This is a genomic window from Deltaproteobacteria bacterium (genome assembly GCA_020845895.1).
Taxonomy (GTDB): domain Bacteria; phylum Lernaellota; class Lernaellaia; order JACKCT01; family JACKCT01; genus JADLEX01.
This window is the reverse complement of record JADLEX010000060.1, coordinates 1-57,671: the sequence shown is the minus strand read 5'-3', so window position 1 is coordinate 57,671 and position 57,671 is coordinate 1. Positions and strand designations below refer to the sequence as shown.

50 protein-coding genes (1 of these 50 running past the window's edge) are annotated in these 57,671 nt (G+C 65.3%); 14 read left to right on the top strand and 36 right to left on the bottom strand.

The window, feature by feature from the left end; genetic code table 11:
* The 11 genes from IT350_08770 to IT350_08720 form a co-directional block, all read right to left on the bottom strand.
* Positions 1-1,309, bottom strand: partial view of a GNAT family N-acetyltransferase gene (locus IT350_08770; protein MCC6158135.1) — the 5' portion only. 599 nt of this gene lie to the left of the window's left edge; only the first 1,309 of its 1,908 coding nucleotides appear in the window; it begins with the start codon at positions 1,307-1,309; its stop codon lies beyond the left edge, outside the window.
* Between the two features lie 30 nt (positions 1,310-1,339).
* Positions 1,340-1,963, bottom strand: coding sequence for a TetR/AcrR family transcriptional regulator (locus tag IT350_08765; protein MCC6158134.1), 624 nt, complete (start codon positions 1,961-1,963; stop codon positions 1,340-1,342).
* A gap of 236 nt (positions 1,964-2,199) precedes the next feature.
* Complete coding sequence (locus IT350_08760; protein ID MCC6158133.1) at positions 2,200-2,991, bottom strand: PIG-L family deacetylase; 792 nt, start codon at positions 2,989-2,991, stop codon at positions 2,200-2,202.
* Between the two features lie 3 nt (positions 2,992-2,994).
* The gene (locus tag IT350_08755; GenBank protein MCC6158132.1) at positions 2,995-4,179 is read right to left on the bottom strand and encodes a glycosyltransferase; all 1,185 of its coding nucleotides are present in this window, start codon (positions 4,177-4,179) and stop codon (positions 2,995-2,997) included.
* Entirely contained in the window at positions 4,176-5,336 is a 1,161-nt protein-coding gene (locus IT350_08750) for a glycosyltransferase family 9 protein (protein MCC6158131.1), read from the bottom strand. The genes IT350_08755 and IT350_08750 overlap by 4 nt, the downstream gene beginning before the upstream one ends.
* Positions 5,337-5,374: 38 nt before the next feature.
* A complete protein-coding gene (locus IT350_08745; protein MCC6158130.1) occupies positions 5,375-7,099 on the bottom strand; it encodes a hypothetical protein in 1,725 nt (574 codons plus the stop codon).
* Positions 7,092-7,838 (bottom strand): hypothetical protein, encoded by a 747-nt coding sequence (locus tag IT350_08740; protein MCC6158129.1) that lies wholly within the window; start codon positions 7,836-7,838, stop codon positions 7,092-7,094. The genes IT350_08745 and IT350_08740 overlap by 8 nt, the downstream gene beginning before the upstream one ends.
* Entirely contained in the window at positions 7,831-8,496 is a 666-nt protein-coding gene (locus IT350_08735; protein MCC6158128.1) for an HAD-IA family hydrolase, read from the bottom strand. Before IT350_08735 ends, IT350_08740 begins: the two co-directional genes overlap by 8 nt.
* On the bottom strand, positions 8,493-10,046 hold the full coding sequence (locus IT350_08730) for a GNAT family N-acetyltransferase (protein MCC6158127.1): 1,554 nt from the start codon (positions 10,044-10,046) through the stop codon (positions 8,493-8,495). Before IT350_08730 ends, IT350_08735 begins: the two co-directional genes overlap by 4 nt.
* The gene (locus IT350_08725; GenBank protein ID MCC6158126.1) at positions 10,039-10,704 is read right to left on the bottom strand and encodes a hypothetical protein; all 666 of its coding nucleotides are present in this window, start codon (positions 10,702-10,704) and stop codon (positions 10,039-10,041) included. The genes IT350_08730 and IT350_08725 overlap by 8 nt, the downstream gene beginning before the upstream one ends.
* Before the next feature lie 25 nt (positions 10,705-10,729).
* Entirely contained in the window at positions 10,730-11,440 is a 711-nt protein-coding gene (locus IT350_08720) for a PIG-L family deacetylase (GenBank protein MCC6158125.1), read from the bottom strand.
* 152 nt (positions 11,441-11,592) lie between these two features.
* On the opposite strand from IT350_08720, the gene IT350_08715 reads away from it, so the two are divergent.
* Positions 11,593-12,780, top strand: coding sequence for a hypothetical protein (locus IT350_08715; protein ID MCC6158124.1), 1,188 nt, complete (start codon positions 11,593-11,595; stop codon positions 12,778-12,780).
* 75 nt (positions 12,781-12,855) lie between these two features.
* Here IT350_08715 and IT350_08710 read toward each other — a convergent pair whose 3' ends face one another.
* The 14 genes from IT350_08710 to IT350_08645 all read right to left on the bottom strand — a co-directional run bounded on the left by IT350_08710 (position 12,856) and on the right by IT350_08645 (position 24,953).
* The gene (locus IT350_08710) at positions 12,856-13,875 is read right to left on the bottom strand and encodes an aspartate-semialdehyde dehydrogenase (GenBank protein MCC6158123.1); all 1,020 of its coding nucleotides are present in this window, start codon (positions 13,873-13,875) and stop codon (positions 12,856-12,858) included.
* 146 nt (positions 13,876-14,021) lie between these two features.
* Positions 14,022-14,885: a CDP-diacylglycerol--serine O-phosphatidyltransferase gene (pssA, locus tag IT350_08705; protein ID MCC6158122.1), complete on the bottom strand. Its 864-nt coding sequence runs from the start codon at positions 14,883-14,885 to the stop codon at positions 14,022-14,024.
* 12 nt (positions 14,886-14,897) lie between these two features.
* Positions 14,898-15,584, bottom strand: coding sequence for a tRNA (adenosine(37)-N6)-threonylcarbamoyltransferase complex dimerization subunit type 1 TsaB (gene tsaB / locus IT350_08700; protein MCC6158121.1), 687 nt, complete (start codon positions 15,582-15,584; stop codon positions 14,898-14,900).
* A 25-nt stretch (positions 15,585-15,609) separates the two neighbouring features.
* The gene (gene rseP / locus IT350_08695; GenBank protein ID MCC6158120.1) at positions 15,610-17,397 is read right to left on the bottom strand and encodes an RIP metalloprotease RseP; all 1,788 of its coding nucleotides are present in this window, start codon (positions 17,395-17,397) and stop codon (positions 15,610-15,612) included.
* 12 nt (positions 17,398-17,409) lie between these two features.
* Positions 17,410-18,597, bottom strand: a complete 1,188-nt coding sequence (locus tag IT350_08690) for a 1-deoxy-D-xylulose-5-phosphate reductoisomerase (GenBank protein MCC6158119.1) — start codon at positions 18,595-18,597, stop codon at positions 17,410-17,412.
* Between the two features lie 6 nt (positions 18,598-18,603).
* The gene (locus tag IT350_08685) at positions 18,604-19,434 is read right to left on the bottom strand and encodes a phosphatidate cytidylyltransferase (GenBank protein ID MCC6158118.1); all 831 of its coding nucleotides are present in this window, start codon (positions 19,432-19,434) and stop codon (positions 18,604-18,606) included.
* Positions 19,435-19,445: 11 nt separating this feature from the next.
* Positions 19,446-20,243 carry an isoprenyl transferase gene (locus IT350_08680; GenBank protein MCC6158117.1) on the bottom strand — a complete coding sequence of 266 codons (798 nt, stop codon included), beginning with the start codon at positions 20,241-20,243 and terminating at the stop codon, positions 19,446-19,448.
* Positions 20,244-20,282: 39 nt separating this feature from the next.
* Positions 20,283-20,840, bottom strand: a complete 558-nt coding sequence (gene frr / locus IT350_08675; protein MCC6158116.1) for a ribosome recycling factor — start codon at positions 20,838-20,840, stop codon at positions 20,283-20,285.
* Positions 20,830-21,561, bottom strand: a complete 732-nt coding sequence (locus IT350_08670; GenBank protein ID MCC6158115.1) for a UMP kinase — start codon at positions 21,559-21,561, stop codon at positions 20,830-20,832. Before IT350_08670 ends, frr begins: the two co-directional genes overlap by 11 nt.
* 3 nt (positions 21,562-21,564) lie before the next feature.
* Entirely contained in the window at positions 21,565-22,164 is a 600-nt protein-coding gene (gene tsf, locus IT350_08665; protein MCC6158114.1) for a translation elongation factor Ts, read from the bottom strand.
* 75 nt (positions 22,165-22,239) lie between these two features.
* Complete coding sequence (rpsB, locus tag IT350_08660) at positions 22,240-23,139, bottom strand: 30S ribosomal protein S2 (protein ID MCC6158113.1); 900 nt, start codon at positions 23,137-23,139, stop codon at positions 22,240-22,242.
* A 214-nt stretch (positions 23,140-23,353) separates the two neighbouring features.
* The gene (locus tag IT350_08655) at positions 23,354-23,899 is read right to left on the bottom strand and encodes a GNAT family N-acetyltransferase (GenBank protein ID MCC6158112.1); all 546 of its coding nucleotides are present in this window, start codon (positions 23,897-23,899) and stop codon (positions 23,354-23,356) included.
* Positions 23,900-24,244, bottom strand: a complete 345-nt coding sequence (locus IT350_08650; GenBank protein MCC6158111.1) for a hypothetical protein — start codon at positions 24,242-24,244, stop codon at positions 23,900-23,902.
* Positions 24,245-24,320: 76 nt separating this feature from the next.
* Positions 24,321-24,953, bottom strand: coding sequence for an RlmE family RNA methyltransferase (locus tag IT350_08645; GenBank protein MCC6158110.1), 633 nt, complete (start codon positions 24,951-24,953; stop codon positions 24,321-24,323).
* Positions 24,954-25,088: 135 nt separating this feature from the next.
* On the opposite strand from IT350_08645, the gene aroC reads away from it, so the two are divergent.
* Positions 25,089-26,147 (top strand): chorismate synthase, encoded by a 1,059-nt coding sequence (gene aroC, locus IT350_08640; protein ID MCC6158109.1) that lies wholly within the window; start codon positions 25,089-25,091, stop codon positions 26,145-26,147.
* Between the two features lie 98 nt (positions 26,148-26,245).
* Here the strand turns inward: aroC and IT350_08635 are convergent, their stop codons facing one another.
* Together IT350_08635 and IT350_08630 are read right to left on the bottom strand one after the other, a co-directional pair.
* The gene (locus IT350_08635) at positions 26,246-26,650 is read right to left on the bottom strand and encodes a hypothetical protein (GenBank protein ID MCC6158108.1); all 405 of its coding nucleotides are present in this window, start codon (positions 26,648-26,650) and stop codon (positions 26,246-26,248) included.
* 3 nt (positions 26,651-26,653) lie between these two features.
* On the bottom strand, positions 26,654-27,085 hold the full coding sequence (locus IT350_08630; GenBank protein ID MCC6158107.1) for a MaoC family dehydratase N-terminal domain-containing protein: 432 nt from the start codon (positions 27,083-27,085) through the stop codon (positions 26,654-26,656).
* A 289-nt stretch (positions 27,086-27,374) separates the two neighbouring features.
* Between IT350_08630 and rplU the strand changes: the two genes are divergently transcribed.
* On the top strand, positions 27,375-27,686 hold the full coding sequence (rplU, locus tag IT350_08625; protein MCC6158106.1) for a 50S ribosomal protein L21: 312 nt from the start codon (positions 27,375-27,377) through the stop codon (positions 27,684-27,686).
* 17 nt (positions 27,687-27,703) lie between these two features.
* Entirely contained in the window at positions 27,704-27,985 is a 282-nt protein-coding gene (rpmA, locus tag IT350_08620; GenBank protein ID MCC6158105.1) for a 50S ribosomal protein L27, read from the top strand.
* A gap of 59 nt (positions 27,986-28,044) precedes the next feature.
* Here the strand turns inward: rpmA and IT350_08615 are convergent, their stop codons facing one another.
* Together IT350_08615 and IT350_08610 are read right to left on the bottom strand one after the other, a co-directional pair.
* The gene (locus IT350_08615) at positions 28,045-29,235 is read right to left on the bottom strand and encodes a hypothetical protein (protein MCC6158104.1); all 1,191 of its coding nucleotides are present in this window, start codon (positions 29,233-29,235) and stop codon (positions 28,045-28,047) included.
* Complete coding sequence (locus tag IT350_08610; protein MCC6158103.1) at positions 29,235-31,640, bottom strand: leucine--tRNA ligase; 2,406 nt, start codon at positions 31,638-31,640, stop codon at positions 29,235-29,237. Before IT350_08610 ends, IT350_08615 begins: the two co-directional genes overlap by 1 nt.
* A gap of 143 nt (positions 31,641-31,783) precedes the next feature.
* Between IT350_08610 and IT350_08605 the strand changes: the two genes are divergently transcribed.
* Complete coding sequence (locus tag IT350_08605; GenBank protein ID MCC6158102.1) at positions 31,784-35,650, top strand: pentapeptide repeat-containing protein; 3,867 nt, start codon at positions 31,784-31,786, stop codon at positions 35,648-35,650.
* Between the two features lies 1 nt (position 35,651).
* Here IT350_08605 and IT350_08600 read toward each other — a convergent pair whose 3' ends face one another.
* Positions 35,652-38,357: a 1-acyl-sn-glycerol-3-phosphate acyltransferase gene (locus IT350_08600; GenBank protein ID MCC6158101.1), complete on the bottom strand. Its 2,706-nt coding sequence runs from the start codon at positions 38,355-38,357 to the stop codon at positions 35,652-35,654.
* 299 nt (positions 38,358-38,656) lie between these two features.
* On the opposite strand from IT350_08600, the gene IT350_08595 reads away from it, so the two are divergent.
* The 4 genes from IT350_08595 (at position 38,657) to IT350_08580 (ending at position 44,200) form a co-directional block, all read left to right on the top strand.
* Positions 38,657-39,262: a hypothetical protein gene (locus tag IT350_08595; protein ID MCC6158100.1), complete on the top strand. Its 606-nt coding sequence runs from the start codon at positions 38,657-38,659 to the stop codon at positions 39,260-39,262.
* Between the two features lie 251 nt (positions 39,263-39,513).
* Complete coding sequence (locus IT350_08590) at positions 39,514-41,574, top strand: putative metal-binding motif-containing protein (GenBank protein ID MCC6158099.1); 2,061 nt, start codon at positions 39,514-39,516, stop codon at positions 41,572-41,574.
* Between the two features lie 104 nt (positions 41,575-41,678).
* Positions 41,679-42,866: an acyl-CoA dehydrogenase family protein gene (locus IT350_08585; GenBank protein ID MCC6158098.1), complete on the top strand. Its 1,188-nt coding sequence runs from the start codon at positions 41,679-41,681 to the stop codon at positions 42,864-42,866.
* Positions 42,863-44,200 (top strand): hypothetical protein, encoded by a 1,338-nt coding sequence (locus IT350_08580; protein ID MCC6158097.1) that lies wholly within the window; start codon positions 42,863-42,865, stop codon positions 44,198-44,200. The genes IT350_08585 and IT350_08580 overlap by 4 nt, the downstream gene beginning before the upstream one ends.
* On the opposite strand, the gene IT350_08575 is transcribed toward IT350_08580, so the two are convergent.
* The 4 genes from IT350_08575 to IT350_08560 form a co-directional block, all read right to left on the bottom strand.
* Positions 44,201-45,067, bottom strand: coding sequence for an EamA family transporter (locus IT350_08575; protein ID MCC6158096.1), 867 nt, complete (start codon positions 45,065-45,067; stop codon positions 44,201-44,203).
* A 13-nt stretch (positions 45,068-45,080) separates the two neighbouring features.
* A complete protein-coding gene (locus IT350_08570) occupies positions 45,081-46,130 on the bottom strand; it encodes a formylglycine-generating enzyme family protein (protein MCC6158095.1) in 1,050 nt (349 codons plus the stop codon).
* A 113-nt stretch (positions 46,131-46,243) separates the two neighbouring features.
* Entirely contained in the window at positions 46,244-46,693 is a 450-nt protein-coding gene (locus IT350_08565; protein ID MCC6158094.1) for a hypothetical protein, read from the bottom strand.
* A gap of 10 nt (positions 46,694-46,703) precedes the next feature.
* Positions 46,704-48,668 (bottom strand): hypothetical protein, encoded by a 1,965-nt coding sequence (locus tag IT350_08560; protein MCC6158093.1) that lies wholly within the window; start codon positions 48,666-48,668, stop codon positions 46,704-46,706.
* Positions 48,669-48,832: 164 nt separating this feature from the next.
* Between IT350_08560 and IT350_08555 the strand changes: the two genes are divergently transcribed.
* Together IT350_08555 and IT350_08550 are read left to right on the top strand one after the other, a co-directional pair.
* Positions 48,833-49,030 carry a hypothetical protein gene (locus IT350_08555; protein ID MCC6158092.1) on the top strand — a complete coding sequence of 66 codons (198 nt, stop codon included), beginning with the start codon at positions 48,833-48,835 and terminating at the stop codon, positions 49,028-49,030.
* 40 nt (positions 49,031-49,070) lie between these two features.
* Positions 49,071-49,418, top strand: coding sequence for a DMT family protein (locus IT350_08550; protein MCC6158091.1), 348 nt, complete (start codon positions 49,071-49,073; stop codon positions 49,416-49,418).
* 41 nt (positions 49,419-49,459) lie between these two features.
* Here IT350_08550 and IT350_08545 read toward each other — a convergent pair whose 3' ends face one another.
* A complete protein-coding gene (locus IT350_08545) occupies positions 49,460-51,007 on the bottom strand; it encodes a sigma 54-interacting transcriptional regulator (protein ID MCC6158090.1) in 1,548 nt (515 codons plus the stop codon).
* A 237-nt stretch (positions 51,008-51,244) separates the two neighbouring features.
* On the opposite strand from IT350_08545, the gene IT350_08540 reads away from it, so the two are divergent.
* The 3 genes from IT350_08540 to IT350_08530 all read left to right on the top strand — a co-directional run bounded on the left by IT350_08540 (position 51,245) and on the right by IT350_08530 (position 55,616).
* Complete coding sequence (locus IT350_08540) at positions 51,245-52,525, top strand: hypothetical protein (GenBank protein ID MCC6158089.1); 1,281 nt, start codon at positions 51,245-51,247, stop codon at positions 52,523-52,525.
* Positions 52,522-52,962: a hypothetical protein gene (locus tag IT350_08535; protein MCC6158088.1), complete on the top strand. Its 441-nt coding sequence runs from the start codon at positions 52,522-52,524 to the stop codon at positions 52,960-52,962. The genes IT350_08540 and IT350_08535 overlap by 4 nt, the downstream gene beginning before the upstream one ends.
* A gap of 95 nt (positions 52,963-53,057) precedes the next feature.
* Positions 53,058-55,616 (top strand): nucleotidyltransferase domain-containing protein, encoded by a 2,559-nt coding sequence (locus tag IT350_08530; GenBank protein ID MCC6158087.1) that lies wholly within the window; start codon positions 53,058-53,060, stop codon positions 55,614-55,616.
* Positions 55,617-55,856: 240 nt separating this feature from the next.
* On the opposite strand, the gene IT350_08525 is transcribed toward IT350_08530, so the two are convergent.
* Complete coding sequence (locus IT350_08525; GenBank protein ID MCC6158086.1) at positions 55,857-56,831, bottom strand: hypothetical protein; 975 nt, start codon at positions 56,829-56,831, stop codon at positions 55,857-55,859.
* Between the last annotated feature and the right edge of the window lie 840 nt (positions 56,832-57,671).

Sequence of the window (57,671 nt, the reverse complement as noted above, 5' to 3'; positions counted from 1 at the left end):
GATAAAGGATGTGCGCGTCCTTGGCGGTCTGAACGAGACGCTCGCGGTCGTCCGGGTGCGCGATGTCGATGATCGCCTGGGCCCGTTCGCGCACCGTCCGCCCGGTGAGCGACGCCACGCCCCATTCGGTCGCGATGTCGTCGATGAGTTCGCGGTACGGAAATGGGTTGGGTAGTTCCTCCACCGACAGCACAATATTCGGTTCGCCCCGCAGGTTTCGGCTCGGCAGTCCGAAGACCGTCCGGCCGTTGCGCGACAGCGACGCCCCGGTGAACAGCTCCAGCGCCTCCACCGGCCCGACGGCCACGTTGCTCTTGCCGAAATGCAGCGCCACGCGCCCCGTCAGGTCGATCTTGCGCGCCGACATCACCGCGACGAACCGGTCGTTGAGCGCGATCTGCTCGGGCGCCGTGACGACCTCGACGCTCTGGAATTCGACGAGCGGGTTGCGGTCGAGCCAGTCCATCAGCGCCCGCGTGCCCATGGCGTAGCTTGTCAGGCACTTGCCGCGAAATGTCGCCTTTTGTCGGTTGGTCACCGCGCCGCTTTGCACCAGATCCATGAGCGCGTCAGTGAACAGCGGCGAGTGCACGCCGAGGTCGGACTTGCGCACAAGCTGCCGCGAGAGCGCCTCGAAAAGCGGACCGAGCGAAAACGCGACGCACGACCCGTCGTCGATGAGGGATGCGACGTTGACGGCGACCTTTTCCATCGCCTCGTCCACATCCCACCGACCCCAGGTGATCGGCTCCTCGTCCGACATGACGAGCGCGTCGAAATCGCGCACATGCACGAACGTGTCTCCCAGCGTGCGCGGTACGCGGCTCGAAATCTCGCCGACGCGGTATCGCGCGGCGCGCATCGCCTCGCGCGCGGCATCGACCGAGACGCCAAGGCTCGCGTAGCCGTCCTCGTCGGGCGCCGAGATCTGGATGACGGCCATATCCACGCGCATCATTCCGGCGCGGATCAACCGGGGGATGCGCGAGAACGGGCTCGGCACGAGGTCCACGCGGCCCGTGGTGATGGCGTCGCTCGCCACCCAGCCCGCGAAAAAGGTCTTGAGCCGAAACTTCGACCACGGCGTGGGGCTCGGGCGCAGGGCCTCGCCGAAGCTGGCGATCTGCACGAGTTCCAGGTCTTGCAGGTTGGACGCCTGCGACTCGAGCAGGCTTCGCAGAATGCGCCGGGGCTCGGCGACGCCGGTCGAGAGGAACACGCTCATGCCCGGCTCGATGCGATCGAGCACGTCGCGGGGTTCGACGACCTTGGCGCGCCACGTTTCGGCGCGATCGTGGGGGCGATTCATGTCGGCTCCGGAGGTTCGGCGGTCCGCGCGTCACGGGCGCGGCAGGATGCCCTCGAAGACAATCTTCTGAATATGATCGAGATAGCGCTCGTGAAGGTTTGTCGCGTCGCCGTAGTCGATTTGACTCTTGAAGAACGATTCGCTTTCGAACCAGTGCAGGCACAGCGCGAGCAGTGCGGTGATGACGAACGCCGGTTCGATATCGGCTCGGACCTCTCCGCGTTCCTGCGCTTCGCGAATCCGCCCTGCGCCGATCTTCAGAAGTTCCTCATCGGGGCCGCGCTCCTGTTCGAGTTCGGCGTGCCCCTCCATGATGATCCACGAAATCAGGCGCACGAAACGAGGATTGTGGCGCAGAAACCCGAAGTATTCGCCGATCGAAGCGCGCATCATCCCGATCGTGTCGCCGCCCGGAGGATTCGTCAGCAGGTTCATCTGCACGCCGGCGTAGTCGCGGGCAAACCGCCGATATTTCACGTCCTGCCAGAGTTTGCGCTTCGACTGGAAATGGTGGTGGATCAGGCTCTTGGTCACGCCCGACGCGTCCGCGATGTCGGACATCGACGTGGCGGAAAATCCCCGTTCGGCGAACAGCCGCTCCGCGGCCTCCAGAATCGCCGTTCGCGTTGCCTCGGGATCGTGATTTCGAGCCATGAAAGGCCCCTTGAGGAAGACCTTTCGGTAGTGAGCGCCGCACCGGGAGCGAAGTCAAGTGAGGATTGCGAAGTTGCGACGTCGGTGCCGCGAGCGCCAGCGCGCGGGTGTTGCTTGCCCGCGCACTATCGTCCCTCGGATGCACTCGGGACTTCGTTTGCGGCACTGACGGGCGAAGCGGTGCGTTGTCCGTGCCGCAAGCGCCGGCGCGCGGGCGTTGCGGGCGGTGCGGGCGCCTACCCCATGATCTGGCGGATCAGATCGCCCTGGCGCTCGTAACGAAATTCCTCGGCGTATTCGAGGCCGTGGCCCGCGCCGACGCGCTCGCCCCACGAACGCACGAACATCTCGATCGCGGGGCGGTAGTTGTCGGGATCGAGCAGGGGTACCGTGTCGGGATCGTCGCCCGTCGCGGCCATCGACTGGCGAAGATCCTGAATCATCAGGCGCATCTGGCTGTGGTGCGCGCACAGGGCGTCGATCTTCGTCGTCACGTACGGGCCGATGTCCTCGACGCGGTTCACGTTCGTCGGATGCTTGGCGAAGAGGAACAACTCGGCCGGGACGTGCGGCGCGAGCCCGGCTTCGCGGTGCTCGGGGTGGAAGAGCGGCATGTTCGCGAAGCCGTACGCCTCGACCGCGGCCATAGCCACGGCGCGGTGATCGGGGTGCGTCTCGTAGGGCGCCCACGGGTCGAATGTCATGAGCGTCGCGGGTCGGATTCGGCGAATGAAGCGCATGAACTGCTCTCGCAGGATGTTGAGCGGTGTGTCGCCGAGAAATCCGTCGGGGTAGCCGAGGAAGAAGATGTCCTTCTTGCCGATGACGCGCGCCGCCTCGCGCGCCTCCACGTCGCGGCTTTGCGTGACGAGGGTCGAGGTGTCGAGATCGAAGCTGCCGCGCCCGTTATCGGTTGCGATCACTTCGTAGACCTCGCGGCCCTCGGCGGCGAATTTCGCCATGGTCCCGCCGCAAAAGAATTCGGAATCGTCGGCATGAGCGGTGAGCACGAGAACGGGGCCGGGCATCGTTCACTCCGTGATGCTGCGTGTGTTGAGAAACTCGCGGATGCGCGCCAGGGCGCGGTCGACGCGACCGTCCCACGAAAGTGTCGCGCCGAGCGCCACGCTGCGCGCGGCGTCCTCGGCGGTCCATTCGCGCAACGCACGGTCGATCTCGCGTATCCATCCGTCAAGCCCGTCCGCGATACGAATCGGCGGCGCGTGGTCGGCGAGTTCGGGCAGGCGCGATGACACCACCGGGCGTCCCGCGGCGACGTACTCGTACGCCTTGAGTGGGCTGGAATTGACGGTCAGTTCGTTCACGAGAAAGGGCACGAGACAGACGTCGAACCCGCGCAGAAACGCGGGCAACTCGTCGCGGTCGCGTTGGCCGAGCAGATGGACGTTGGGGTATTCGCGGAGCGGTGAGATGTTTACGTGCGGGCCGACGGGGCCGATCAGGCACAGATGCCAGTCGGGGCGCACGCGGGCGATGCCTGTCAGGAGTTCATAGTCGAGCCAGTGCGCGAGAACGCCGACGAACCCGAGTCGCGGCGTGGGGATCGACGCGAGATTGGCGTGAATCGGTCCGGCTTCGGCGGTACGTGCAAAGAGGGCCGACTCGACGCCGTGCGGGGCGTGGATTACGCACCCATGCCGCGCGCGCAGGCGCTCGGCGAGCGGTTTGGAAATCGCGAAGACGAGGTCGGCGCGGGCCACCGTTTGTGCCTCGACGCGGTCGACCGTTTCAGCCTTGGCATACGGAATGCGAAGCTCGCTGTGGATGTCCACGCAGTAATACGCGAACACGTCGGGCCGCAGTTCGTCCGCGATGATCGCCGCGTTGTAGCCGAAACTGATCAGCACGAGCCGGTCGTATTTGAACGCGCGGATCGCCTCGCGAATGTATCGGCCGAAACGACGCTGGTTCCATCGGTCGAGAAACTCCCATCGCGTGTCCATCGCTTGACGAAACGGCGGCGGGACGAGCAGCTTCGGCTCGCCGGGACCGAGGTCCTGAATCCCGTGCCGATACTCGAAGTAACGCGAACGCTCGGCGGGCTTGACGAGCGGGTCGAGCGTGAGCGGCGCGGGCTCGACGTAGAGCACGTCGTTCGACCGCGCCAGCGACCGCGCCACCATCTGTTTGCTGGTTTTGATGGGGCTGCGGTAGATCCCGTTGCCGAGCACGACGTAGAGAAGGCGCTCGCTCATGCGGCGCCCGTCACGCGTGCGACGGCGTCCGCCGCCGCGTCCACGTGGAGTCGCTCCATGCACCACGCGTCGGGCACCTTGCACCGAAACGTGGAGCACGGGTGAAACCGGCAGTCATTGTCGAATAGGATCTCGCGGCGCGCATCGCGGTGTCCGAAACGATCCGGCAGGCCGGGCCCGAAGAGCTGCACCGCGGGGACGTCGAGCGCGACCGCCGCGTGCGTCAGCCCGCTGTCGTTGCCGACGAAGACGCGCGCCTGCGCGATCGCGCCGAACACCGTGCCCAGCGCCAACTCGCCACATAGGCTCACCGCCGCACCGTGCGATGCGTCGGCGATACGCGTGCCGAGGTCCTTCTCCGACGGCGCACCGAGCAGGATCGACGACCAGCCGAATCGTTCCTTCAGTCGCGCCGCGAGCGCCGCGAACCGCTCGGCCGGCCACGTCTTCGCGGACGTCAGCGCGCCGGGGGAAATCGCCGCCCACGGTCCGTCGATGCGCTCCGCGATCACATGATGCGCCTCGGCCAAGTCGGCTTCAGAAACGGGCAGCTCCATCGAATGCGCCCGCGCGTCGATGCCCAGTGGTGCGAGCGTTTCGGCGAGGATCGCGCGCTGGTGCGTGTTCGCGGTATCGCGCGCAACGGGGTGCGTGAGAAAGAAGCCGCCGCCCATGGTGGGATGGGCGATGCGAATGCGCGCGCCGGTCGCCGCGGCGAGGGCGCAGTTCGGCAGATCCCCGATGACGTCGAGGCACAGGTCGTAGCGCCGCGCGCGAAGTGCGCGAATCGCGGATCGCGCCGCCGCCCAGTTGCCCGGCTTGCTCTCGCGCACGCGGTAGACGGGATTGTCGAATATCGTGACCGAATCGAAATACGGCAGCATCCGCACCAACACGTCGCTGCGCGGGCTCGACATGGCGTCGATGATCGCGTTCGGGAATCGATCGCGCAGCGCGCGCCAACATCCCGTGGCGAGGATCGCGTCGCCGAGGCCGTAGGTGCCGAGCACAAGGATGCGGCGGATCTCGTCGGGGTCGATTCGCCGTCGAGGCGCGAAGAGCCCCCGCAACCCCCACGTGGCCGCGCCTAGCGCGTCGATCACGCACAGCGCGCGGCGAAAGCGGGGCTCGACGAGTTCGTAATCTGACGGGCGCAAACGCACTCTCCGCGATGGCGGGGACTCCCCTCGCGTGGTCAGGGGGTGCCCGACATGTCGTCCGGGCGCAGCAGATACACCGTGGTCGGCCCTTGACGCAATGCCGCCGCAATCCGCCATCCGTCGCGCGCGCCACCGGGCGCCTCGGCGAACCCGCGTAACCACTCTCGCCATGCGCTCATGTCCTCGCGCGTCTGGAACGTGATGACGACAGCGTCCACGTCGACGCGGCGGGCGAGGACGATGAGTTGTTCCGGATTCAGCGGCAGCCAGATCGAGGTGCGGTCGCCGCGCCACATGCTGACCCAGGGCACATCGCAGACGACCACCTCGTCGCGCGTGGTGTTGGTTTTCAGAAACTCCTCGAAGGCAACAAGCGCCTCGGGGCTGACCTCGCGCAGCTCCCGTACCTCGTCGCCGGCCAGCGGCGCGAGCTGCGGAACCAGTGTCGCGAAGGAAAACGGATACAGGCAAGCGAAGGCAAGCGCACCGACCGAGGCGTCGCGAACGATGGGGGCGGTGCCTTTCCACGCCTCGCGAACGCGCGCCACGAACTCGGCCGCGAAGACGCAAGCGAGCGGCAGTGCCGCGAGCAGGTAGCGCGACATCGACAGCATCAGCACGCACACGGCAGCGTGCGCCGCCAGCACGACGAGCGACCAGCCGTAAAAAATGCGCGCACCACCATCGGCCTTTCGCGCAAACGCGGCGAAACCGAGGAAGGCGAGGACGAGCACGGGCCCGAATGCCCCGATAAAGATGTGACGCATGGTGAGACGCAAGTTCGTCGCCCACTTGCGCCGGATGAGGCCGGGGTCTCTGCCGTAGACATCCGATTCGCGCACGGGATCAAGAGTGCGTTCGCGGCTGTGGCCGGGGAACGCCTCGGTGAACTGCGTGACGGTCATGCGTCCGTAGCGATCGAGCCATCGGCCCAGGCGCGTCGGCGCCGGTTCGAGCGAACGCAGCTCCGCGGCGACGTCGAGGTGGCCGCCGCGCGTGCCGGGCGGGTAAGTGACGCGATTCAGACGCTGCTCGACCTGACCGAGCGCGGCGACCATCACGCACGTCAGGACGATGAGCGTCGCCCATCGCTTCACCTTGCCCGGCGAGATCAGAAACGGCGCACCGACGAGCGCGACGCCGACGAAGACGCGGGCGAGGTCGCGCGTGTACCACGTGACGGCGAGGGCGACTGCCGCGACGAGAACGCCCGCGAAATCGCGTCGTGCGCGGGCGAGGCCGTACATCGAGGCAATGACGCCCGCGAGGTACGCCGGCTCGGTGAGGCCCGAAACCGAGAGCGCGAGCACGCCCGCGTGAAGGGCGAAAAAGAGCGTGGCGAGCCACGCGCTCCTCGGAGCGATCTCGCGCGCGAGCGCGAACATCAACGGAACGGCGAGGACGTACCACCAGCCCGTCGCGAATGCCGCGACCCAATCCTCCTCGCCCAGCAGGGCGAACCACAGAGCCGTCCACGCGGGCGCGATGAAGTACCCAAACCGGTGCGCGACAGCGATGCGCTCCATGCGGTCGCCGTCGGCGTAAAGCGCGAAATCCGACGCGTGACGCATTTCGATGGCGAAGCCGTCGCCGCGCAGGAAATTGCGCGCGGCCTGAGCGTATTTGAGCGAATCGGGCGCCGTGAGCGCGTGAAAGTTCGCCCAGAAGAAAATCGCCCATACCGTCGCCGCGACGGCGAAGACCCACGCGAAATGTGCGACCGGAATCCGCGGCGATTCGATGCGATCGACGTCAGCCATCGAGGGCATCCAGCGCACGGCCGAGCCACGCCGGTTCGAGCATGGTGTGCGACACGGGAATGATCGTGTCGCCGACGCGCCGGACGAAGTCGTCCAGATGATCGAATGTCACGCACTCGACCGCTTGATATTCGTCCTCGTGGCGCTCGCGGGCGCGCTCCAAAAACGCGTCCGGTGAGAGACCGGTGGCGAGCGCGAGCGCGATGTCGCACGTGCGGATGTTGGGATCGTAGATGAGAGCGTAGGGACGCAGCGCCACGAGATCGGGAACTTCGATGTTGACCTCCTGCGCGAGTTCGGCCGCGAGCGCGGCGCGGAAGTCGAGTGTGCCGTCGTCACGCAAGCCGACGAGGTCGATGGACCCGGAAGGGACGAGCTCCCACAGATTTGGATAACACGTCACGCGCGCCGACCTTTGTGCGAACACCACGCCGCCCGCGACCAGCGTCAGACCGCTGATGCCCATGGCGCAGACGAGCCGAGGCGGAAACAGGTCGGGCCGGCGGCGCGAGGCGATGTAGTGGCGGTACTCCACAAACCGCCCGTGGATCGCATGACCGTCGAAGCCGAGATAGCTGAGGATGGGATTGTTCACGAGTCGGACGCCGCGCTCGCTCTGTTCGCGTTCCCACTCCCCGTCAACAACTCGTTCGAGTTCGTCGCCGAGCACAAGCGGGTCGTCGGCCACGACGAGGCGAACGTCCGTCGGAATTGCGACCGGCACGCACGGCTCAAACACGGCACGTCTCCCGAAGAATCCGCGCGGCATCATGCAGATTCCGGGCGGTCGCCACGACGAGCGAATGCGGAATGGGCGGTCGTCCGTCACGGCGCAGCGCGATCGTCGGCACGCCCGCCCCGATGGCCGCCTCGATGCCGTTCGCGGCATCTTCGACGGCGAGCGTGTGCGCGGGATTGTCGATGCACGCGGCGGCGAGGGCGTGATGATAGAGGGCGGGATCGGGCTTTCCGACCGACACGTCGTCACCCGTCACGAGCGCGGAAAATCGCTCACGCCAGCCGTGCGCGGCGAGAAACGCCTCGGCCGCGCCGCGATGGTTCGCGGTCACGAGCACGAGATCGATATCGAGGTCCGTCGCCGTGTCGATAAATTCGTTCGCGCCGTTATTCGGGCGGACGGCGGTCGCGTAGGCGCCGTCCACAGCCGCGATGTAGTCGCGATACAGCGAATCGATGTCTCCGGAAATCCTGTGCGTGCGGGCGAGATCGGCCACCACTTCGCGCAGCGACGGACCGTTGAGACGGTCGAACTCGTCGCGGCTCGCCGCACCGCCGTGGAGTTCGACGAACACGCGATACACGTCGTACATCGCTTCGATGCTGTCGGCGAGCGTGCCGTCGAGATCCACGAACAGCGCTCGCACACGCGCGGTCACGGGATCCAGTCTCCCTCGCGAATGCCGTCGCCGAGGGCGATGTCGCGCGCGGCCCTGCTCCCTTCGATCTCGCCGATCCGTCGCGGGTGAAGCCCCCGCGCCCGATTGCCGGGGCGCAAAATGTCGATGTTCACGCCCTCGGCGAGCGTTTCGCCGGCGCGGATGTCGCGCGTCGCCTGAATCGCGCGCTGGGCAAAGTCGCGCAGCTCACCCTCGACCTGGAGGACATGTTTCTCTCCTGATCCGAGCATCATCTCCGCCGCGCGCACGGCCCGCACGAGTTCGGCGAGCTCACCCGGCGTGAGGGCGAACGAATGATCGGGGCCGGGGAGGCGATTGTCGAGCGTGTAGTGTTTTTCGATCACCGTGGCGCCGAGCGCCACGGCGGCGAGCGGCGCCCACGTCGGATGGCGGCTGTGATCGGAGAGCCCGACCGGCACGCCGAATCGCCTCGCGAGGCGGCCGATCGCGCGAAGGTTCATCGCGTCCACCGGCGCGGGGTACTTCGCGGTGCACTGGAGCAACGTCAACTCGCGACCGCCGGCGGCAAGAAACGTCTCCATCGCCCATGCGATATCCGCCTCGTCGCTCGCGCCCGTCGAGAGAATCAGCGGCTTGCCGCTTCGTCCCGCGAGTTGCAGCAAACGCAGGTGGCAGATCTCGTATGACGCGATCTTGTGCCGCGCGACGAACGGATCGATCGCGTCGAAGTCCGCGACGGAAAACGGCGTGGACATGAACTCGATCCCCTGCTTCGCGGCGTGCGCGGCCAGCTCGGGAATCATCTCGTAGGGCATCGACAGGTCGCGAAAGATGTCCGTGATCGACTCGCGGATTCCCGCCTCGGCGAGATATTCGGAGTCCCCCGCGTTGGGCACGTACACCGTTTCGGCCCTATAGGTCTGGAACTTCACGGCATCCGCGCCCGCCTCGGCCGCGACGTCGATGAGTGTCTTCGCCATCGACATGTCGCGCGCGGGGGAGCCGCAGCGCCAGTTCGATCCTGCCTCGGCGATGATGAAAACCCTGTCACCCATCGACGGCTCCCGAAGTGAACGACGATAGCGCACGATATCGATCGGATCGTCGAGATCGACGAGACTCTTTTGCGTTTCGTCCCAAAACGAAAAGCCCGCCGATTCGAACGCGCGCCGCGACGCGACGTTGCCCGGTCGGATCTCCGCCACGATTTCGTCGATGCCCGACGAACGCAATACATCCTGCACGGCGCGCAGCAACGCCGCGCCGATGCCTTGCCCGCGCCGATCGGGCGCGACATTGATCGACACGTCGCAGGCCGCGCGCCGGCCGCCGTAGGGAAGAAAACGCAGAAACGCGACGCGCTCGCCGTTCATCACGGCAAAGAGCGGCGGCAGATGCGCGTGCCGGAAATATTCGTCGCGGAACTCGCGCCGAAAATCGTCCCACTCTTTCGGAGTCTGATGAAAGAACTGCGCGAGCGTGGCCGGATCGTTTCGCCATGCGAGCACGAGCCGCGCATCGGGATCGATGGGCCTCGCGCGCTCGAATTGAATCTTCCCGTCACGCATAGGGGTAGGTGCGCGCGCGGCGGACCTTGTCCGCGGGCCAGGCATCCCAGTCGATTTTATCGTAGACCATGCGCCGCGAGAAATCCTGCCCAATTCGCGGCGCGGCGCCGTCCAGCAGCATGGGCACGAACACGCGCAGCAGCGTGCGCTCCAGCGCCATTGCCTCCTCGTAGAGCTGCGTCGCCGTGGCGGTGCGCGGATCGAGCCGTCCGCGCAGTTGCCCGATGATCGGCCCGGTGTCCATTCCGGCGTCGATCTCGAAGAGCGTCACGCCCGTGATGGGCCGGTCGTGCAGGATCGCGTTGGCGATGGGCACCGCGCCCGCGCCCTCGGGCAGCAGGCTCTCGTGGATGCCGATGACGGGGCACACCGACAGCAGGTCGCGTCGATAGATCTGTTGCCAGCCGAGCGAGAAGATGAGGTCGGGACGCAGGTCGCGCATCTGTCCGACGTGCTCGTTGATGTTGCCCTGCACGATCGTGCGCGGCACCGCGGCGGCGAAGGGGAAGCGCGACTCGTCCACCATCGCCACGCCCTCCCAGCCCGGCGAGCGCTCGCCGCGCGTGTAGAACATGACGATGTCGAGCCCCATGTCGCAGAGCGTCTGCGCGTTGGCGTACGTGCTCTCGATGCCGCCGATGACGATGACGCGGCCCACCGTCAAACCTCCACGCGATCCATCGCTAAGTCTCCACGCGGCGGATCAGTTCGAACGCCTCGGCGTATTCCACGCCGATCTCAAGCCCGCGATGCCGCGCCGCGTATTCGATGCCCTCGGGGCTGCGCGGATGCGGGTACGGCCGTGCCTCGCCCTCGTAATAGCGCATCGCGAGCTTCTTCTTGTCGATGGCGCGGCCGACGTCCACATACACATTCGGGCAAAACGCACGCGCGGGCGATGCGAACGCGCGTTCGGTGGACGACGCCACCTCGAAAGCGAGGACCTCGGCGGGCGCGAACTCGCCCGGGCTACGCCGCGCGGCCATCATCACCGCGTCGAAGACCACGCCGTGATCCCAGTTGTAGTCCCCCGGATGGTGCGTAAAAACGGTGTGCGGGCGGAATTCGTCAAGCAATTCGTCGATCGCCCTCGCGATCGGCTGTCGCCCCACCGTGTCGAGAGCGTTGTCGGGAAAGTCGAAGAAGCGTTGCGTGGAAAATCCGATGACGCCGGCGGCGCGGGACGACTGACCGCGCAGCGTCGCGATCTCGGCCTCGATCCGGGCGCGGTCGGCGTTCGCGTCGGCAAAACGCGAAGAGATCCCCGTCGCGATGAACGCCACGTGGGCGACCCATCCCTGGGCGACGCGCAGAGCGACCGTGGCCCCGCAGCCCAAGACTTCGTCGTCCGGGTGCGCCGCCACCACCAGCAGGGTCGGGTGCTTGTCGTTCATGCGAGTCCGTTTGGTTGCCCGTCCCTCATATAACAGGCAGCGGTGCGTGTCCACGTCCGTCAGCGGAAAAATCGTTTGACAACGGCGACATGCGCGCACGTATAATGCCGCGAACCGAACTTGATCTGGCCTGGATCTCATGGAGGTTGGACATGTCCAAGGTGGCTTCGATGCGTGTGTTGCTGGCGATTTGCCTGATCCTCGCGATGGGAGGGGCGTCCGCCGCGTGGGCGCAGAGCTATCCCGGCGGTCACGGTTTGATCCTCATCATGCCCGATCCGCACACGGCGCTTTCGCGCGGACTCGCTTACAGCGGCAGCGTCTTCCAGTCGGGCAATCACTTCCCGACGATCCAGAACATCGGCAACGTAGTGCAGACGAATCGCGCGGAGGGTTCGCTCGATATCCCCGTCACGCTCCTGCAAAAAGACGACTGGGACAACGACGCGGTGGACGTCACCGCCAAGGGCACGTGGATCAACCCGCACGCCCTCATCACCTATCCGTTCGGCAACAAGAGCGGCAAGTCGTACAAGGGTCGCGGCGTGATCCTGGGCGAGATCGACTACGTAAACGACAAGTCGGAGGTCGACGCCAAGGGCAAGGGGAACAACGGCGACCAGAACACCGAGCTCACCCGGTCGGTGCTTTCGGTTCGCGCCGGCGGTTCGTACGGCATTCTGGAACAGTGGGGCCTCGGCGCGGGATTCCGTTTCCTGCTGATGGACACGCCCGAATTGAATCAGAAAACGGGAGACAACAAGCTCAAGTCGTCGGGCGATCCCGGCTCGGGTCTGTTCGCGTTCGAGCTCGGAACGGTGGTCGAACCCATCAATCGCTGGACGATCGGCTTGTGGTACGAGGCCGGGGCGTCGGACAATCCCAAGATCAAGATCAAGGGTGAAAACGAAAACGGCGCGAAGGTGGACGACAAGACGAAGATCTACCGCGCGTACCCCGCCCAGTTCGGTCTTGGCACGGCGTACATCATCAAGCAGGCGGACAACCTGCAGCTCACGGGCGACTACATTCAGCGTCAAAACCTGGAGAAGGACGACATCGACGTCGTGCTCCGACGCCAGACCTTCGCGGTGGGCGCGAACTATCCGATCAATGGGATGTGGACGATCCGCGGCGGTCTGAACAAGGCCGACGAGAGCGGCGACGGCAAGCTGAGTACGCTGGGGCTGTGCGTGGGCGCGGGCGCCGACGTGAGCAAGGAGTTCGACGTCGACATGAACCTGGGCTACTTCACGGGCAAGGAAGAGGTCAACGACGACGACGACGCCAAGTACCAGGACATTCGGCTCGGCGTGCAGGGCGCGTACCGCTTCAAGTAATCCTTCTTCGCGAGTTCGATCGAAAACGACGCGGGGCGGTAAAAAACCGCCCCGCACGTGTTTTTGGGCGAAGAACTACAGGTACTTCTCGGCCAGGACTTCCGCGATCTGCACCGCGTTCGTCGCCGCGCCCTTGCGCAGGTTGTCGGCGACGCACCAGAAGTTCAGACCGTGCTCGACCGATTCGTCGCGGCGGATGCGCCCCACGAAGGTTTCGTCGCGTCCCACGGCCGCCACGTTCAGGGGGTACTCGCTCTTGCCGGGGTCGTCCATCACCAACACGCCCGGCGCGCTCGACCAGATCTCGCGCGCGGTCTCGGGCGACAGATCGCTCTCGAACTCCACGTTGACCGACTCGGAGTGGCAGTTGAAGGTCGGCACGCGCACCGTGGTGGCGGTCAGACGCAGCTCGGGGACCTCCATGATCTTGCGCGTTTCGTGCACCATCTTCATCTCCTCGCGCGTGTAGGCGTTGGCGAGGAAGACGTCGATCTGCGGCAGGCAGTTGAACGCGATCTGGTGAGCGAAGACCGATCGCTCCACGGGCTTCGCGTTGAAGATCGCGACGGACTGATCGGCCAACTCGCGGATCGCCCGGCGGCCCGCGCCGCTGACGGACTGGTACGTCGAGACGACCACGCGCTTGATCGGCACGCGGCGGTGCAGGGGATCGAGCGCCACCACCATCTGGATCGTCGAGCAGTTGGGGTTCGCGATGATGCCGGACTTCGTGTAGTCGGCGATCGCGTGCGCGTTGACTTCGGGCACCACGAGCGGCACCTCGGGGTCCATGCGCCACGCGCTCGTATTGTCCACGCACACCGCGCCGGCCTGCGCGGCGATGGGACAGAATTTCTCGCTGATTTTTCCGCCGGCCGAGAACAGAGCGATCTGCACGCCCTCGAAGCTTTTTTCCGTCAGTTCCTGAACGGTGACGGGTTTGCCCTTGAAGAGGATTTTTTCGCCCGCCGACCGGGCGGAGGCGAGCAGCGTCAGCTTGCCGACCGGAAAGTTGCGTTCCTCGAGCACGGCGAGCATCTGCTCGCCGACGGCGCCGGTCGCGCCCACCACGGCCACATGAAAGGTTTTGGACATCTCGATTTTCACTCCCCGAAAAGGCGGCGATCGGCGATTTGATCGCACCGAAAACGCCGCCCGAAAATTCCGCGAATCCTAACCGAACACGCCATTGCCGAACAGACCCGGATTTCCAAGTGGGACGGCGATTGGTGCGCCGTCGCTCACGGCGCGGGCGCCGCTTCCGGCGCGGGAGCCGGAGGCGCGGCCGGCGGTTCGGGCGTACCCGACTGGCGCGTCACATACCACACGATGGGACCCGAAATCGCGTACGCCATGATGAGCAGGTACAGCATCGTCTCGGGTTCCTGGAAAATGAACACCAGTAGGCCGACAAAAAAGACGAGCGTTCCGAATTTGTGCCGCCGGAACATGTCCACGTCCTTGAACCCGTAATACGGGAACGTGCTCACCATCAGCCCGGCGACGAACAGCGTCAGCAGCAGGATCAGATTGGGAATCGACGAGATGGTGCGGTCGTCGCGCACGAGGCCCATGTGGACCGAGAAGATCACCGAGAAGATCATGACGTTCGCGGCCGCGGGGATCGGAAACCCTTCGAAGTAGCGCTTCGAGCTCGTCGGCCGGATGTTGTATCGCGCGAGACGCAGCGCGCCGCATACCACGTACAGGAAGGCCACCGTCCAGCCCAGGCGCGGCGACACCGAATGGGCCAGGGCGAAGTTGAAGATGATGAGTCCCGGCGCGACGCCGAAGGTGACGAGATCGGAGAGCGAGTCGTACTGCGCGCCGAATGGCGAGGCGGAGTTGGTGAGACGCGCGATCTTGCCGTCGAGCCCATCGAGGAACGTCGCGGCGAAAATGGCCCAGGAGGCTTTCAGAAAATCGCCCTGAAACGACTTCGTGATGGCGTAGAACCCGAGCAGCAGCGAGCCGGAGGTGACGAGGTTCGGGAAGAGGTAGAATCCCCTGCGGGTGCCCTGCGTCTTGGACGCGCCGATACGACGCGCCCGCCGCAGGAATCGCGGACTGGTCTGCTGTCCCGGCTTTTTCTCCTGAAACCACATAGCGTCTCCGATCTATCGCGGCCCGGGATCGGCGGCGTCGCCGGAGTCCCAGGAACGAACGTATAGCGGGATGGGCGGGGTCGTCACCGCGTCAGTTGCCGCGCGCCGTTCGGCGATCATCGCGACCGATTCGGCGAGATGGTAGCACAGTCCCGGAGCGACCGGCACCGCGCGGCCGTTCGAGGAATCGCGCAGCACGTCGCGATACGCATCCGCGCCGTCTCCGACGACGAGCGTCGGTTCGGCCAGCGACGCGGCGAAATCGGCGGGTTTCCAGGCGCGCGGGTCCCCGTCCGAATCGGCAAGGCCGAAGCCTCCCCGGAACACCTGTGCGTAGATCTGCCCCCGTTTGGCGTCGAGACAGGCGGCCACCGGCCACGCACCGTTGAGATAAGGGAAAGCGACCGCTTCCAACGTGGTGACTCCGATCGCCGCCTTACCCGTCGCCTCGGCGAGACCGAGCACGGTCGAAATGCCGATGCGAAGCCCGGTGAACGATCCCGGCCCGATCGTGCATGCGAACAGGTCGATGTCGTTCACGCCCAGGCGCAGGTGCGCGAGCAAGGCGTCGAGCGCGACGATCAACGTCTCGGAGTGGTGCGCCGCGCCGCGCAGCGAGGTCGTCGCGAGCCGCTCGTCGCCATCGCGGAGGGCGATTTCGGCGCACGGGCCCGACGTGTCGATGGCCAGGACGATCATCGTGTGCCCGTCGCCGGCTCCGGTCTCATTCCAGCAGTCCGAAGAGCGTTCGCAACCCCGGGAAGATCCGCGCGATGTCGTTGAAGATCACCGTGAGCATGAGCCCGCCGACGAGCGCCAGGCCGAAATTCGTCACCCAGCGCAGCCCCTTTTCGGGCAGCGGGCGCCGGAAGATGGCCTCGACGGTGAAAATCATCAGGTGCCCGCCGTCGAGGACGGGGATGGGCAGCAGGTTCAGGATCGCGAGGTTGATCGACAGGATCGCGATGGTGAACAGGAACGAGAAGATGCCGACCTCCGCGCTCTTGCCCGCGAGATCGGCGATCATGATCGGGCCGCCGAGCGACTTGACGGAAACGTCGCCGGTCATGAGGTACACGAAGCCCTGCACCGTCAGCACGCTCCAGTACGCCGTCATCTCGACGCCGCGCGCGACGGCCCTGAACGGATTCACGTACCGCTCGTCCACCATCTCCGCGGCCGAATGGCTGATCCACGGATAGATGCCGGCGCGACCGTACGTGATGACGTCTCCGAGCAGATCCTTTTCCTGTTTCACGTCCGGCGTAATCGACAGCGACGTCGCCACGCCCGCGCGCTCAACGACCATGTCGAGCGGCTTGTTCGCGCTCTCCTTCACCTTTTTGCTGAAGGCCGACCAGTCGTCGATCGGCGCACCGTCGATCGACACGATTCGGTCGCCAGTTTGCACGCCGGCCTTCACCGCCGCGGAGTCGGGCACGATCTCGAAGACGTACAGGTCGCCGCGTTCGATGCCCAGCGCCGCGAGGCTCGATCCCGCCGCGACGGCGAGGCGGACCTCGGCGGACTCGGGCTTGCGATCCTTCTCTTCCAGGGCGAGCCCGCCGCGTTCGACCACGATCGTCATCTCGCCGTTCGTCCGCGCGAGTTCGCGCTCGAAGTCGTCGAGGTAACGCACGGGATGCCCGTTCGCCGATTTCACCAGATCGCCCGTGCGCAGCCCGGCCATCGCCGCGGGCGACGCGGGGTCGCGCACGCCGATGACGGGCATGTAACCGTCGGGCGCGATGCCGATGACGCCGGCGTCCTCCTCGAACTGGAAGACGTTCTTCTTGCGTCCCGCTTCGGGCGTCACGGTGAGCGACAACTTTTCGTCGCCGCGCGCGACGTCGAAGACGAGCGGCTTGCCCGCCGATTCCTCGACGATTTGGGACATGTCGTCCCATCGCGTGAGTTCGCGGCCGTCGATGGCGGTCACGCGATCGCCGGGGCGAAGGCCCGCGAGATCGGCCGCGCCGCCGTCGGTCACGTCGCCGACGAGCGTGGTGATGGTCGGGTAGCCGGCGAAGAACATCGCCGTGAAGATGACCACGGTGAGCACGACGTTCATGAGCGGCCCGGCGAAGACGATCGCCGAACGCTGCCACACCGACTTGTGCGCGAAAGAGACGGACTTGAGCTGCGCGGCGCGCTCGGCGATGGCGGAGGCGTCCAGGGCCGCGGCGTCGTGTTCGGTGATCTCCTCGTGCGGCTTCCCCGTGAGCTCCTCCAGCGCCTTTTCGCGATACATCGCCTCGTTCTGGTCGGAGCCGAGATCCGACTGGCCGAGCATCTTGACGTATCCGCCGAAGGGGATGGCCGAAAGGCGCCACTCGGTGCCCCGCCACATGCGTTTCCACAGGACCTTGCCGAAAAAGAGCGAAAACGCCTCGACGCGCACGCCGCACCAGCGCGCGACGATGAAGTGTCCCCACTCGTGCACGATCACGAGCACCGAGATCAGCACGATGAAGTAAAAAATCTTATGTCCCAGCGACAGAATCAGATCCATCGATGTCTCCGTCTAGGCATGGGCCGCGGACGCGCGTTCGGCGGGTCCGCGTTCGGCGACGAGTCGGTCGGCGAATTCCCGCGCGCGGGCGTCGGCCTCCATCACGTCGTCGAGGGTGGACAGCGCGCGGCCCGATACGGTTTCCACGCACTGTCGGTTGATCTTCGCGATATCCTGCCACGAGATGCGGCCCGCGAGAAAGGCCGCGACGGCGACTTCGTTCGCGCCGTTGAGCACGGCAGGCGCGTCGTCCGGCCCGCGCAGGGCGTCGTAGGCGAGGTCGAGGCACGCGAAGGCATCGCGATCGACGTCCATGAAGTTCAGTCGCCCCACGCGCGCGAGATCGAGGCGCGGCATCACGCCGACGAGCCGCGCGGGGTAGCTCAGCGCGTATCCAATGGGTCCGCGCATGTCGGGCACGCCGAGCTGGGCGATCACCTGGCCGTCCTGAAACTCCACCATCGAATGGATGATCGACTCGGGGTGGATCACGACGTCGATGCGCTCGGGCGGCAGGCCGAAGAGCCAGTGCGCCTCGATGACCTCGAGTCCCTTGTTCATCAGCGTCGAGGAGTCGATGGTGATCTTCGGCCCCATCTTCCACGTGGGATGCGCGAGCGCCTCGTCGAGCGTCGCCGTTTCGAGCGACGCGGCCGTGCGTCCGCGGAACGGGCCGCCCGACGCCGTGAGGATGATCCGCTCGATCTCGTCGCGGTTGTGGCCGACGAGGCTCTGGAAGATGGCGGAATGCTCGGAATCGACCGGCAGCAAGGGCACGCCGCGCAGTTTCGCGAGGGCGAGAATCAGGCGGCCAGCCATCACCAGCGTCTCTTTGTTGGCGAGCGCAACGGGTTTGCCCGCATCGACCGCCGCCCACGTCGGCTGCATACCCGCCGCGCCGACGACCGCCGAAAAGACCATGTCGGCCTCGGCGATCGTGGCGACCTCGCGGATCCCCGATTCCCCGCAGACCACGCGCGGCGCGTCGGCGCCGAGCAGGTCCCGAAGGCGCGCGGCGTCGTCGGCGTCGCGCAGGCTCACGAGGCGCGGGCGGAACTCACGCACCTGTTCGGCGACGAGATCCACGCGTCCGCCCGCCGCCAGGGCACTGACGACGTAGCGCCCCGGATGGGCGCGGACGATGTTGAGGACGTTGACCCCGATCGAGCCGGTGCTGCCGAGGATGGAAATCCGTTTCATGCGCTCTCACTGCGCGGCGATGCGCAAAGGTCCATACAAAAGAGCGTAATAATACACGATGGGCGCGGTGAAGAGGATGGAGTCGATCCGGTCCAGCACGCCGCCGTGCCCGGGCAGGAAAACGCCCGAATCCTTGACGTTCGCGCCGCGCTTGATCGCCGACTCCACCAGGTCGCCGATGGGCCCGAAGACGCCCACGAGCGCGCCGAGAATCAGGCCGTCCTGCCAGATCCAGACTTTGGAAAACCACGCCACGCCGAGGGCGAACGCGATCGTGCAGACGAATCCGCCGACGAGCCCTTCCCAGGTCTTGCCCGCGGAGACGGCGGGCCACAGCTTGCGTTTGCCCCACAGGCTGCCCGCGAAAAACGCGCCCGCGTCGCCGGCCCACGTGAGGGCAAACAGCAGAAAGAGCAGTTTGGTATTGCCCAGGCCGGGTTCGAGCCTCTTGATGGCGACGACCACGCCCAGGAGCAACCCCACGTAGACCGCGCCGAAAACGATCTTCGCGGTGGACGTATAGATCGCCGCCAGATCGCGCTCCTTGAACAGGAGTGCCGACAACGTGAGCACAACGATGGCGCAGACCGCGCCCACCGTCGCTTCCATCTCGCCCGTCTGGGAAGCCATGCATGCGAAAACGCTCGCCATCACCAGAAGTGCCTGCTCAAATTTTTGGCCCGGCATCGTCAAGCGACCGAGTTCGTACGCGCCGACCAGCGCGCCGAGCGGCAACGCGAGCGCGAGAAAATACTCGGGCTTTCCCCAGCCGACGAGCCACGCAAAAAAAGGAATCAGCGCGAGCGCCGCAACAATCTTCTTCTTGTCCATCGCCATGAAACCGTTCCTCACTTCGCCGATTCGGCGCGGATCTGCTGGCCCGTCTTGCCGAATCGGCGCTCCCGGCGCGAATAATCGAAGATCGCGGCGTGAAGCTCGGCGGGGCCGAAATCCGGCCACAGCGTCGGCGTCACGTGAATCTCCGAATACGCGAGCTGCCAGAGCAGGAAATTGGAAATACGAAACTCGCCGCTGGTGCGTACGAGCAGGTCCGGATCGGGCATGTCGTGCGTGTCGAGCGCCGAATTGAATGCCGACTCGTCGATGGCGGACGGAATGAGCGAGCCGTCTCTCGCACGTTCGGCCAGCTTGCGCGCGGCGTTCACGATCTCGTCACGCCCGCTGTACGACAGTGCGATGGTGAGCACGAGATTGCGTCCGTGCGCCGTGGCGCGGATCGTCTCGTCGATCGCGTCGCGCGTGTCCTTGGGGATGCGGTCGAGCGCGCCGATCACGTTCAGGCGCACGCCGTTTTCCAGCAGTTCGGGCAGCTCGGACTTCACGTAGCTCTTGAGCAGTCGCCACAGGCCCGAGACCTCGCCGGCGGGGCGGCTCCAGTTTTCGGTGGAAAATGCGTAGAGGGTGAGCCAGCCGATGCCGAGGCGGTGGCACTCGCGGACGGTTTCGCGGACCGCGATGATCCCTTTGCGATGTCCGAAGAGGCGATGCCGCCCGCGCTCGTTCGCCCAGCGCCCGTTGCCGTCCATGATGACCGCGATGTGCCGGGGCCGGCGTTCCGGGGGAAGCTCCATCACCTGCTGACGTGTGAGCACGCGATTCCCCCGAGAGTGAAAAACGAATCCCATATGATCGCGCCGCCATGCGGGCGACCCAAACGGACCCGTTCAGATCTCCATGACCTCTTTTTCCTTGCGCTCCGTGATCTCGTCCACCTTGCGGATGTAATCGTCGTGCGCCTTCTGCACCTTTTCCTGCGCGCGGCGCGAGTCGTCCTCGGCGATGTCGCCGTCCTTCTCGAAGGACTTGAGCGTCTCGATCGCGTCGCGGCGTTCCATGCGCACCTGGATCTTGCATTCCTCGGCGAGCTTTTTGAGCTGTTTGACGATGTCGCGGCGGCGATCCTCGGTCAGGGGCGGAAACGCGATGCGAATGACCTTGCCGTCGCTGGCGGGCGAGATGCCGAGCGTCGATTTCTGGATCGCCTTTTCGATCGCTCCGACCTGCCCCTGATCCCAGGGCACGATTACGATCAGCCGGTTTTCGGGCACGCTGACCGACGCCATCTGATTGATCGGCGTCGCCGTGCCGTAGTAGTCCACCCGGATGCCCTCGAGCAGCGCGGGGTTCGCGCGTCCGGTGCGCAGTTTGGCGAGTTCTCGGTTGAACGCGTCGATCGCCTTCTTCAGGCCGTCGTCGAGACTTTCGAGCACTTCATTCGTCATCGGTCTCTCCGATCGTCGTGCCGATCGGCTCGCCGCACAGGGCGCGCACGATGTTTCCCGGCACGGACATGTTGAACACGTTGATCGGCGTCTTGTTCTCGGCGCACAGCGAAATCGCGGTGGCGTCCATGACGCGCAGGTGTTTTCGCAGCACGTCGTCATAACTCAGCGAGTCAAAGCGCACCGCGGCGGGATTTTTCGCCGGATCGGAGTCGTACACGCCGTCCACCTTGGTGGCCTTGAACAGGCATGACGCGCCGATCTCGGCGGCACGCAGGGCGGCGGCGGTATCGGTCGAGAAAAACGGCGAACCGGTTCCGGCGGCGAGCAGCACGACGACCTTGTGGGACAGGTGCCTTCGGGCGCGCAGGCGAATGTAGGGCTCGGCGATCTGCTTCATCTCGATTGCGGTCATCACGCGGGTGGGGATGCCGAGCCGTCCGAGCGCGTCGGACATGGCGAGGCAGTTCATCACCGTCGCGAGCATGCCCATCGTGTCGGCGGTGGCGCGGTCCATGCCCTTCGAGCTGGCCGCGACGCCGCGAAAGATATTTCCGCCGCCGATGACGACCGCCAGTTCCACGCCCCGGTCGTGCACATCGCGGATTTCGCCCGCGACGCGTTCGATGACCGCCGGATCGATGCCGTAGCCGGTGTCGCCCATCAGGGCTTCACCCGACAGCTTCAGAAGGACCCGGCGCGTCTGGCCCGATCCCGGCATGGGTCAGCCGACCTCGCCGACCTTGAAGCGGATGAAGCGGGAGATTTCGATCTTCTCGCCCATCTTGGCCAGCAGGTCCGCGACGAGATCGTTGATCGTCTTTTCCTGATCCTTCACGAACTTCTGCTGGAGCAGGCAGTTGTCTTCGTAGAACTTGTGGAGCTTACCCTCGGCGATCTTGACCAGCACCTGTTCGGGCTTGCCGCTCTGCCGAGCTTCTTCCATGTAGATCGACTTCTCGTGCTCGATCACGTCCGCGGGCACATCCTCGGGCTTCACCCACTTCGGACTCGACGCCGCGATGTGCATCGCGATGTCCTTGGCCACGTGCAGGAATTCCTCGTTGCGCGCCACGAAGTCGGTCTCGCAGTTGAGTTCCACCATCACCCCGATCGACGCGCCGGTGTGGATGTAGTGACCGACGACGCCCTGGGCGGCGGTGCGCTCCGCGCGTTTGGCGCCCTTGGCGATGCCTTTCTTGCGCAGGTAATCGACCGCGGCGTCGAAATCGCCGGCGGTTTCCTCCAGCGCCTTCTTGCAGTCCATCATCCCGACGCCGGTCTGTTCACGCAGTTTTTTCACGATCTCTGCGGAAATCGTCATGGTCTTCTCCTCAAGCTGTCAAAATCGTGGAGGGCGATCAACGGCGATCGCCCGTGTTGTCGAAATTCGCCTCGTTCAGGCGTCCGAATCCTTGTCCGCTTCGGCTTCCGCGGCGGGCTCGGCGGCGTGTTCGGCCTCTTCGCCTTCCTCCCCGGGCACCACATTGCGGTGACGCACCTTGACCTCAACGCCGGGCAGGGGCTCTTCCTGAACCAACTGCTCCACCGGCCGCGAGGACCGGGAGGGCGCGCCCTTCGACGCCTGGTCGCCACGATCCTCGGCGCGGATGCGCTCCTCGAAGAAGCGGCGTCCCTCGATGACCGCATCGGCCATGGCGGTGGAGAAGAGCGTGATCGCGCGGATCGCGTCGTCGTTGCCGGGAATCGGATAGGTGATGCGCGACGGATCGCAGTTGGTGTCGACGACGGCGACGATCGGAAGGCCGAGCGAGGTCACCTCGTCCACCGCGATGTGCTCCTTGCGCGGATCGATGATGAAGACCGCGGTCGGCAGGCCGTGCATTTCCTTGATGCCGCCGAAGCTCTTGAGCATCTTCACGCGCTGCTTTTCCATGAGCAGAATCTCTTTTTTCGTCGCCTGGCCCCAGTCGCTTTTCGCGGCCATGTCCTCGAGCTTCTTGAGCTTCGTGACGGAGATCTGCACGGTCTGGAAGTTTGTCAGGAGGCCGCCGGGCCACCGGTTGTTCACGTACGGCATCTTGCAGCGCGACGCCTGCTCCGCGATCACCGTCTGCGCCGCCGGCTTGGTGCCGATGAACAGGATCGTTCCGCCCTGGGCGGCCTGCTCGGCGACGAAACGGTACGCGGCCGTGAATTTGCGGAGCGAGTGCTCCAGATTGATGATGTGAATGCCGTTCCGGTCGCCGAAAATGAACGGCTTCATCTTGGGATTCCACCGGCTGGTCTGGTGACCGAAGTGGACTCCCGCCTCGAGCATCTGCTTCATCGTGATCATGGGATCCTCCGGTTTTTCCTCCACTTCGTTCAACCCGGTCGCAAAACCCCACGCCAAGGCGTGCTAGGCACCGATGCGGCGGTCCCGAAGTGTGTGTAATGGCCCGATTTATGGGCGTTTTCGTGACACAAGACGCGTTTGACGAAGTCAAAAGCGGCGCTTCTTTAACACGGTGGCATCCCGAACGCAAGGCGCGGTCGCCTCGACGATTTCGCTAACCGGGTCGATTTTCGAAGGCCGACAGAATCGTGGACATCGGAAGGTACAATCGTCTGGGCAAGGCGTCCACGCCGACGGGGACGAAGTCGTATTTCGCGTAAAACGACGCGGCAGCTTGGTCCTTCGCGTCCACGATGACCCCGACGCATCCAAGGATCGCGGCGGCATTCACGACCCGCCGAAGGGCGTCCATGAGGAGGAGTTCCCCGAATCCACGCCCCTGCGCTCGTAAATCCACCGCGAGACGGCCGATGAGTGCCACGGGAAGCGGATACTTCGGGAGTTTCCCCTTAAGGATATCCGCGACATGTGCGGATTCGATGAGGGCCATGCCGAGCGTGTGGAAGCCAAGAATACGCGGCAATTCGGGCTCGTCATCTCTTCGCCTCAGGACGTAAGTGCGATCGATTCCCCTGGCTTCGTTTGGAAACGCGTGACGGATGAGGTAAACATCGAGTTCCGGTCGACCGCACGAGAAATCCGATTCGGTGTCCCCGATCTCGATCGGCGTGACCGTGCGTTGCTTCCTCGGCTCGTCCATTTAGCGTTCGATGCGACTCGCTGCGCGACGCAGGCGCGGGCCGGCGTTGGGCGGGCTGACGTTGAGCGCCTGAATCGTCTCGATCGCGTCGGTCGGCAGTTCGAGTCTCATCGGATTCTGAGCCCACTCGAGCGCCGCGAGTGTTGGCGTCGCAATCTCGCAGGCGGGAGACGTTGAACCCGGGTCCTTTGTGAAGAGGCGACGCCCTCGTCGAACCTCAAGCACAGCCTTGAGAAACAAGGCCAGCGCCTCATCGATGATCTGGCTCCGGCTCAGTCCCAGCTGTTTCGCCAGCTGAATAATGGCGTCGCCTCGATTGTCCGGGATGGTGGCTTCAAGCCTCATGGTTGACATACCTCTCTCCCTCATTAGTGAGGGATAATTGAGGGTACCTGATTCCGCCGGCCGTGGCAAGATGTATTCAGTCGGGAGAAACGCGCCGGACATCGACGAACAACTTGAACCCCCGCGCCAGCACATAGATTTCCCGGCTGTCCCGGCGCACCGCGTCGGGGCGGACGAGATCGACGGATTTGAACGATCGGCGGATTTCGTCGAGCCACTTTTTGGTGTCGCCGCCCTGAAAGACCTTGCACAGGAAATCGCCGCCCGCGCGCAGATGCGCCTCAGCCGCCGCCATCGCGGCGCGCGCGAGTTCCAGGCTCCGCGCCTCGTCCACGTCGCTGATGCCGGTGGTGGAAGGCGCCATGTCCGACAACACGACGTTGAACCCCGCCTCGGCGATCCGCGCGAGTTCGCCCTGTGCGTCGAAGATGCTCATGGTCAGGATCATCGCGTTTGACGCGGGGGCGGTCATCGGCGTGATGTCGATGCCGACCACGCTTCCCGACTTGCCCACCGCACGCGCGGCGTACTGCGTCCACGACCCCGGCGCGCACCCGAGATCGAGCACGGACATGCCCGGCGCGAGAATCCGATGCCGCCGGTCGAGTTCTTCAAGCTTGAAGACCGATCGCGCCGCAAAACCGGCCTTCTTGGCCTTGTCGGTGTAGTGGTCGGGCCGCCGCCGCTCGCGTTTGTTGCTGGAAACCATGGTGACTCCGACGTACGAGCCTAGCCGGTCGTGTCCGGACGGGCAACTCGAAGTCGAATCCCCGTCTCGCCGCGCGGCGCGCTTCGGGCTAAGATCACGGCTCGTTTCACGAACGGACAAATGCGACGGAGCATCATGTCGGCCAACAGTTTCGGCAGAATTTTTCGGATCACGACCTTCGGCGAGAGTCACGGCCACGCGATCGGCGTGGTGATCGACGGAGCGCCGCCGCTCGTGGCGCTCGATCTCGACGCGGTGCAGGCCGAGATGGACCGTCGCAAGCCCGGGCAGTCGGCCGTCACCACGCAGCGCGCCGAGGACGACATCGTCCACGTGTTCAGCGGGCTGTACGAGGGCAAGACCACCGGCGCGCCGATCGCGCTCGTGATCTTCAACAAGGACCAGCGCTCGAAGGATTACTCGTCCATCGCCGAGATCTTCCGCCCCGGCCACGCCGATTACACGTGGTTCAAAAAATACGGCATTCGCGATCCGCGAGGCGGGGGACGCAGCAGCGGGCGCGAAACCGCGGCGCGCGTCGCGGCGGGCGCCGTGGCCAAACAGATTCTCGCGCCGCTGGGTGTGAAGATCACGGGCCACGTGACGCGCGTCGCCGACATCCTCGCCGAAAGTTTCGATGCGAACGCGATCGAGCAGAACCCCGTTCGCTGCGCGGATGGCGACGCGGCGGCGCGGATGGCGGTCGCGATCGAAGCCGCGAAGGCCGCGGGCGACAGCCTGGGCGCGGTGGTCGAGGTCATCGCCGAGGGCGTGCCCGTGGGGTGGGGCGATCCCATCTACGAAAAACTCGAGTCGCGCCTCGCGTTCGGGCTCATGAGCATCGGCGCGATCAAGGGCGTGGAGATCGGCGACGGGTTCGACGCGGCGCTTTTGCGCGGCAGCGAGAGCAACGACGCCATGGGCACGGACGGATTTGTGACCAACCACGCGGGCGGAATCCAGGGCGGCATCAGCAACGGCGCGCCGATCGTCGCGCGCATCGCCGTCAAGCCGACGAGTTCGATTTCGCGCGAACAGCGCACCGTGGACACCGAAGGCCGGGAGCGCGAGATCCGCATCGAGGGCCGCCACGACCCGTGCATCGCGCCGCGCGTGGTGCCGGTCGCCGAGGCCATGGTCGCCCTCGTGCTCGTCGATGCATATCTCGCGTCGAAAACCGCGGCGCCAGCCTAGTCCAACTTCATGCTCTTCGTATCCCGCGCGGCGCGACCGGGCGTTCCCGGAGCGCGCGGTCGGGGAAGGTCACGCGCATCGGCGACCGTGCCGGGGATTCAGTCGAGTTCGAATTCCGCGACGGCCCGCGTGATGACTTCGACGCCGTTCTGGTTCTTCGAAACGAACTGCGTCGTGACGGTGTTTCCCTCGACCGACGCAATCGTCGCGGCGGTGGTGATGTCGTCCTCGGGATAGACCGGTTTCGCGAAACGCACCTTCAGCCTGCGCAGCGCGGTCGGGTCCCCCGCCCAGTCGGTGTGCGCTCTGGCGGTGAACGCCATCGTGCACAGGCCCTGCAGGATCGCGCCGCCGAGCCCCACCATCTTGCCGAACTCGGCGTCGATGTGGATCGGGTTGAAGTCGCCCGACGCGCCCGCGTAGTAGATCGGCTGATAGCGCCCGACACCGCTCGTCGCACAGAATATATCGCCCGCTTTCACCTCAACGGCTTTGCGTTTCATGCGTTACCCCCGCACCACGAAGGTGTACGTGCCGGTCGTGAGTAGGCGCCCGCCGACCTTCGACTCCACCTCGATCGAGATGATGTCCTTGTCGTCCTTGCGTTCGATGTTCGAGATTCGCCCGAGCGAAACGACCACGTCGCCGGGCCGGGCGGGGAAGTGGAAGCGAAAATCCTGCTCGCCGTGGACGAGCATGGCGAGGTTCAGGTCGAGCTCGCGGTCGAAGAGCGCCGCGCCCATCATGTCCTTCTGATAGACCACCGCGAACATCGGCGGCGCGACGATCCCGCCCAGCGGTCCCTTGGCCGCGGCTTCCTCGTCGAGGTAGGCCGGGTTCAGGTCGCCGGTGGCGTTCGCGAACTCGCGGATTTTTTCGAGCCCCACCACGTACTTGACGGGCCCATAAGTCCGCCCCACGAATTTCGGGTCGATCATTGCGCGCTCCCCCGTCGGAATCGTCTCACCACTAGCACCGCGAACATTGGGGCGTCAACGCGAAAACCTTTCGTGGCAGGTTTCGCCACGCGCGAAAATCCTCGGATCGCGCGGACCAAATCCGACTTGACAGTCTCTCGGCTTTACGGGTATACGGTGCGCCCCATCCGCGTCGAGGGGACGCGTCGTTTTGCGCACGAGCCCGCAGGGGTGTGAGAGGCGCAACCGCGGACGACGATCGGACGAAGCGCGAGGGCTTGACCGAAGACAAAGGCCGAGGGAGACGATCATGTACGCCGTATTTGTTACGGGCGGGCAACAGTTCAAGGCCAAGGTCGGCGACACGCTCAAGATCGAGAAGATCGAAGGCGAGGTCGGCCAGACCGTGAATTTCGACCAGGTGCTGATGGTGCGCTCGGATGACGCGTGCCGCATCGGCGCTCCGTTCGTGAACGGCGCGAAGGTCGAATCGGAGATTCTGGAGCAGGAACGGCGGCCCAAGGTCTACGTCGTGAAATACAAGCGACGCAAGGGCTACCAGAAGAAGAACGGCCATCGCCAATACTACACCAAGATCCGCGTGAAGAGCATCGCGGGCTGACGGACTCGGGGTAAACCATGGCTCACAAAAAAGCGGGCGGATCTTCGCGGAACGGACGCGACTCGGCGGGACGGCGCTACGGCGTGAAGTCCTACGGCGGCGAGTTCATCTCCGCGGGCACCATCATCATCCGGCAGCTCGGCACGGTGATTCACCCCGGGCGTAACGTCGGCGTCGGCAAGGACTGGACGCTCTTCGCCAAGGTGGACGGCCTCGTGACCTTCGAGCGCAAGGACAAGAAGCGCAAGCAGGTCAGCGTGTACCCGATCGAGCAGCCGGGATCGAAGGTCGAAGCCTAAAACCGAAATCGTGATCGAATTCGACGGGCCGGGGCCATGGTGCACCGGCCCGTTTTACGTCAGGCGCCGCAGCCTTCCGAGACGAGGCGCGTCAGACGGCCCTTGCGGTAGACGTACACCTCGATGCCCTCGCCTTCGTGATAGCCGGAGACGACGATCATCTCGACGAGCCGGTCGCCGTCGAGATCGGCCAGCGTGGTCAGCGAGCCGTAGATGTGGCCGACGTAGTATTCCTCGCGTGCGACCTTGGCCGGCGCGAACTGCGTGAACAGCTCCGCGACGGGCTTGCCGTCCTTCCAGATCGCCACGTGCTGCAGGATGTCCCCCGCAATCTGCTCGTCGATATTCTCGGTGGCGCGATAACCCGCAATGAGATCGAGGACGCGCTCGGTCTGCCCGTCGCCGTCGAGGTCGATGTCGATGCCGTTGCGCAGCCGCAGCGAGGGGAACTTGGCGCCGTATTTGGATTCGAGTGTCTTTCGAACCGGCGCCAGAGCCTTGTCGTCCAGATCGATCCGTTTCATCGCAGGTGTCGCGGCCATTCCCGTCGCATCCGCGTTTTCGAATGAGGCGTAGTCGCCGCAGGGCTCTTCCGACACCACCTTGCGAACGCCGGTCGCGCGAACGCGCTCGAGCCCCTTTTCGATTTCGCTTCGGCAATTCGGATCGTTGGCCCACGTGCAGACCTGCGTGCCCTGCGCCGCGCGCAACACGGCTGCGCCGTCTTCGAACTTTTCGCGGCAAACGGGGTAGGGCCGGAAACCGACGCCCGGTTCGAGGCAGCCCCACATGAATTGTCCAACGCCGAGGAACACCGTCGGCGCATCGCCGGGAGCGGGTTTTGCCGTCGCGGGTTTCGCGTAGCACTCGATGCCGGCTTCCTTCGCCTTCGCGACGGCGCCGGGTGCCGCGTCGGCCGTCTCGAGCGCGTCGGCGATCACGACGAAAAGGTCGGGGGTCAGACCCGCGTAGCGGTTCGTATCGGCGACCAGGGCGCGGGAGAATCCGGCGTCGCGCAGACGATACACCGTGTCCGATCCGAAATGCGGCGCTTCGGCCGTGCCGCAGATGACGAGGTGTTTTTCGGTGGGGGCTGCGGCTGATGCAGCCTCGGACGGCGCAGGCGATGCGGCGACGGCGGGCGACGCCGGACCTTGCTCCGCCACCCTTCGCCCGCACCCGATCACTGCGACGAGGATCGACAGAACGACGATCGTCGGAACGTACCGCGTTCGCGGCGTGGCGCGCATCATTTCACGACGAAGTTGACGAGACGGCCGGGTACGGCGACCTCCTTCACGATCGTCTTGCCCGCCAGATGCTCGGCGACGTTGGCCACGGCCTTTGCTGCCGCGATGATCGACGCCGCGTCGGCGTCCACCGCGGCCTCGATCGTGCCGCGCAGCTTGCCGTTCACCTGTACGGCGATGGTCACGGTCGCGCGTTCGCACAGCGACTCGTCCCACGTCGGCCACGGCGCGTGCGACGCGAAGCCCTCGCCGCCGAGTTGCTCAAAGAGTTCCTCGGAGATGTGCGGCGAAAACGGCGTGATGAGCCGCACGAGGATGTCGGCGGCCTCGCGCGAGGCCGGCGCGCGCTCCAGCTCGTTCATCAGTTCCATCATCGCCGCGATGGCGGTGTTGTAAGACAGCTCGTCGAGATCGCGCGTCACCTTGCGAATCGTGCGGTGGATCGCGCCGACGAGTTCGCGATCCCCCGGCAGGCCGGGCGCGAGATCGGACTCGGCGACGTAGCGCCACACGCGGTAGAGGAAACGACGCACGCCGATGATGCCGGCGTCGCGCCAATCGCCGCCCTGCTGATAGGGCCCGAGAAACATCAGGTACATGCGGAACGCGTCGGCGCCGAACTCGTCGAGAAACGCGTCGGGATTGACGACGTTGCCCTTGCTCTTGCTCATCTTCGCGCCGTCCTTGGTGATCAGGCCGTGCGCGCGGAATTTCTTGAATGGCTCTTCGAAATCGATCAGGCCCATGTCGTGCAGCGCCATGGTGATGAAGCGCGTGTACATGAGGTGAAGCACCGCGTGCTCGTTGCCGCCGATGTAAGCGTCCACTGGCAGCCAGCGTTTCGTGCGCTCGCGGTCGAAGGCGCGGTCGGCGAAGTCGGTGGACGGATAGCGGAAGAAGTACCACGCCGAATCGAGGAAGTTGTCGTTGACGTCGGTGTCGCGCTTCGCCGCGCCGCCGCAACTCGGGCAAGCGACGTTCACAAACGCGGCGTTTCGCGCGAGCACCGACAGTCCCGAGCCGTCGGGCGTGATGTCGCTCATTTCCGGCAGCACCACCGGCAGATCGGCGTCCGGCACCGGCACGGTGCCGCATTTTTCGCAGTGGATCATCGGGATCGGCGGGCCCCAATAGCGCTGCCGGCTGATGCACCAGTCGCGTAGGCGATACGTTTTCGTTGCCTCGCCCGCGCCCTTATTCGCGACGTAGTCCGTGATCGCGGCGATGGCGTCGAGCGAATTCACGCCGTCGAAGGGCCCCGAGTGGATCATCGTGCCCTCGCCCGTGTACGCCTCGGCGAGGTCGTGGCGCTCGCCGTCGGGTGTGATGACCTCGATGATCGGCAGGCCGAATTCCTTGGCGAACTCGAAGTCGCGCGTGTCGTGCGCCGGCACGGCCATGATCGCCCCGGTGCCGTAGCCCGTGAGCACGTAGTCGGCGATCCACACGGGGATGCGCGTGTCGTTGACCGGATTGATGGCGTACGCGCCGGTGAACACGCCCGTCTTCGCCTTGCTCTCGCTCCGCTCGAATTTCGTCATCGCGCGGGCGCGCGCCACGTAGGCGTCGACAGCGGCCCGTTGCTCCGGAGTGGTGATGCGCCCGACGGCCTCGTGCTCCGGCGCGAGCACCATATAAGTCGCGCCGAAGAGCGTGTCGGGCCGCGTGGTGAAGACGCGGATCTGGTCGCCGCCATCGAGCGCGAAGTCGATGTGCGCTCCGTCCGACTCGCCGATCCACTCGCGTTGCGCGATCTTTGTCTTGTCCGACCAGTCGATCCAGTCGAGATTCGCGAGCAGGCGCGGCGCGAAGGCCGAGATCCTGAAAAACCACTGCTTCATCTCGCGGGTCTCGACCTTGGAGTCGCAGCGTTCGCACAAGCCGCCCTCGGCCTGCTCGTCGGAGAGCACCGTGGCGCACGACGGGCACCAGTTCACCGGCGCGCTCTTCTGGTACGCGAGCCCGGCCTTGAAGAGCTGGATGAAGATCCACTGCGTCCATTTGTAGTAATCGGGGTCGGTGGTGTCGACCTCGTGCTCCCAGTCGAACATCGCTCCGAGTCGCTTGAGCTGGTTCTCGCGAAAGTTGTGGACGTTGGCCGGAATCAGCTTCGCGGGATGCGTGCCGGTCTTGATAGCGTAGTTCTCGGAGTGGATGCCGAACGCGTCGAAGCCCATCGGCTCGAAGACATCGAAGCCCTTCAGGCGGTGATAGCGCCCGAAGATGTCGCTGCCCGTGAAGGCGTATACGTTGCCGACGTGCAGCCCTTCCGCGGAGGGGTAGGGGAACATCATGAGGTTGTAGAAGGGCTTTGCGGCGCGGTCCATGTCGCAGCAAAACGCGCGCGCCTCCTGCCAGCGCCATTGCCACTTCGCCTCGATCTCCCGATGGTCGTATCCGCTCATCGCCGCCTCGTCGTTTCGGAAAATTTCGCCGCCAAAAAGAGGAGCGGAGTATAAAAACGCCCTCGGGTACCGTCAACGAACGAAGCGCGCTTGACGCGGACGCGAAGCTTTGAAGAAATGGCGCGACCGAAGGACGGGAACTGATGACGAGCGATGCGCCGAAAGGCCCGAAGGCCGTGTATGCGAAGGCGAAGATCGACGGCGAGAGCTTCGCCGGGCGCGATCTGCGCGGCGCGGACTTTCGCAAGGCGCGGCTCGCGAATGTCGATTTCACCGGGGCCGATCTTTCCGGCGCGGATTTCTCCGGCGCGAAGCTCGTGGGCGCGAAATTCGTGAACGTTCGCGCCGAGGGAGCGGTCTTCAAGTCGGCGACCTTCGATGCATGCGAATTTCGCGACGCGACGCTTGCCGAATGCGACTTTTCGCGCGCGTCGATTCGCGACGGCGAGTGGTCCGAGGTGGATGAGCGCGGCGGGCGATTCACGGAAACCGCCTTCGCGGGCGTGACATTTCGCGGCGGGCGCTTCGCCGGCAGCCGGTGGCTCGAGTCGAACTGGTCGAAGTGCCGCGTGGAATCAACAAGGTTCGAGGGGGCGCACATCGAGGCGTGGCGCGCGCCGTCGCTCGTCGTGAGCGGCGCGGTATTTACGGACTGCACGATCCTGTACGCCGATCTGCTCTCCGCGAAATTCGAAGCCGTCTCGTTCTCCGACTGCCGGATCACCGAGACGGATCTCGCGGGTTCGAAGTGGAGCGGGGCGCGCATCGAGCGCTGCGATCTCACGAAGACCGAATTCACCACGGGCGAATTCCGCGAGTGCGTGATCGCCGAGTGCGTCGTGCGCAAGGCGAACTTCCGTTACGTGAGCGGCCTTGACGAGGCGACGATGGCGGCGCTCGCAGGCGGTGGCGCGCGCGTCAGCCGGTATCTGCTCCACCGCGCGGGGCGCTGGCTGACGGGCACCGGGCCGGGGCGCATCGCGCTCGCGGTGACGATCGGCGCGATCGTCGGCTCGGCGGCGTGGGTTCACTTCGATCCGCTCTGGTGGGGTACGGAGAAGCTCTATCGCGAAATCGACCGCGCGGGCGCGCGCGAGCAGACCGACCGCGTCTCGCGTCTGACGGAATATTTGGTCGTGCGTCTTGCGGAAGAGGCTGAACGGATTCCCGAGACGCGCATCGGCCTCGCCCGCGCGTATCAGCGGATCGGCAAAACGAAGGAAGCCGTGGACGTTTTGACGACGCTGCTCGCCGGCGAGAAGACCGAGCCGAACCTGCTGCTCGAGGCCGTCACGTTCATGGCGCAGATCGAATGCGACGCGGGCCGCTTCGACGGACTCGAAGAGATGCTGCGGCGCGTGTTCGCCACGAAGGCCGAGCCGGAGATGAAACGCCACTCGGCCGTGACGATCCTCTACGCGGTCATGCCGACCGGGCGGCGCGACATCGCCGACCGTCTTTTCGATCTCGCCCTCGCGAATCTCGCCGACCAGCCCGAGGCCGTCGCGGAGCTGTCCGTCATGCGCGCGCAGTCGCGCCTTGACGAGCCGGGCCGCGTGCCGGAGGTGGCCGAGGTCGACCGCCTGCTCGGCATGGTCGCGTCGATGGGACCCGGCGAACGCACCAACCTCGTGCGCATCCTGATTCGCGCGGGCCGTTTCGACGAGGCGGGCGCGCAGATCGACGCGCTGCTGGCGCGCAACGACTTGCAGCCCCGCGAACGGGGGGACGCGATGTCGCAGCGGGCGCAGCTCGAAATCGCGCGAGGCAACGACGAGGCGTTTCTCTCGGCGATCGCCGAGGTCATGGACGCGACAGTCGAGGACGACGCGAAGCTGAACGCCGTGCAGGAATCGGTGGGGCTGCTCGCCGAGCGGCAACGCCACGAGACGCTCTCGCGCGTGGTCGATCTCGCACGCGAACGGATGGCGAAGGACCGACAGAGTGTGAAGGACCTGCTTCTGCTGCGCATCAACACGCTGAACGGCACGCCGCTGAAAGAAACCGCGCTCGCCGATTTGCACGACCTGTCGGCGAAGCCCGGCGAATTGCGCGAGGTGGAAAAGCTTCAGCTCGCGGCCGTGTACGCAAACCTGGGCGACGACGACGGCGCGCGGCGCATGCTCGCGGCGATGGGCGACGAGGCGCAGCTTCCGGTCTATCAGCGCCACGAGCGAATCGGCCTCGAGACGCAGATCGACCTGCGCGCGGGAAAGACCGGCGGGCTCGACGCGGCGGTGGGGCGGCTGCTCGCGCTGCCCGGCGGATCGGAACCGAAGCTCAACGTGGCGCGCGAAATCATGGGCACGCTCGGCGCGCGGCAGGACTTTGACGCGATCGACCGCGTGGCGAAAGTGGTTCTCTCGAATCTCGGCACCGAACCGCGCGTGGATTATGAGATCCGCTACGCCCGCGCGCAGGCGTTCATCTACGGTCCGCGCGGCGCGGATGCGATCGCGGACTTCGAATATCTGCTGAAGATCCCGCCCGCGAATCCCGGCAAGCGCCTGACGCTGCTCGAAGGCGTGCTCGCCGCGTATCGCAACGCGGGGCGGGCGGTCGACGCCGCGCGCACGATCGAGACCATCGCGCGCGAATACCCGGAGCAGAAGGAATTTTTGCTCTCGGCGAAGATCGAGGACGCGCAGGCCCTTCGCAATCGCGGCGACAAGACCGGCGCCGAGAAAAAGCTGCTCGAAGCGCTCGGTGAAGTCACGACGCCCGAGGCGCGCTCGCGAGTGCTCAACGCGCTCGCCGCGGTGTATCTCGAAATGAACCGGTTCGACGCGGCGGCGGCGCGGCTCGACGAATCGCTCGCGGTCGCGACGCCCTATAGCGAAGGCTGGCTCGAGGCGCAGGCGCATCGTGCGGGAATGAGGCAGCAGCGCGGCGAGAACGCCAAGGCTCTCGAAGAACTCGACGCCGTTCTCGCAAAGCCGATGCCGCCGTCATACGAAGAGTGGCTGCGCGGCACGCGGGTGAACGTGCTCGCGGCGCTCGGTCGGCTCGGCGAGGCGATCGACGAATGCCGCCGCGTCATCGCGATCACGCCGGATGCCACGTCGAAGGCTTATCACCGCCTCAATCTCGCGCAGTACCAGTGGCAAAGCGGCGCGAAGGACGAGGCGAACCGCGCATGGGAGGAACTCGCCGGACCGTCTTATCCGCCCGATGTGCGCCAGAGTGCGTGGGAGCGCATGGCGCAGGCGCGCATGGACGCGAAGGACGGGCCGGGCGCGATCGCGACGGCGAAGCGCATGGAAGACGCGGTGAAACCCGACCCGGCGCTGGTGCTCGCGGCGCGAATCATGGCGGCGGGACTATATCAGCTACAGGCGGACCAGACCGGACTGCTGGCGACGCTCGGTAAGATCGCTTCGGAGCCATTGCCCGAACGTCTGCCGCCGTCGGCGATGAACCTCGCCTCGCTCGACACATCCGACGCGAAGGTGCGCGCCGTGCTGTCCACGATCTTCGAGCGATACGAGGAGACCGCGAAGAAGGTCGGCGACGACCCGTCGTACTGGGGTGCGCGGCTCGCCCGCGGGCAGATTCTCGCATTCGAGACGAATCCCGACGACGCCCGCCCCGTGCTCGACGACATCCGCAAAAACGCCCCCGATCCGAACGTGCGCACGCAGGCGGCGTTCGCGCTCGCGCAGTCCGAGTCGCGGGCGGGCAAGGCGAACGCGGCGCGGGACATCTACAACGCCCTCGCCAAGGAATTCGCGGATCGCGACGACGTGCAGGTGCAGTGCGATCTCGGCCTCGCCGAGGTCGAGAAGCAGCGGAACAACTCGGCGCAGGCGCTCGTGCACCTGGAACGCGCGTTCGGCCGATGTCAGGACCCGGGCGTCTGCTGCCAGATTCTCGGCGACAAGATTCATCACCAGCGCGCGCTCGGCCAAGCCGCGGCGGTGAAGGAAACCTTCCGGATCGTTCTGGAGAAGTACCCCGATTGCTGGCTCGCCGCCGAGGCGAAAGAACCCGAGCAGCCGCCCGCCGAGTGACCTAGAGCCGTCCGACGTGTACCTTCAGGCGGTCGAGCGTCGATTCGAGGGCCGGGAAGTCCTGCGCCATCACCTTGCGGGTGACGCGCGACTTCTCGCCGACGTGTTCTTCCTGCCGCGCGAGGCCCATCGCGACGAAGCGGCGCAGCGCCGTCTCGAAGTGCGTGCGATGGACAGCCTCGGGATAGGCGATTTCGCCGATGCCCGCGAGCACGCGCCCGCGTTTCATCATCCGCTTCAGCCAGTCCTTGTCCGCGTACGAAGACTCACGATGCTTCCACATCGTCGACGCCACGACGTAGTAGCTTTCGAGATAGCAGTGGATCGTGCTCGCGAAAAGCCACGCGGCCTGGCGTCCGGCGGCGGACAGGATGAGGCCGCGATCCGACTCGGCGACGAATCCCTTGCCGGTGAAATACTCGAGGGCTTCGACGAATCGCGGCCGCTCGTGGGCTTCGTCGTGCGTCGCGCGCGGTCCGTAGATGAGTTCGCCGGCCAGCACCGACCGGATGAAGACGAACGTGCCGAACAGTTGGTCGGCCGGTGCGGGCCCGTCCGCGCCGAGGAACGCCGCCGCGGCGATCGCCACGTCCTGATACTGGTGGATGACCGAGTTGCGGTGCAGCGTGAGCGGCAGCCGCTGCTCCTCATCGACCATCACGATCGTCTCGTCGGGATCGTCGGCGTCGTCGTTTTCGATTCGGACGACCTTGTCCCGCGCGGCGCGGTCGATGACGCCGCGAATCCACTCCGACCCCGTGCGCTCGCCGTCATGCAGTTCGCCTCCACGGCTGACGATGCACTCCTGCAGCAGCTCCACCTGATCGACGAGCGTCGCGAGCAGGGCGCCGCGCTTGGGAGACGAGAGCAGCGCGGTGGCAAGCAGCGCGTAAGGGCGCGCCTTGGCGCGACGATTGATGCGCCACGTCACCTCGTAGGCAATGTTCGACGCAAGCGCCATCTGCCCGGCCCGGTCGGGCGGGATGGCGTCGAATCCCGAACGGTGAATCAAGTCGCGCATCGAGAGGGGATCGTCGAATTCGAGCACGACCTCGCCGATACGCCGTTTCACCATCTTGCGATTCTCGACCACCGTGCGGACCTTGTTGCCCTTGTCGTCGCGGCCGCCCGCTTCGTCGAGGTAGGTCTTCTCCTCGAAGACCCGCTCGTAATCGATTAGAACGGGGACGAAGCTCAGGTCGTGAAGGCCGCTCTTGCGGAACGCATCGAGCAGGATCGAGATGAAGCCGAGCTTGGGCGGAATGACCTTGCCCACTCGGCTGCGCCCGCCTTCGATAAAGAACTCCAGATTGAGCCGCTCGCGCAGCAACGTTTCGATATACACCGCGACGCACGTGGAATAGACGCGTTTGCCCTTGAAGACGCGGCGCAGGAAAAACGCGCCGCTGCTGCGGAAGAATCCGCCGACCGGCCAGAAATCGAGGTTGATGCCCGAGAGAATGCGAGGCAGCGAGAGCCGGTGCTTGTAGAGCACGTAACTGACGAGCAGGTAGTCGAGGTGGCTCTTGTGGCAGGGTACGTAGACGATCGGCATCTGGCGGATCGTTTTACGGACCTTTTCCAGTCCGTCCTTGTCGACGACCAGCTCGCCCTGCCTCCGCCGCAGCCAGGTGCGCAGCAGCCCCGATATGATGGCGACCACGCCGGGGTCGTAGTCGGCCGCCATCTCTTCCAGATAGCGCTTCGCGCGTTTGCGCGTCTCGACGTAGCTCTGGTTCGTCGCCTTGCAGTACTCCTGCAGGAACGACACGAGTCCCGCGTTGTGCAGCGCCGCCTCGACGATTTCGGGGCGCGATTTGCGGATCGGGCCCAGCACCACGCGGCGCTCGTCGTCGAGGCGCGCAATGAGTTCGCGGCGAAGGTGGTACGCGAGCTCGTCGGCGGCGAGGGCGGCGGCGAGGGCGGCGGCGGGGACGCCCCGGCGTGTCACGCGCGCGGCCATCGTTTCCAGCGATTCGACCTCGCCGACGCGCAAAGAAGTGCTGCGCCGATATCTCACGGAGAGCCACAGGCGACGCAGCGCGCCCGGATTCGACGTGGGCCCGAAGAGCAGATCGAGGAGCGACTCGGTGGACTGGTCCGGCGCGCGCCCGTAAATGACGGCGATCGGCACCACCTGGACGGGGCGCATCAGGTCGCGCGAAACGCGCAGGATCTCGGCGAGCGTGTCCGTTCCGTCGCGCGAAAAACGCCGGGGCATCGACTCGAACTGCGCGACGCACAGAAGACTCGGCGTCTGGACCGCCAACAGGTCCTCGAGGTAGCCGTTACGATAGGGATTCGGATAGGAACGAAATTCGAGCCAGTGCGCGATCACGGCGAACAGACGGCGCAACGACGGACCGAGCTGAAGAAACGGGTACATGGAGACGTAATGCGCGAACTGCGGCGGCGGCAGATCCTGACGGGCGAGCGACCACGCGAGGGCGAGGTATTCGAGCCGGCTCTTGTCGCGCGAAACATAGAGCACCGGGCCGCGCTTCACCGCGTCGCGGATGATCTGCGCGTCGGTGTCGGAGAGCCGCCACGCCGCGAAGAGGAACCGGCAGATCCACCGGACGATGAATCCGAACGGCGGTCGAAGGATGGCGGAATAGTGATGATACGTGCCGCGTAAGATTCGGGAAAATCGCTTCGGCGAAGCGATGGTATTGGACGTCGAGGCGTCCGGATCGTCTTTTCTCACGGCCTGAACCAAAACCGCTCCCCACGCGCCGCACCGCGTTCCATGTTTCGAGTCCGGCGAGATTGACACCGCCATTCTAATCCCGTTCCCGCAGTCGGTGGAAGCACCGGACTTGTCGACCGTTCTGCTTGGCCTTCGTCGTCGACCTCGCGTTCTCCGTGCTTGTCACGCGAGATGTCGCGCCCGTCTTTTATACCTATCCGGATCGATTCCATCGCAGGCGCGAGACGGCGGAGGGCGAATGAGATGTCTGAAGTTGTCAGGAATCTGAGGGCTGTTTCATATTCTACGACACGCTCATGGACGAGGTGACGGACGCGGGCAAGGGCGCGTACGTCTTCATCGATTCCGACGACGGAGCCGGCCTGCCGTTCGGCGCGCGATTCGATGAGAACATGGACGTTGCGGCGCTCGATGTGCGCGCCCGGATGACGCTGCCGTGGTATCTGCTCATGCACGAATTCCACGGCGAGGAATATTCGGAAAACCCGGATGAGGTCGAGCCGCAGCATCTGGGTCCCAACGACGCCATGATCTACCACCAATATCTCGTCGCCTGCGATGAAGAGTTGGTGAACGGAACGGACGAGATCGAGTTCGGCGCCACGTTCACCGATCCCTTCTCGCTGGTCGAGAAATCGGAGGAGGGGACGTTCACGATCGAAGGACTCCTCGCGGCCTCGGCGAATCAACTGCTCAAGGGCGATGCGATCGTCACGTACGCCGAAGCGCTCAAGCGGATCGACGTGGCGTCGAAGGACGAACCGGAGGATGCGATTGCGATCTGCGAAGCGGCTCGGGAAAAAGTCGCCGCCGCGGCCGAAACGCTCGACGATCCGGAATTGGAAGAGATTGTCGAACTGCTGGGCATGCTCAAGGAGACGCTCGGCGGAGTCGCGCGGTAAGTCTGAAGTCATCGCTTGCGGCGACTGTCCGAGCGGACACCCGCAAGCCGGGTTGCGCGGAAGGGGGATCTCCGAGGTGACTCCTCGGAAATCCCCTTTTCCGGTGGATCCACGGACTGGGCTCGGTCGGACAACGGTCGAATATGACAGCTATCATATGAATTATGCTTGACCTTCGGTGACTTGGAGTACAATAACACCGCTCGCAACATCTTTGCGACGGTTACTCTCTCACGCGGAGGTCATTGGCCATGGGATGGATGAAAGGGTGGTTCTTGATCCTGATGCTCGCCCTCGCGGCGGCATCGGTCGTGGGCTGCGGATGCGGCGACGACGATGACGACGACGACTCGGGATCGCCGTCCGACGACGATTCCGGCGACGACGACGCGGATGACGATTCGGACGACGATGCCGACGACGATGCCGACGACGACGCCGACGACGATGCCGACGACGACGCCGACGACGACGCCGACGACGACGCCACGCCGCAGTGCGAGGACAACGACGGCGACACCTACGGCGAAAACTGCGAGGCGGGCTCGGACTGCAACGACAACGATGCGAATGCGTTCGCGATCGTCACGGGATTCGTCGACGCCGACGGCGATGGTTACGCGGGCACGGGCGTCGATCTGTGCACCGGCGGCACGCTGCCCCCCGAGTACATGACGGAGGCCGACGACTGCGACGACGAGGACGTGACGGTCTATCCCGGCGCGGTCGATTTCCCCGACGACGGCATCGATCAGGACTGCGACGAGGCCGACGCCCTCGCCGATGAAGATGCCGGATTTTTCGTCGACGGCGCGGGCGGAGACGACGGCAACGACGGAACGAAAGACGATCCCTTCGCGACGATTCAAAAAGGCATGGACGAAGCGGCGGCGGACGACGCCAAGCCGAACGTTTATATCGCCGAGGGAACGTACTCCGAGGACGCGGAGCTTCCCGCGGACGGCGTGGTCAACTTTTACGGCGGTTACGATCCCGGCACGTGGACCCGTGACGTCAAGGCTCCCACGGTGCTCGAACCCGACACGGCGACGCAGCCCCTGCTGGTCGCCCCGGGCGGCTCGATTCTCATCCACGGCATGACGCTGGAGGGAGCATCCGGCGGCGCCTCCTACGGCCTCTCCTGTCCCGTCAGGGCGAAGGTCGCCATCGTCGATTCGAAGATCACGGTGCCCGACGGCGCCGGCTCCAAATACGGAATTCTCTTTGCGCAGGGCATGTCGCTCGACATCCATCGCACGACGATCGACGTGGGCAAGTCGACCGACACGTCCACCTACGGCGTTTTCGCCCTGTACGCGGACATCTCGATCACCGACTCGCAGATTTCGCTCGGCGGATCGGATACGGACGCCGCCTATGCGCTCTACATGACGACATCGAGCGGCACCGTCTCGAATTCCTCGATCTCCGTCGGAGACGCCGACGAAGCGGTTGGTGCGTTGATCAACACGTCGTGGTTTTCGGTGGTCGATACGACCCTGGAGATCGGCGACGCGGTGACGTCCGGATTCGGCGTCTACGCCATCATGTCGCGAATACAGTGGCTCGGCGGCTCGGTAGCCCTCGACGACACGCCGACCGGAACGAGCGGCGGGATGAACCTGATGGGATCCGAGGTGGTCGTCGACGGCGCACGGATTTCCACCGGCGACGCGGGCAGTTCCCTGAACGTCGGATTGCTCCTGAGCGCCGGCTTACCGGGCGTGCGGTCCGTTGTCACGAACAACGTCATCACCACGGGCGATACGCCGGGGACGAACTTCGCGATCTACTGCATGGGAATCGATGCGGTGATCGGACAGAATGTGGCGGTCGCGGGCGGCGGCGACACCACGCGCGCGGCGCTCAATCTGACGTTGAGCGGCGCGGAACTCCAGGATCCGCTCGTTTTCAACAATCACTTCGGGTCAGGACCGTCGGCCGGCGACTCTTACGTGGCGTTTCTTCCCTCAGGCGCGCCGTTCCGCAAAGTCGTGTTCGTCGGCAACAACCTCGACGGCAGCGTCGACGCACTTGTTGATGACGGCACCAATTCCCTGACCGACATCGATGACGTGAACGCGTGCGACTTCGACAGTTGCGCCGAGGCGGGCGGCAACCTGAACGAGGACCCCGACTTCGTGGGAGCGGACGATTTCCACCCGCAGGCCGGCAGCGCGCTGATCGACGCGGGGATCAACCCCATGCCGTACCTGACCCCCGCGGATCAGTTCTGGGCTTGGTACGACATGGACGGATCGCCGCGTCCCGTCAACGGCGCGTGGGACATCGGCGCGTACGAAGTCGACTGACCCCGAATCAGTCCCAATTCCAGAGGGCGTCCCGATTGGGGCGCCCTTTTTCTTGGGGCTCGCTCGAAGGCGTTTAAGATCCGGCGGTGGACGACAAGGCCGGAATGGGGAATGATCCGGGCGTCCACCGAGCGCGTCCGGGAACTTCGCGGAGGAATTGGTTGAAGTCGTATTTCGACGAGACGCACGACCTGCTGCGCGCCAGTGCGCGGACGTTCACCGAGCGCGAGGTCGCGCCGCGCGTCGAGACGTGGGAGTCCGAGGGGATCTTCGACCGCGAGTTGTATCGCAAGGCGGCGGCGGCCGGATTTCTGGGGATCGGGTATCCCGAGGAACTTGGCGGCACGCCCGGCGATCCATTCCACATGATCGTGTTCACCGAAGAGCTGATGAACGCGGGTTCGATGGGCGTCGTGGCCGGACTCGGCAGCCACGCGATCGCGATTCCGCCCATCCTGACGCTCGGCACGCCCGAACAGCAGCAGCGGTTCGTGCCGCCGGTGCTCGCGGGCGAAAAAATCGCATCCCTCGCGATCACCGAGCCGGGTGCGGGTTCAGACGTCGCGGGGCTTTCCACGCGCGCCGTGCGCGACGGCGATCACTACGTGCTGAGCGGCTCCAAGACCTTTATCACGAGCGGCACGCGCGCCGACCTCGTGACGGTCGCGGTCCGCACCGGCGAGCCCGGCCACGCGGGCGTGAGCCTGATCGTCGTCGAGCGCGGCACGCCGGGTTTTCGGGTGTCGCGCAAGATCGACAAGATGGGTTGGTGCGCGTCGGACACCGCCGAGCTCGTCTTCGAGGACTGCCGCGTACCCGCCGAAAATCTGCTCGGCGGCGAGGGCGCGGGGTTCATCGGCATCATGCGCAACTTCCAGAACGAGCGTCTGGCGCTCGCCGTCATGGGTCACGCCATCGCCGACCTCGCCTATCGACGCGCGCGGCGCTACGCCGACGAGCGCGAGGCGTTCGGGCGGTCGATCGCGGGATTTCAGGTCACGCGGCACAAGCTGGTGGACATGGCGACGCGCGTCGAGATTTCGCGCGAATACAACTACCGGCTCGCCGCGCGGCTGCGCGACGGCGAATACGCCGTGAAAGAGGTCTCGATGGCCAAGAATTTCGCCGCCGAAACGGCGGAATACGTCTGCCGCGAGGCGATCCAGATTCTCGGCGGTTACGGCTACGCGACGGAGTTCGGTGTCGAGCGGCTCTATCGCGACGCGCGAATTCTGGCGATCGGCGGCGGCACCACCGAGATCATGAAAGAAGTGATCTGGAAACTCCTGTGACCGCGAGCCGGCCCGCCATCCACGACAAAATTCCGGCTTACTACGGCGACGTCGGCAACCACGTGCTGCGCCGTTTGACCATGCCGCACATTCACATCCGATACCGATTCGATGCGCGCATCGACGCGGATCGCCTCGCTCGCGCGCTGCGTCTGCTGGCCGACGCTGAACCGGTCGTCGGCGCGCGGCTCGTGCCGAGTTTCGCGTTTCCATACTGGCGGCGTTTCGCGCCCGCCGAGCTCGACGCGTATCCGTGGGTCGTGACGAAAGACGCCCGCGACGAGGCCGAGGCCGACGCGATCGAACACGACTATTGGATCGGCGACCGCGACGAACTCGCGAATCCGCAAATCTCCGCGTTGATCGTCCGCGCACCGGGCGGAGACCGCCTCGTGCTCAAGAGCGGCCACGTCGTAGTCGACGCGGGCGGCTCGCGCGAACTCGCGCTGCGCGTTGCCGAGATCTACTCCGCCCTCGCGCTCGATCCCCGGCACGTTCCGGCGGTGAACACCGGCTCGCGCAAGTTGCGTCAAGTTTACCGCGGAATCGGGTGGCGCGGATTCCTCGCGGTGCTCAGGCGCTACACCATCGAGATGCGCGCCAGCGTCCGACCCTTTCGCAGCGTGCGTTTGCCGCGCGCGGGCGACGGCAACGGCGACGCGGCCTATCGATTACTGCGCCTCGACGAGTCGCGCGTGGAGGCGATGCGTCGGGCGGGAGCGCCGATGCGTGCGACGCTCAACGACGTGCTCGTCGCGGCTGCGCTGCGCGCCCTCGCAAAGCTCGTTCCGAACCCCGCACCCGATGCGGCGTACCGGCTGCTCGGCACCGTGGACTTGCGACGCTATCTGCCCGGCAAACGTGCGGGCGCGCCGTGCAATCTCAGCTCGTTTTACTGGGTGCACCTGGGCCGTGACGTGGGCGCGACGCTCGCCGACACGATCCGCGAGGTGAAAAGGCAGGTCGATCACGCGAAAGAAAACCACATCGGCCGCCCGTTCCTGCTCGGCGGCTATCTGAGCACGCTCGGCTCGCCGCACGGCGTGTATTCCCGAATCACGCGAAAAATGCTCGTGTGGTTGTGGACGAGCGGCAACTCGCCCGTCGCTTTGACGAACATGGGGGAATTCGCGCCGGTGCCTCAATTCGACGGCCTCGCGCCGACGGAGGCCGAGATGATGGTCCCGCGTGGCGATGCGCTGGTACAGGTGCTGGGCGTTTCCGGTTACCGCGGCACGCTCACGGTCTCGTGCGGATTCGACGCGGGCGCGCTCGCCCCCGAAACGGTCGAGGCGTATTTGCGCGCGATCGACGAGGAAATCGGCGACGGCTGATTACGCCGACCGAGAGGCCCGCGCGAGCACGAACGTGCCCGCGAAGATGCCGCCGACCCCCGCGAACTGCTCGATACGCACTGTCTCTCCGAAGATCGTGACCGCCGCCGCCAGCGGAATCATGTTGGACATGATCGTGACGAGGGGCGTGACCACGCCCGCGCGACCGTGCGCGTAGGCGGTGTGCTGGAACACGCCGCCCACCGCGGTCGCGGCGATGACGAGGAAGACCGGGAAATCGGTGAGGAGGGAAATCAGGATGTCCGCGCGCACGAGGCTGAAGGGCTCGCCCGCCTCCGCCACCGCGCGCTGGGTGAGCAGTTTTCCCATCAGGTTGCCGAGGCCGAAAACGATACCCGACGCGACCGAAAGGGAGAACTCGGCGGACGCGCCCGCGCGCCGCAGTGCCACGGCGGCGCTTGCGGCCACGACCGTCCCGAGCGCGAAGGCGGCGAGCCCGGCGGTCGAGGGCATGTGGGACGACGGCGCTCCGGCGAAGGCCGTGACGACGACGACGCCGGCGAGGATGAGGGCGATGCCGGCGACCTCGGCGCCGCGCACGCGCTCGCGCAGAAAGATCACCCCGCACGCGAGCGCCACCACGCTCGTGACGTTCGTGAGCGGCTGAACGAGCGCGATATCGCCCGATCCCAGCGCCATGGCGAAGCAGGCGTTGCCCGTGAGCATGATCGCCAGACCCACCAACCAGAGGCGATTGGCGACGAGGGCGCGGAGGATCTCGCCGATGCGGCGAAAGACGTCGCGCAGCGCGATGTGGGGGAACGCGGTCGCCATCCCGTGCTTTTGCAGGACGGTGCCCGTGCCCCAGCACAGGCTGGCGGCGATGGTGAAGAGAATGGGAGTCACGCGGGGACGGTCGTCACGGATTGTGCACGCATCGGAATCCGAAAGCCGAGATGCCCGGCGATTCGGGCGCGAAATGGTCGCGCCGCGTGCTGCGGGTGATGGTCTCGTCCACCGACGTCCACGCCGAACCGCGAATCACCTTCTCGGCGCCGGAATCTGGCCCGGTCGGATTCTGCCAGCCGCCGTCGGGCGTGTCGTTGTAGTATTCAGGGCCGTAATAATCGCCGACCCATTCCGCCGCGTTCCCCAGCATGTCGTGAAGGCCGTAGGGACTGCGTCCGTCGGTCGTTTGATAGCCGTCGTGCTCCTCCCCGTTGAAATATCCGACCGGAGTGGTGCGCGGCGCGGAACCCGCCTCGAATGGATCGCCGTTCGACAGGTAATTGAGCGCGTTCGACTCGAACGTGTCGCTCCAGGGAAAGATTCTGTGCTCGAATCCGCCCTTGGCCGCCTTCTCCCATTCGGCCTCGGTCGGCAAACGGCGGCTCTGGGCAACGCAGTACGCGTTCGCCCCGTACCAGCTCACGCCGACCGCGGGCCGATCTTCGTAACCCGCGTCGATCGCCCATTCCTCGCCGTCGAGATACAGGCCCTGATACGGATCGCCGCCGTCGTGCGCCGATCCGACGCACGTGAACCCATCACAGTCGTTTTCGGGATTCTCGACCAGAAGGAACGTCAGAAAGTCCGCGTTCGTCACCTCGTTCACGTCGATGACGAACTCGAAGACGAAGACCTCGTGCCGGGGTTTCTCGTCGTCGGCGCACGACGAATCCTCGGGTTCGCAGCCCATGAAAAAGACGCTGGACTGGACGGTGACCTGCGTCGGATCGGTTGTGTCGTCGTCATCGTCGTCCGCATCGTCATCGACGGTGTCGTCGTCGGTCGCGTCGTCGTCGGTCGCGTCGTCGTCGGGGATGCCGCCCGCGTCGTCATCGTCGTCGTCGCCCGATCCTCCTTGCAGCGTGGTGGCGTCGTCGTCGTCACCACACGAAGCGGCCGATGCCGCCAGCGTCACGGCTAGAACCATCGCCCAGATCGCCGATGTCCAAACACCGCGCATCACGCACTCCCGCAAGGGTTTCACGACGCGACCATTTCACGCAAGCCGCGGGATGAGGCGACCATCATGCGTTTGCCCGCGCCGCGAGGACCGGATCCGAGGAATGCGTGTCCTCACTTGCGTCGCAATGCCTCGTCAAACGGCAACGCCGCGCCCTCCACGCCCGAAACGACGAGCTTCGCCGGCGACGGGTGAAACTCGCCCGCGCGAATCGAGACACGAATCGGTTTGCCAGCGAGCGCGTCGAGCTCGGCCCGTTCGTACACCACGAAATACGCGCCGCCGTCGAACGAGCCGTATTCCTCGATGCGCGTGTCGCCGAACCAGAGCTGCCAAACCACGGCGGTCGCGGGGAAGTGCGTCCCATGCAGACGCACGAGATAGCCGTGCGTGTACGATTTTGATCCGCCGGCAGGCCCGGCCGGGCGTTCGACGGCGAAGGGCAGTTTGACGAGGGCCACGTCCACCGACGTGAACTCGGGCGCCGCGAAGGTCTTGGCCGACGCGAACGAGGCCGACAGCGCCAGGGCGGTCGCGATCATGATGACGATGAAGCTGCGCATGTCCGCCCCCTCAATCTTTCGTGAACTGGATCTCGTCGAGACCCATGGCGCCGGTGGCGTCCTGATCGAACTCGAAGATGATCGACTCGATTTCCGACGGCAGCAGATCCGAGCCGCCGTTGAAATCGGCCAGCGGGATGCGCACCGTGTCCTGCACCGACATCGAGATGTCGCCCCAGAACTGCATCTCGACCCGTGCCTGCGAAATCAGGTCGCGATATTCGCTCGCGAGCACCGGGTCGCTCTCGACGCTGTCCACCACCACGCTCACCGAAAAGTCGCGCGACTCGCCGAGCGTGTTGTAATCGTCCACCGCCTCGTTCACCTGACCGGCACGCAGGGCGAGCATATCCATCTCGTCCACGGCGGGGTCGGTGATCGTCGGCAGCGTCACGGTGTACTTGCCGCCGCCATCCCACGCGAACACGAGGCCGCGGGTGGAGCCGGGAAAATTGCCGGGAGTGCCCCACGACATGACCTGCTCGGCGATGGCGTCGAAGTCCTGATTGGCGTTGGTCACGCCCGCGTACGAGCCCGTCGCGAGGCTCGTGTCCTCCTGATAGTGGTCGAGGAAGACGCGTTCGGCGTTTTGATACTGGCGATTCAGCGGCGCGCTCGACGGGAACGAGGGAAACTCGACCTCGCCCGCCGCCATGTGGCGATAGCAGCCCCGGCCCAGCAGCGTCCAGCGGAACCACGCCGTCATGAAAATCTGGCCGACGTCCTGTTGATCCTGTGCGGAAATCAGCGGAACGGACACGTCGCCCGGCGGCGACGGATCTCCCGCCGGCGCCCACACGGTGTTCCACTGGCCGTGATTCGCGCCCTGCACGAACAGCAGCCCCTTTTCGCCCGTCGTCGCCTCGTCCACGGGCAGCGCGCGGTCGTAACATTGGTGGCCCTGGAAATCGGACACGTCGCCGTCGTGGCTGCCGTGCATGATGAAGTAGTCCACGTCGCGCGGCACGATGTCGTTGAACAGGCCGATCTGACCGTCCACCGGCGCGATGGCGAAAAGCGACCGGATGTTGAAGTTGAAGTTGTGCAGCGGATCGCCCGCGTTGTGCTTGGTGGTGTTGAACTGCCACGCCACGGTGACCGCTTCGCCGCCGCGGGAATGGCCCGCGAGCCCGATCTTGTTCATGTCGATCTTGCCGAAAAGCGGGTGGTCCGAATCGGCGTTCCATTCGCGGAACAGTTGCAGGTGACGCAGCAGCACGATGCCGCGCGCGTCCATCTCGCCGCTCACGCCGCCGTTCAGGAAGTCCTCCTCGACGGAGATCGCGATCATGCCGTGCGTAGCCAGATGCTCGGTGAGGTACTGATAACCGGGGTACGACAGTTCCGACGCCGAGTGATTGCCGTGCACGATGAGCACGAGCGGAAACGGGCCCGCGCCGTCGGGAATATGTCCCAGGCCGTGCAGGGGCACCGCGCTCATCCTGATGCCGCGGACGATGGTCACATAGGGGTCGGCGAACCAGAAATACGCGCCGACGGGCGTGGTGCGCGCGTCGGGGTCGGTCTCGTCGCCGTATTCGTAGAGGGTTGCCGTATGCGAACCCGCGTCGATGGGGTCTTCGAGCGGCACCGAGCAGTCGTCGGCCACGGTGTCGTCGTCGCCCGTATCGTCATCGGCGGTGTCGTCATCAGCCGTGTCGTCATCAGCCGTGTCGTCATCAGCCGTGTCGTCATCAGCCGTGTCGTCATCAGCCGTGTCGTCGTCCGCCGTGTCGTCGTCCGCAGTATCGTCATCGGCGGTATCATCGTCCGCTGTGTCATCGTCCGCCGTGTCGTCGTCGCCCGTATCATCGTCGACGTCGTCATCGGCCGAATCGTCATCCGCGTCGTCATCCGTCGCGTCGTCATCGGTCAGGTCGTCGTCCGAGCCGCCGCCGTCATCATCGTCGTCGTCGCCGCAACCGCATCCGGCGAGGCCGAATCCGGCGAACGCAACCAGCGCTATCAGAGTCAAGCAAGAAATCCGCATGGGTCTCCCTCCAAACCGTGGAGGATCATAGTCCCGACGCAAAGGACAATCCAGATGGCGGCGCGGCAAAAAAGCCGTTTGGAGTTCGACTTGTCGCGCGGCAACCGGCGATGTTAGGTTGGAGCCGTGAAATGGCGCGGGAGGTGACGATGTCGGACGAGATCCTCGCGAAACGAAAAAAGGGCCGCCGATTCTTCGATTGGTATACCGGTATTATGTCATTCGTCGGATGGGCGTTCTTTCTGGAACTCATCGTCTCTTGGGAACTGCCATGGGGATTCTTCGTCGGCTGGTTCGTCGCGTTCGCGGTGTTCCTGATCGGCTTCTGGCGCTTTCGAGACGTCTGAAACCCGCCCATCAGAATTCGAACCGAGGAATCACCGGACCATGAGAACGATCGCCGTTCCCATCATGATCTTCCTGTCGGGCGCGTTCATGGCGACGGCATGGCTCGGCCATCTGCGCATCCGCGAACGCGGGTTTCTCGTCGCTCTCGCATTGAGCTGGATGATCGTGTTGCCCGAGTACATTCTCAACGTTTTCGCGACGCGCCTCGGTTACGGGACGTACTCCGGCGCGCAAATGGCGGCGTTCCACCTGTTCTCCGGCGTCATCTGCGTCGTGCTCGTGTCAAAGTTCCTTCTGCGAGAGACGCTTCACTATCACCAGTACATCGGCATGGGGCTTCTCGCGCTCGGCATGGTGCTGGTTTTGGGCGGCGGTCCGACACGCTGAGGGACCGAAATGCGCGAGCGGTAGAGTCGCTTCCACCCGATCTATTTCAATTCGTATTTCTTGATCTTTTCGTAGAGCGTCGACGGCGCGATGCCCAGGCGTTTCGCGGCGGCATCCCGGCTTGGCGCTTCGGCGAGCGCCGCGCGGACCGCTTCGCGCTCGACCTCTTCCAGCGTCATCGCGATGGCGGCGTCTCGCCGCAGCGGCGAGAGCATCACGTGCCCCGGCTCGACCGGCCCCTCGCCCGCGAGGATGATCGCGCGCGCCAACACCGCCGCCAGCTCGCGCACGTTGCCCGGCCAGTCGTGACGGCGAAGCGCTTCGAGCGTCTCGGGAAGCAGCGTCGGCGCGGCGCGGCCCTGCGCGGCGGCCTCGCGGGCCATCAGATGTGCCGCCAGCGCGTCGAGGTCGCTCAGCCGTTCACGCAGCGGCGGCAGCGTCAGCGGCACCATGTTGAGCCGGTACCACAGGTCTTCGCGAAACCGCCCCTCGCGCACGAAGCGTTCGAGATCGCGGTGCGTCGCCGCCACCACGCGCACGTCGCAGGCCACCGGCGTTTCGCCGCCCACGGGACGCACGCGCCGATCGTCGAGCACACGCAGCAGCCGCGCCTGCACATCCAGCGGCAGCTCACCGATCTCGTCGAGAAACAGCGTGCCGCCGTGCGCGAGGGCGAACATGCCGCGCCGGTCGCGCACCGCGCCCGAGAACGCGCCGCGCACGTGGCCGAAAAGTTCCGATTCGAACAGATCGCGCGGCACGGTGGCGCAGTTGAGCGCGACGAAGGGTCCAGCCGCCCTCCGCGACAGTTCGTGAACCGCCCGCGCCACGAGTTCCTTGCCCGTGCCGGTCTCGCCGCGCACGAGCACGGTGACATCGAGCGGCGCGACCCGGTGCACGAGCTCGCCCAGTTCGCGGATGGCCGCGTCGTCGCCCACGAGCCCCGGCACGCGCCGATCGCCCGCCGCGAGCGTCTCACCGCTCTCGCGCGAACGCAGCGTGAGCGTCGTGCGGCCCACGGTGAGCGTGCGGCCGGCGGCCCATTCGCCGCCCGTGACGCGCGCGCCGCCCTGCGTCGTGCCGTTGCGGCTGCCCAGATCGCGAAACTCGACGCGGTCCGCGAAGGCGTCGATCGCGAGGTGTCGCGCGGAAACGTAGGCGTCGCCGAGAACGAGGTCGCACGAGGCGTCTTTTCCGGCGATCGCGCGCCCGTCGGGGATCGACCATTCGCGCGCGGAGCCGCCCTCGCGAATTTCGAGGACGCGCTCGCGTGTGGTGAGTTTCCGGCTCGCGGGATCGAAGGACAGGACGCGGGTCGGCACGCGCGGCGGCGTTGCGACGCCCGACTCGGCGCCGATTTCGTACGGGCCGAGCGCGACGAATTCCCCGGCGAGCAGTGTTCGTGGGCCGCCGATCGCGGACTCGATCTCGACGCGCCCGTCGACCGAGAGTACGCGAATCCGCTCTCCTGTCGGCACGTCCGCGAGACGCACGTCGTCGACTTTGCCGCCGCCGATCGCGAGGCCGTCATCGGCGACGTTCACATCGCCGAGGCAAACGCCGTTCTTTCGAATTTCGACACGGGCCATGCCGCCGCGCCTCCAAAGTATTTGTGTGCGACCATTTACGTCGATTTTCTCCGCGCGCACAACGCCCGCGAGCAGTTCGACTTGCGCGTCGCGCCGAGCCGGGTATCTTGAGGACATTCGCGTGGATCGAGGTCCCTTGTGAACCGCGTTGTCGTTGCGCTAGTTGTTTGTCTCGCACTCTGCGCGGGGTGCGCGTATGACGGCTCGCGTTCACCCGGCGATCAGGAGACACCCTCGGTGATTGACGTCATCGATGACGATGTCGCGGACGACGACACGTCGAGCACCGACGACGACGGTCTCGCGGACATTCCGCCTTGGACGCGTCCTTGCGCGGCGCCGCGGTACTGGCCGCTCTCGATCCGATCGCTCACCCGGCCCGTGATCGTGCACTTTCGCGGGCCGGACGAGGAGCCCGTCGCGCGGGACGCGCTGCGTTTTCTGGAAGACGCTTGGGCGCTCGAAATCGATGAACTCGGCTTCACCGAACCGCCCCCCGACGGCGGCGCGTGCGGCCCCGATGACGCGTTCGATGTGTTTTTGTGGAAGGGCAACATCGGCTGCTACGTGGACATCGCCTCCGAGAGCATCGTGACCGCGTGGGGCGGACGGCCGAGTTTCATGCTGCTGGATCCGTGGGGTCCGTACGGCGGCGATTTGCTGCCGAGCCTGGTCGGCCACGAATTCCATCATGCGAGCCAGGCAGCGGACGATTGGTATGAAATCGGGGTGTCGTTCGAGATGAGTGCGACGTACATTGAGGAGATGTTCGATTTTCCCTGCGCCGAATGCGTCGCCGATTTTCAGGCGCACCCGGATTGGTCGCTGCTGCGTTACGACAATTACCGCACATGGTTCATGTACGGCGCGGCGCTGTATCTGCACGGGTTGCGCGATGCGTATTTCGGCGGCGAAGACGATTTTCTCGCCGAGGTCTGGCGCCGTTCGCGAAACGATCCCGATCCATTTTCCAACGAACCGGATTATGTCGACGCGATCGACGCGCTGCTCGGCGAACGCACGGGCGCGAATTTCCTGGATTCCGTCGTCACGTTCGCGCGCTGGCGGTGGTACGCGGGCTCGCGCGACGACGGCGCGCATTTCCGCGCGTGGACCGACGACAAAAACCAGATCCCGTTCTTGCCCGAGGCCGATCTCGCGCCGACGCAGCGTGTCCGCACCGACGCGACGCAGCTTCGAATTCGGCCCGCGCCGATGATGCTCGGCTCCGCGTACATCGAGATCCGTCGCGGCGCCCTGGATCCCGCCGCCGTGGCCGTCGCAGTGGGCGGCCCGGGCGACGAATCCGCGCGCGTCGCCGCGCAAATCATTCCCGGCGACGGGGCCGACGGCGATGTGTTGAATCTGGACGCGCATCCCGTCATCGACCTGGCCGTCGGGGAATCGAAAGTCCTCGTTCTCACGGTCCTGCCCGTCGGCGCATTCGAAGCCGACGCGCTGACCGATCGACGCTACAACCTCACCCTGCGCATGACGCCCGAGGAGCCCGCCCCATGACCGGCATGCCCGAACCGATCGAACCCGGGAAGAGCCATACGACCGACCTTTCCGGCGAGAAGCGTATCAGCCCGTTCAGGGGTGTGGCGCTGGGCGTGAGTGTCGTGCTCTTCGGCGCCGCCGTGGTGGGCGTGACGCTCTTTTCGTTTCTCGCGCCCGAATGCGAACGCGATGAGTTGCTAAAGACCGGCGTCGAGGCGAAGGGCGTGATCATCGGCATCGAGGACACGGGAAATCGCTACAACGAACAACCGCAGGTGATTCTGAAGGTGCGTGTCGAGCCCAAGGGCGGCGACCCATACGAGACCGAGACGAAGATGATCATCTCGCCGGTCTATCTGCCGCAGTTCCAGCCCGGCGCGCGCGTCAATCTGAAATACGACGAGGCGGACCGGACGAAGGTCGCGGTCGATTCCGTCGAGGTACGGATCCCTTAGCGTCTTCCACCGATGTCGTTTCCGAGCCGCGCTCTTGCCAACGCCGCCGCCGTCCCCTATGGGATGTGTGAGAATCTCTGCAACGCGGAGCGCGCGTGGACGACCTGAGAACGCGGCTCGAACACAAACGCGAACGGCTGCGTACGGCGCATCGGCGCGGCGACGGCGGCTTCGCCATCGGCGCGCGCTTCGCGCGGTGGTGGCGGCGCGAGCTGGCCGACCTCTTCGCCGCGTCGGGCGCGGACGCCATGGGCGCGGCGCTGTGCGCGACGGGCTCGGTCGGGCGCGGCGACGCATCGCCGTGGTCCGACGTCGATTTCGTCCTGCTGCTTCCCGAAACAGCAATCAAGTCCGACGCCGAAGCCGCCGCCGAAAAAATGCTCTACCCGCTCTGGGACGCGAAGGTGAAGACCGGGCAGCAGTTCGGCACCATTGTCCAGATGCTGGAGCGCGCGCGCGAGGACGCCGAAGCCCTCACCGCGCTGCTCGACGCGCACTTCGTGGCCGGCGACGCCTCGCTCGCGCGAGCGCTCGACGCGCGGCTCGACCTCGCCATTGCCGCGGGCGACTACGCGGGACGCATTCCGCGCCGCGCCGCGCCGTCGGTCGATCCCGACTATCCCCCCACGGTGCACGTGCTCGAGCCCGACGTGAAAAACTCTCCCGGCGGGATGCGCGATTACCAGATCGCCGTGTGGAGCGCGCAGGCGCGCTGGGGGCGCGGCGATCTCGACGCGATGCTGATCGAGCGCGGCGCGGCGACGCGCGTGGGCCTCGTCGAGCTGCGTCAGGCCGTGGACTTTTTGTTGCGTCTTCGCCACGAGGCGCAGTTCCGCGAGCGCGGGCCGATGGACGTGCTGCGCACGGCGGTGCAGCCCGAGGCGGCAATCCTGCTCGGCTATCAGGGCGCGGGCGAGGCCGAGGCGGCCAAGGCCATGCTCAAGGATTATTTCGCCGCGGCGGACCGCATCACGCGCTTCGCGCATCGCGTGGCCGAGGCCGACGTGCCCGCGTCCGATCTCGCGCCGCGCGACGACATCGCCCCCGGCGCGGCCGCGTGCGGCGATCTGCTGTTTTTGCCCGAGGAGCGATTCGCCCGCGCGCCGCGCGCCGAGGTCTTCGCGGCCATGGCGCGCCTCGCGGGAACGGGGTTATTCCTCTCGGAGCGCACCAAGTCGCGCCTCGCGGGTCTCGCCGCCACGGTGGACGACGACGCCCGCGAGGACGCCGAAACCGCGCGCGCGTTTCTGGACCTGCTCGGGCGCGAATGGGCGGGCGACGCGCTGCGCGCGCTGCACTCCATCGGGCTGCTCGGCGCGTACATTCCGCCCTTCGGCGACCTTCGCGGGCTCGTACCCTACGACGTCTTCCACAGCTATCCCGCCGACGAGCACACGCTCATCGCGATCGGATTTTTCGACCGCCTGCGCGCGAAGCTCGGCCCGTCGCCGCTGGTCGAGATCGCGCCCGCGCTGCGCCGCCCCGACCTCGTGCGTCTCGCGCTGCTGCTCCACGATTCCGGCAAGGTCGGCGGCCCCGGCCACCTGGACCGCGGCGCGCGCATGGCCCCGGTGGTGTGTCTGCGCCTCGGGCTTTCCGAAGACGAGACCGATTTCGTGGTGCGTCTCGTGCGCGAGCACGAATCGCTGGCGCGCGCGGCGCACACCCGCGACATCGAGGACCCGTCCGTCTGCCGCGAACTTGCCGAACGCATGGCGGGCGACCGGGGCAGTCTGGACGCGCTCTACGTCATCACCTACTGCGACATGCGCGCGGTGGGACCCGGCGTGTGGACCGGCTGGCGCGCCGACCTGCTGCGCGCCCTGCACGCCGACACCATGTCGATCATGACGCACGGCTCCGCGCGCCGCGATCACGAGAGCGTGGTGCGCGCCGTGGCGAGTGCCGTCGCCGACGTGGGCACCGAGGCGCTTCGCGACAACTACTTCGCGCAGATGGAGCGTGAGCACCCCGCGTGGCTCAGCGAAACGACCGCGCGCCGCCACCTCGACGCGCTCGCGACGTACGCCGAACTGGAAGAGCCGGTGGTGCGGGTGTCTCGCGGAGCGTCGAAAGAGAGCGGTGCGGGAGCGGAGGATGACCCGTGGGATGCGACGGTCTGCGCCCCGGACGCGCCCGGGTTCCTGGCGCGTGTGGCGGGGGTCTTCGCGGCGCAGAACCTCAACATTCTGGGCGTGCAGGCGTTCAACACGGCGCGCGGCCTCGCGCTGGACACGGTGCAGTTCATCCCCCGCGTCGAGGGCATCGAGCCGGGTACGCTGGAAAAGCGCCTGACGATCGATCTGCGCGCGGTGTTGTCGGGTGAGCGAACGGTGGAGGAGCTGATCGCGGCGGGGGCGAAAAGGATTCTCGTGCGCGGCGCGAATCCGCACGTGGCGACGGAGGTGCGTATCGACAACCACGGCGCGGCACGCAAGACGGTGGTGGAGGTGTGGACGGCGGATCGACCGGGGCTGCTCTATCGCGTGACGAACGCGATCTTCGAGTTCGGCCTGACGATCCACCTTGCCAAGGTGAACACCATCGCAGGCCGCGCGATCGACGCCTTCTACGTCACCGACGCCGGCGGCGAAAAGGTGACGGGTCGCCGCGCCCGCGAACTTCGCGAACACCTGTCGGCCGCGGTGGGGTGATGTATCCCGTGTCGGGATGTGGCACAGCCGCCCCCGGCTGCGCGGCTCGGGAACGCCGAGCGCCAGATCGACAGACGGATCGCGGAAAAATCGACTTCGTCGCTCGCGCGGCGTGCCGTGCCTGATCGGCCGCCCTTGTTGCGACCCATGTAGTTTTGGGGGCGACATCACGAGACACCCAGTTCCATTGACGATTGGCGAGGATGTTGGCGCTCGCGATAAAAACTCATTAAATATGTTTTAACATTTTTCCTCAATTGCAAGATCATGAATAATTGTTGACCTGATCGCGTCTTCGAAACTTTCCGCTCTCGTGACGGTCATCTTGAACAGTGCAGAGAGGGTTTTCGCTGTTTCGGGGCTGACGTCTGTAAGGACCATATAGCTGTGCGCTACATCCAATTTAAGTATTTTACTCATTTTGGAGTACTTTGCGATGTACTCGTGGTGAGATCCCGTTTTTAGTTCCACCCAATGTATGGACCCCCGTGCTTCGAACAGTAGATCGAGTTCAAAGTCATCGCCGTTAGGTAACACAATTTGAATGTTGGAGAGATGTGAGCATTCGATAGATGGGTTCACGCTACGCGCAGCTTCGTATGACTCGGAGACGCCGTATCGTTCAAGCCATCCGCCCGAAAAGAAGCTCAACGCCTTTGGAAAACGACTTGGCCTTGCAAATAGTTGAAAATAAGGCGCATTTTTGTATTTATACTCTTCGAGAAATGCAATTTCGTGAAGCATGTATGCCAATTGACATGTAGATGATATGGTGCTTTGAGGCATATCCTTTAAGTTTAAATTGATTGGGGTTCCCTGATTCATGGCGGACTTGATCTTTTTGTAAAACATTGCAATATCTCCGTATTTTGATCCCATGTAAACCGCCAGTTTGTTCAGTGTCTCATCGGCGGAATCTTGCGCAGGCTCGGTTTTAATTTTTATATTTCGACTTGTTAAAAACTCTCTAATGATGTTTCGGCGATCCGCTGAAGTGCTACTGCGATTGCCTTCAGACTCAGGTGAATCTGCCTCTGCGCTCAATGCGGATTTTTCCACTGGTTGAATTTCAACTCGCGTTATCGTGCCGGGTGCCAATGCGATAGATCTCTCTACGTCAGTTTTTGTTTGATTTGTTTGTGATTCGAGCACGTCTGCGATGCGGCGCAGCGAGTCGGCGATTTCGCTCAATTTACTCAAAACGAGTTCTTCCATTTCGTTCTCCAATCGGGGTTGTGGGCGGTTTCTGGAACAGGTGGACCCGAATCGGGTGGCGTGTCGGTCGGACGCCGAGTGGCGAACTTTCGCCCAGCGGTCGGGGAAAATCTCAGAAGGGCTTCGGACGGGCCGTTCCTCGTGGCGATTCGGTTCATACCATCTCTATACCGGCGGCACGGGGGAAACCTTACAGAGAAATCGTCGAGTGGCGAACTTTCCGATCTTGATCTCCCCAGAAGCCATTGCGAGAATTCCAAATTCCGGGGAATTCCGCGGACACGATAATGAATTAGCTGGAAAAATCTCCGTATGCCTTCGCCTCGTGCGTTTTCGCGATCGTCGCTCGCGAGTCGCGAGCGATGATGCGAAGTGGGTTCCCCACAGCCGGTGGCGGCTGCGCCACGTGTCGAAGGCGACTGGATCGCAGCCCGGGGGCGGCTGTGCCACATGCCGCGACCGCGATCGAGGCGTGCGAAAGGCGTTTTTCTAGCGCCCCGTTCGCAGGACGTAAAAATCCGCGGATTCGATCGAAGCGACCTGTCATTTCGAGCGAGGCCGTCAGGCCGAGTCGAGAAATCCCGTTATATTTCACTGCTTAAGGGATTCCTCCGCTCCGCTTCACTCCGGTCGGAATGACAGACTGCTTTGAGATGAGAGTTTTTCTTGCGCCCCGCTTGAATGTGAATAATGATACAAAAAACCGAGGAGGCCGCGATGACGACCGAGCCTGTCCCGGATTCCGTTGAAAGTTGAAAAGGGAACGGCGGTTGCCTACCGTCCGGGTTGCGAGACCTGGACGACCTTTTCCAAGGAGGACCGCCGTGAAGGGACGATACC

Bases quoted from the DNA above. Each gene is read 5' to 3' on its own strand.
- IT350_08605 (MCC6158102.1), top strand. From the start codon at position 31,784: ATGACGAGCGATGCGCCGAAAGGCCCGAAGGCCGTGTATGCGAAGGCG.
- IT350_08615 (MCC6158104.1), bottom strand. From the start codon at position 29,235: ATGCGCGCCACGCCGCGAACGCGGTACGTTCCGACGATCGTCGTTCTG.
- IT350_08670 (MCC6158115.1), bottom strand. From the start codon at position 21,561: ATGCCGGGATCGGGCCAGACGCGCCGGGTCCTTCTGAAGCTGTCGGGT.
- rseP (MCC6158120.1), bottom strand. From the start codon at position 17,397: ATGGATCTGATTCTGTCGCTGGGACATAAGATTTTTTACTTCATCGTG.
- IT350_08730 (MCC6158127.1), bottom strand. From the start codon at position 10,046: ATGCGTGACGGGAAGATTCAATTCGAGCGCGCGAGGCCCATCGATCCC.
- IT350_08760 (MCC6158133.1), bottom strand. From the start codon at position 2,991: ATGCCCGGCCCCGTTCTCGTGCTCACCGCTCATGCCGACGATTCCGAA.
- IT350_08555 (MCC6158092.1), top strand. From the start codon at position 48,833: ATGTCGGACGAGATCCTCGCGAAACGAAAAAAGGGCCGCCGATTCTTC.
- IT350_08535 (MCC6158088.1), top strand. From the start codon at position 52,522: ATGACCGGCATGCCCGAACCGATCGAACCCGGGAAGAGCCATACGACC.
- rpmA (MCC6158105.1), top strand. From the start codon at position 27,704: ATGGCTCACAAAAAAGCGGGCGGATCTTCGCGGAACGGACGCGACTCG.
- IT350_08680 (MCC6158117.1), bottom strand. From the start codon at position 20,243: ATGGGATTCGTTTTTCACTCTCGGGGGAATCGCGTGCTCACACGTCAG.
- IT350_08650 (MCC6158111.1), bottom strand. From the start codon at position 24,244: ATGAGGCTTGAAGCCACCATCCCGGACAATCGAGGCGACGCCATTATT.
- IT350_08570 (MCC6158095.1), bottom strand. From the start codon at position 46,130: ATGCGCGGTGTTTGGACATCGGCGATCTGGGCGATGGTTCTAGCCGTG.
- rpsB (MCC6158113.1), bottom strand. From the start codon at position 23,139: ATGATCACGATGAAGCAGATGCTCGAGGCGGGAGTCCACTTCGGTCAC.
- frr (MCC6158116.1), bottom strand. From the start codon at position 20,840: ATGACGAATGAAGTGCTCGAAAGTCTCGACGACGGCCTGAAGAAGGCG.
- IT350_08565 (MCC6158094.1), bottom strand. From the start codon at position 46,693: ATGCGCAGCTTCATCGTCATCATGATCGCGACCGCCCTGGCGCTGTCG.
- IT350_08645 (MCC6158110.1), bottom strand. From the start codon at position 24,953: ATGGTTTCCAGCAACAAACGCGAGCGGCGGCGGCCCGACCACTACACC.
- IT350_08755 (MCC6158132.1), bottom strand. From the start codon at position 4,179: ATGAGCGAGCGCCTTCTCTACGTCGTGCTCGGCAACGGGATCTACCGC.
- IT350_08630 (MCC6158107.1), bottom strand. From the start codon at position 27,085: ATGATCGACCCGAAATTCGTGGGGCGGACTTATGGGCCCGTCAAGTAC.
- IT350_08765 (MCC6158134.1), bottom strand. From the start codon at position 1,963: ATGGCTCGAAATCACGATCCCGAGGCAACGCGAACGGCGATTCTGGAG.
- rplU (MCC6158106.1), top strand. From the start codon at position 27,375: ATGTACGCCGTATTTGTTACGGGCGGGCAACAGTTCAAGGCCAAGGTC.
- IT350_08635 (MCC6158108.1), bottom strand. From the start codon at position 26,650: ATGAAACGCAAAGCCGTTGAGGTGAAAGCGGGCGATATATTCTGTGCG.
- IT350_08545 (MCC6158090.1), bottom strand. From the start codon at position 51,007: ATGGCCCGTGTCGAAATTCGAAAGAACGGCGTTTGCCTCGGCGATGTG.
- IT350_08720 (MCC6158125.1), bottom strand. From the start codon at position 11,440: ATGAACGACAAGCACCCGACCCTGCTGGTGGTGGCGGCGCACCCGGAC.
- IT350_08655 (MCC6158112.1), bottom strand. From the start codon at position 23,899: ATGGACGAGCCGAGGAAGCAACGCACGGTCACGCCGATCGAGATCGGG.
- IT350_08595 (MCC6158100.1), top strand. From the start codon at position 38,657: ATGGACGAGGTGACGGACGCGGGCAAGGGCGCGTACGTCTTCATCGAT.
- IT350_08745 (MCC6158130.1), bottom strand. From the start codon at position 7,099: ATGGCTGACGTCGATCGCATCGAATCGCCGCGGATTCCGGTCGCACAT.
- aroC (MCC6158109.1), top strand. From the start codon at position 25,089: ATGTCGGCCAACAGTTTCGGCAGAATTTTTCGGATCACGACCTTCGGC.
- IT350_08550 (MCC6158091.1), top strand. From the start codon at position 49,071: ATGAGAACGATCGCCGTTCCCATCATGATCTTCCTGTCGGGCGCGTTC.
- tsaB (MCC6158121.1), bottom strand. From the start codon at position 15,584: ATGATCGTCCTGGCCATCGACACGTCGGGCCCGTGCGCCGAAATCGCC.
- pssA (MCC6158122.1), bottom strand. From the start codon at position 14,885: ATGTGGTTTCAGGAGAAAAAGCCGGGACAGCAGACCAGTCCGCGATTC.
- IT350_08610 (MCC6158103.1), bottom strand. From the start codon at position 31,640: ATGAGCGGATACGACCATCGGGAGATCGAGGCGAAGTGGCAATGGCGC.
- IT350_08710 (MCC6158123.1), bottom strand. From the start codon at position 13,875: ATGTCCAAAACCTTTCATGTGGCCGTGGTGGGCGCGACCGGCGCCGTC.
- IT350_08715 (MCC6158124.1), top strand. From the start codon at position 11,593: ATGTCCAAGGTGGCTTCGATGCGTGTGTTGCTGGCGATTTGCCTGATC.
- IT350_08525 (MCC6158086.1), bottom strand. From the start codon at position 56,831: ATGGAAGAACTCGTTTTGAGTAAATTGAGCGAAATCGCCGACTCGCTG.
- IT350_08690 (MCC6158119.1), bottom strand. From the start codon at position 18,597: ATGAAACGGATTTCCATCCTCGGCAGCACCGGCTCGATCGGGGTCAAC.
- IT350_08685 (MCC6158118.1), bottom strand. From the start codon at position 19,434: ATGGCGATGGACAAGAAGAAGATTGTTGCGGCGCTCGCGCTGATTCCT.
- IT350_08585 (MCC6158098.1), top strand. From the start codon at position 41,679: ATGGGGAATGATCCGGGCGTCCACCGAGCGCGTCCGGGAACTTCGCGG.
- tsf (MCC6158114.1), bottom strand. From the start codon at position 22,164: ATGACGATTTCCGCAGAGATCGTGAAAAAACTGCGTGAACAGACCGGC.
- IT350_08590 (MCC6158099.1), top strand. From the start codon at position 39,514: ATGGGATGGATGAAAGGGTGGTTCTTGATCCTGATGCTCGCCCTCGCG.